The organism is Vibrio sp. S234-5 (assembly GCF_000960595.1).
GTDB lineage: Bacteria > Pseudomonadota > Gammaproteobacteria > Enterobacterales > Vibrionaceae > Vibrio.
Genome location: NZ_JZAM01000295.1, coordinates 57,672 through 115,342 on the forward strand (window position 1 = coordinate 57,672; position 57,671 = coordinate 115,342).

The 57,671-nt window shown below is 51.3% G+C and carries 54 protein-coding genes and 2 riboswitches (2 of these 56 cut by a window edge); of the genes, 29 read left to right on the top strand and 25 right to left on the bottom strand.

Annotation, left to right across the window (positions count from 1 at the left end; all coding sequences use genetic code 11):
- From UF06_RS18135 to UF06_RS18150, 4 genes are all read left to right on the top strand, one after another.
- Positions 1-205, top strand: the 3' portion of a protein-coding gene (locus tag UF06_RS18135) for a LuxR C-terminal-related transcriptional regulator (protein WP_045571696.1). The gene continues 443 nt to the left of window position 1, outside the view; the window shows 205 of its 648 coding nt (coding positions 444-648); the start codon falls outside the window, past its left edge; its stop codon occupies positions 203-205.
- A gap of 165 nt (positions 206-370) precedes the next feature.
- A complete protein-coding gene (gene galU / locus UF06_RS18140; RefSeq protein WP_045571697.1) occupies positions 371-1,243 on the top strand; it encodes a UTP--glucose-1-phosphate uridylyltransferase GalU in 873 nt (290 codons plus the stop codon).
- A gap of 142 nt (positions 1,244-1,385) precedes the next feature.
- On the top strand, positions 1,386-4,208 hold the full coding sequence (gene uvrA, locus UF06_RS18145) for an excinuclease ABC subunit UvrA (RefSeq protein ID WP_045571698.1): 2,823 nt from the start codon (positions 1,386-1,388) through the stop codon (positions 4,206-4,208).
- A 68-nt stretch (positions 4,209-4,276) separates the two neighbouring features.
- Positions 4,277-6,049 carry a PglL family O-oligosaccharyltransferase gene (locus UF06_RS18150; protein WP_045571699.1) on the top strand — a complete coding sequence of 591 codons (1,773 nt, stop codon included), beginning with the start codon at positions 4,277-4,279 and terminating at the stop codon, positions 6,047-6,049.
- Positions 6,050-6,107: 58 nt separating this feature from the next.
- On the opposite strand, the gene UF06_RS18155 is transcribed toward UF06_RS18150, so the two are convergent.
- Positions 6,108-7,229: an alanine--glyoxylate aminotransferase family protein gene (locus UF06_RS18155; protein WP_045571700.1), complete on the bottom strand. Its 1,122-nt coding sequence runs from the start codon at positions 7,227-7,229 to the stop codon at positions 6,108-6,110.
- Positions 7,230-7,440: 211 nt separating this feature from the next.
- A riboswitch (Lysine riboswitch) is annotated at positions 7,441-7,619 on the top strand.
- Between the two features lie 120 nt (positions 7,620-7,739).
- Between UF06_RS18155 and lysC the strand changes: the two genes are divergently transcribed.
- Entirely contained in the window at positions 7,740-9,095 is a 1,356-nt protein-coding gene (gene lysC, locus UF06_RS18160) for a lysine-sensitive aspartokinase 3 (RefSeq protein WP_045571701.1), read from the top strand.
- 63 nt (positions 9,096-9,158) lie between these two features.
- On the opposite strand, the gene metH is transcribed toward lysC, so the two are convergent.
- The gene (gene metH, locus UF06_RS18165; protein WP_045571702.1) at positions 9,159-12,839 is read right to left on the bottom strand and encodes a methionine synthase; all 3,681 of its coding nucleotides are present in this window, start codon (positions 12,837-12,839) and stop codon (positions 9,159-9,161) included.
- Positions 12,840-13,029: 190 nt separating this feature from the next.
- Between metH and UF06_RS18170 the strand changes: the two genes are divergently transcribed.
- Positions 13,030-14,367 carry a sodium:proton antiporter gene (locus UF06_RS18170; protein WP_045571703.1) on the top strand — a complete coding sequence of 446 codons (1,338 nt, stop codon included), beginning with the start codon at positions 13,030-13,032 and terminating at the stop codon, positions 14,365-14,367.
- Between the two features lie 181 nt (positions 14,368-14,548).
- Here UF06_RS18170 and UF06_RS18175 read toward each other — a convergent pair whose 3' ends face one another.
- From UF06_RS18175 to mlaF, 8 genes are all read right to left on the bottom strand, one after another.
- Positions 14,549-15,274, bottom strand: coding sequence for a 1-acylglycerol-3-phosphate O-acyltransferase (locus UF06_RS18175; RefSeq protein ID WP_039430642.1), 726 nt, complete (start codon positions 15,272-15,274; stop codon positions 14,549-14,551).
- Between the two features lie 135 nt (positions 15,275-15,409).
- Positions 15,410-16,675, bottom strand: coding sequence for a UDP-N-acetylglucosamine 1-carboxyvinyltransferase (gene murA / locus UF06_RS18180; RefSeq protein WP_039440387.1), 1,266 nt, complete (start codon positions 16,673-16,675; stop codon positions 15,410-15,412).
- 10 nt (positions 16,676-16,685) lie between these two features.
- Positions 16,686-16,940, bottom strand: coding sequence for a BolA family iron metabolism protein IbaG (gene ibaG, locus UF06_RS18185; protein WP_045571704.1), 255 nt, complete (start codon positions 16,938-16,940; stop codon positions 16,686-16,688).
- A 3-nt stretch (positions 16,941-16,943) separates the two neighbouring features.
- Positions 16,944-17,261: a lipid asymmetry maintenance protein MlaB gene (locus UF06_RS18190; protein ID WP_045571705.1), complete on the bottom strand. Its 318-nt coding sequence runs from the start codon at positions 17,259-17,261 to the stop codon at positions 16,944-16,946.
- A complete protein-coding gene (locus UF06_RS18195) occupies positions 17,261-17,896 on the bottom strand; it encodes a phospholipid-binding protein MlaC (protein WP_045571706.1) in 636 nt (211 codons plus the stop codon). The genes UF06_RS18190 and UF06_RS18195 overlap by 1 nt, the downstream gene beginning before the upstream one ends.
- A 2-nt stretch (positions 17,897-17,898) precedes the next feature.
- A complete protein-coding gene (gene mlaD / locus UF06_RS18200; protein WP_045571707.1) occupies positions 17,899-18,387 on the bottom strand; it encodes an outer membrane lipid asymmetry maintenance protein MlaD in 489 nt (162 codons plus the stop codon).
- A gap of 2 nt (positions 18,388-18,389) precedes the next feature.
- On the bottom strand, positions 18,390-19,178 hold the full coding sequence (mlaE, locus tag UF06_RS18205) for a lipid asymmetry maintenance ABC transporter permease subunit MlaE (protein WP_045571708.1): 789 nt from the start codon (positions 19,176-19,178) through the stop codon (positions 18,390-18,392).
- Positions 19,171-19,974, bottom strand: a complete 804-nt coding sequence (gene mlaF / locus UF06_RS18210; RefSeq protein ID WP_045571709.1) for a phospholipid ABC transporter ATP-binding protein MlaF — start codon at positions 19,972-19,974, stop codon at positions 19,171-19,173. Before mlaF ends, mlaE begins: the two co-directional genes overlap by 8 nt.
- Before the next feature lie 315 nt (positions 19,975-20,289).
- On the opposite strand from mlaF, the gene UF06_RS18215 reads away from it, so the two are divergent.
- The 12 genes from UF06_RS18215 to mgtE all read left to right on the top strand — a co-directional run bounded on the left by UF06_RS18215 (position 20,290) and on the right by mgtE (position 29,487).
- Positions 20,290-21,255 carry a calcium/sodium antiporter gene (locus tag UF06_RS18215; protein ID WP_045571710.1) on the top strand — a complete coding sequence of 322 codons (966 nt, stop codon included), beginning with the start codon at positions 20,290-20,292 and terminating at the stop codon, positions 21,253-21,255.
- A gap of 21 nt (positions 21,256-21,276) precedes the next feature.
- Positions 21,277-22,248 carry an arabinose-5-phosphate isomerase KdsD gene (kdsD, locus tag UF06_RS18220; RefSeq protein ID WP_045571711.1) on the top strand — a complete coding sequence of 324 codons (972 nt, stop codon included), beginning with the start codon at positions 21,277-21,279 and terminating at the stop codon, positions 22,246-22,248.
- Entirely contained in the window at positions 22,248-22,805 is a 558-nt protein-coding gene (kdsC, locus tag UF06_RS18225) for a 3-deoxy-manno-octulosonate-8-phosphatase KdsC (protein WP_045571712.1), read from the top strand. Before kdsD ends, kdsC begins: the two co-directional genes overlap by 1 nt.
- Positions 22,802-23,365 (top strand): LPS export ABC transporter periplasmic protein LptC, encoded by a 564-nt coding sequence (lptC, locus tag UF06_RS18230; RefSeq protein ID WP_045571713.1) that lies wholly within the window; start codon positions 22,802-22,804, stop codon positions 23,363-23,365. The genes kdsC and lptC overlap by 4 nt, the downstream gene beginning before the upstream one ends.
- Positions 23,346-23,840, top strand: a complete 495-nt coding sequence (gene lptA / locus UF06_RS18235) for a lipopolysaccharide transport periplasmic protein LptA (RefSeq protein WP_045571714.1) — start codon at positions 23,346-23,348, stop codon at positions 23,838-23,840. Before lptC ends, lptA begins: the two co-directional genes overlap by 20 nt.
- Before the next feature lies 1 nt (position 23,841).
- Positions 23,842-24,567, top strand: a complete 726-nt coding sequence (gene lptB, locus UF06_RS18240) for an LPS export ABC transporter ATP-binding protein (protein WP_039430672.1) — start codon at positions 23,842-23,844, stop codon at positions 24,565-24,567.
- Positions 24,568-24,616: 49 nt separating this feature from the next.
- Positions 24,617-26,080, top strand: coding sequence for an RNA polymerase factor sigma-54 (locus UF06_RS18245; protein WP_045571715.1), 1,464 nt, complete (start codon positions 24,617-24,619; stop codon positions 26,078-26,080).
- Positions 26,081-26,103: 23 nt separating this feature from the next.
- Complete coding sequence (gene hpf / locus UF06_RS18250; protein WP_039430676.1) at positions 26,104-26,391, top strand: ribosome hibernation promoting factor; 288 nt, start codon at positions 26,104-26,106, stop codon at positions 26,389-26,391.
- A 2-nt stretch (positions 26,392-26,393) separates the two neighbouring features.
- Positions 26,394-26,852 carry a PTS IIA-like nitrogen regulatory protein PtsN gene (gene ptsN, locus UF06_RS18255; RefSeq protein ID WP_039430679.1) on the top strand — a complete coding sequence of 153 codons (459 nt, stop codon included), beginning with the start codon at positions 26,394-26,396 and terminating at the stop codon, positions 26,850-26,852.
- A 3-nt stretch (positions 26,853-26,855) separates the two neighbouring features.
- Positions 26,856-27,719, top strand: coding sequence for an RNase adapter RapZ (rapZ, locus tag UF06_RS18260; protein WP_045571716.1), 864 nt, complete (start codon positions 26,856-26,858; stop codon positions 27,717-27,719).
- 2 nt (positions 27,720-27,721) lie between these two features.
- Positions 27,722-27,997, top strand: coding sequence for an HPr family phosphocarrier protein (locus UF06_RS18265; protein ID WP_045571717.1), 276 nt, complete (start codon positions 27,722-27,724; stop codon positions 27,995-27,997).
- Positions 27,998-28,131: 134 nt separating this feature from the next.
- The gene (mgtE, locus tag UF06_RS18270; RefSeq protein WP_045571718.1) at positions 28,132-29,487 is read left to right on the top strand and encodes a magnesium transporter; all 1,356 of its coding nucleotides are present in this window, start codon (positions 28,132-28,134) and stop codon (positions 29,485-29,487) included.
- Positions 29,488-29,579: 92 nt separating this feature from the next.
- Here mgtE and pmbA read toward each other — a convergent pair whose 3' ends face one another.
- Positions 29,580-30,923 (bottom strand): metalloprotease PmbA, encoded by a 1,344-nt coding sequence (gene pmbA, locus UF06_RS18275; RefSeq protein ID WP_045571719.1) that lies wholly within the window; start codon positions 30,921-30,923, stop codon positions 29,580-29,582.
- Between the two features lie 117 nt (positions 30,924-31,040).
- Here pmbA and yjgA point away from each other — a divergent pair, with 117 nt between their 5' ends.
- The gene (yjgA, locus tag UF06_RS18280) at positions 31,041-31,580 is read left to right on the top strand and encodes a ribosome biogenesis factor YjgA (RefSeq protein ID WP_045571720.1); all 540 of its coding nucleotides are present in this window, start codon (positions 31,041-31,043) and stop codon (positions 31,578-31,580) included.
- Between the two features lie 51 nt (positions 31,581-31,631).
- Here yjgA and thiQ read toward each other — a convergent pair whose 3' ends face one another.
- The 5 genes from thiQ to mpl form a co-directional block, all read right to left on the bottom strand.
- Complete coding sequence (gene thiQ / locus UF06_RS18285; protein WP_045571721.1) at positions 31,632-32,336, bottom strand: thiamine ABC transporter ATP-binding protein; 705 nt, start codon at positions 32,334-32,336, stop codon at positions 31,632-31,634.
- Positions 32,330-33,925 (bottom strand): thiamine/thiamine pyrophosphate ABC transporter permease ThiP, encoded by a 1,596-nt coding sequence (gene thiP, locus UF06_RS18290; RefSeq protein ID WP_045571722.1) that lies wholly within the window; start codon positions 33,923-33,925, stop codon positions 32,330-32,332. The genes thiQ and thiP overlap by 7 nt, the downstream gene beginning before the upstream one ends.
- Before the next feature lie 9 nt (positions 33,926-33,934).
- The gene (thiB, locus tag UF06_RS18295) at positions 33,935-34,894 is read right to left on the bottom strand and encodes a thiamine ABC transporter substrate binding subunit (protein WP_226972504.1); all 960 of its coding nucleotides are present in this window, start codon (positions 34,892-34,894) and stop codon (positions 33,935-33,937) included.
- Between the two features lie 111 nt (positions 34,895-35,005).
- Positions 35,006-35,126: riboswitch (TPP riboswitch) on the bottom strand.
- Between the two features lie 29 nt (positions 35,127-35,155).
- Positions 35,156-35,800: a flavin prenyltransferase UbiX gene (locus UF06_RS18300; RefSeq protein ID WP_045571759.1), complete on the bottom strand. Its 645-nt coding sequence runs from the start codon at positions 35,798-35,800 to the stop codon at positions 35,156-35,158.
- A 41-nt stretch (positions 35,801-35,841) separates the two neighbouring features.
- Positions 35,842-37,203, bottom strand: a complete 1,362-nt coding sequence (mpl, locus tag UF06_RS18305; protein ID WP_045571724.1) for a UDP-N-acetylmuramate:L-alanyl-gamma-D-glutamyl-meso-diaminopimelate ligase — start codon at positions 37,201-37,203, stop codon at positions 35,842-35,844.
- Positions 37,204-37,531: 328 nt separating this feature from the next.
- On the opposite strand from mpl, the gene fbp reads away from it, so the two are divergent.
- Positions 37,532-38,548, top strand: coding sequence for a class 1 fructose-bisphosphatase (gene fbp / locus UF06_RS18310; RefSeq protein ID WP_039430709.1), 1,017 nt, complete (start codon positions 37,532-37,534; stop codon positions 38,546-38,548).
- A 142-nt stretch (positions 38,549-38,690) separates the two neighbouring features.
- Complete coding sequence (ppa, locus tag UF06_RS18315; protein WP_039430711.1) at positions 38,691-39,218, top strand: inorganic diphosphatase; 528 nt, start codon at positions 38,691-38,693, stop codon at positions 39,216-39,218.
- A gap of 60 nt (positions 39,219-39,278) precedes the next feature.
- Here the strand turns inward: ppa and UF06_RS18320 are convergent, their stop codons facing one another.
- From UF06_RS18320 to UF06_RS18330, 3 genes are read right to left on the bottom strand one after another with little or no spacing between them, the layout of a single operon-like run.
- Complete coding sequence (locus UF06_RS18320) at positions 39,279-39,626, bottom strand: gamma-glutamylcyclotransferase (RefSeq protein WP_045571725.1); 348 nt, start codon at positions 39,624-39,626, stop codon at positions 39,279-39,281.
- A 60-nt stretch (positions 39,627-39,686) separates the two neighbouring features.
- The gene (locus tag UF06_RS18325; protein WP_045571726.1) at positions 39,687-43,439 is read right to left on the bottom strand and encodes a translocation/assembly module TamB domain-containing protein; all 3,753 of its coding nucleotides are present in this window, start codon (positions 43,437-43,439) and stop codon (positions 39,687-39,689) included.
- Positions 43,436-45,151 (bottom strand): autotransporter assembly complex family protein, encoded by a 1,716-nt coding sequence (locus UF06_RS18330; RefSeq protein WP_045571727.1) that lies wholly within the window; start codon positions 45,149-45,151, stop codon positions 43,436-43,438. The genes UF06_RS18325 and UF06_RS18330 overlap by 4 nt, the downstream gene beginning before the upstream one ends.
- Before the next feature lie 224 nt (positions 45,152-45,375).
- Here UF06_RS18330 and msrA point away from each other — a divergent pair, with 224 nt between their 5' ends.
- Complete coding sequence (msrA, locus tag UF06_RS18335) at positions 45,376-46,008, top strand: peptide-methionine (S)-S-oxide reductase MsrA (RefSeq protein WP_045571728.1); 633 nt, start codon at positions 45,376-45,378, stop codon at positions 46,006-46,008.
- A 47-nt stretch (positions 46,009-46,055) separates the two neighbouring features.
- Here the strand turns inward: msrA and UF06_RS18340 are convergent, their stop codons facing one another.
- Entirely contained in the window at positions 46,056-46,262 is a 207-nt protein-coding gene (locus UF06_RS18340; RefSeq protein WP_039440343.1) for a DUF1107 family protein, read from the bottom strand.
- A 261-nt stretch (positions 46,263-46,523) separates the two neighbouring features.
- Between UF06_RS18340 and UF06_RS18345 the strand changes: the two genes are divergently transcribed.
- The 7 genes from UF06_RS18345 to UF06_RS18375 all read left to right on the top strand — a co-directional run bounded on the left by UF06_RS18345 (position 46,524) and on the right by UF06_RS18375 (position 52,035).
- Positions 46,524-47,075 (top strand): YtfJ family protein, encoded by a 552-nt coding sequence (locus UF06_RS18345; protein ID WP_045571729.1) that lies wholly within the window; start codon positions 46,524-46,526, stop codon positions 47,073-47,075.
- A gap of 134 nt (positions 47,076-47,209) precedes the next feature.
- Entirely contained in the window at positions 47,210-47,575 is a 366-nt protein-coding gene (locus UF06_RS18350) for a DUF2607 family protein (protein ID WP_052702579.1), read from the top strand.
- A 41-nt stretch (positions 47,576-47,616) separates the two neighbouring features.
- On the top strand, positions 47,617-48,261 hold the full coding sequence (locus tag UF06_RS18355) for a DUF2796 domain-containing protein (RefSeq protein WP_045571730.1): 645 nt from the start codon (positions 47,617-47,619) through the stop codon (positions 48,259-48,261).
- 65 nt (positions 48,262-48,326) lie between these two features.
- Complete coding sequence (locus UF06_RS18360; protein WP_045571731.1) at positions 48,327-49,031, top strand: ABC transporter ATP-binding protein; 705 nt, start codon at positions 48,327-48,329, stop codon at positions 49,029-49,031.
- Entirely contained in the window at positions 49,028-50,287 is a 1,260-nt protein-coding gene (locus tag UF06_RS18365; RefSeq protein ID WP_045571732.1) for an ABC transporter permease, read from the top strand. Before UF06_RS18360 ends, UF06_RS18365 begins: the two co-directional genes overlap by 4 nt.
- Positions 50,288-50,293: 6 nt before the next feature.
- Entirely contained in the window at positions 50,294-50,791 is a 498-nt protein-coding gene (locus UF06_RS18370; protein ID WP_045571733.1) for a DUF3299 domain-containing protein, read from the top strand.
- Positions 50,792-51,132: 341 nt separating this feature from the next.
- On the top strand, positions 51,133-52,035 hold the full coding sequence (locus UF06_RS18375) for a TIGR03899 family protein (protein ID WP_045571734.1): 903 nt from the start codon (positions 51,133-51,135) through the stop codon (positions 52,033-52,035).
- A 16-nt stretch (positions 52,036-52,051) separates the two neighbouring features.
- Here UF06_RS18375 and cysC read toward each other — a convergent pair whose 3' ends face one another.
- The 5 genes in view from cysC to cobA are tightly spaced (at most 56 nt apart) and all read right to left on the bottom strand, a layout consistent with a single transcriptional unit that may run on beyond the window.
- Positions 52,052-52,675, bottom strand: coding sequence for an adenylyl-sulfate kinase (gene cysC / locus UF06_RS18380; RefSeq protein WP_045571735.1), 624 nt, complete (start codon positions 52,673-52,675; stop codon positions 52,052-52,054).
- An 11-nt stretch (positions 52,676-52,686) separates the two neighbouring features.
- Positions 52,687-54,411 (bottom strand): SLC13 family permease, encoded by a 1,725-nt coding sequence (locus UF06_RS18385; protein ID WP_045571736.1) that lies wholly within the window; start codon positions 54,409-54,411, stop codon positions 52,687-52,689.
- A gap of 40 nt (positions 54,412-54,451) precedes the next feature.
- Complete coding sequence (gene cysN, locus UF06_RS18390; protein WP_045571737.1) at positions 54,452-55,882, bottom strand: sulfate adenylyltransferase subunit CysN; 1,431 nt, start codon at positions 55,880-55,882, stop codon at positions 54,452-54,454.
- 18 nt (positions 55,883-55,900) lie between these two features.
- Positions 55,901-56,809 carry a sulfate adenylyltransferase subunit CysD gene (cysD, locus tag UF06_RS18395; RefSeq protein WP_045571738.1) on the bottom strand — a complete coding sequence of 303 codons (909 nt, stop codon included), beginning with the start codon at positions 56,807-56,809 and terminating at the stop codon, positions 55,901-55,903.
- Between the two features lie 56 nt (positions 56,810-56,865).
- Positions 56,866-57,671, bottom strand: partial view of a uroporphyrinogen-III C-methyltransferase gene (gene cobA, locus UF06_RS18400; protein ID WP_045571739.1) — the 3' portion only. The gene runs 67 nt beyond the window's last position; the window shows 806 of its 873 coding nt (coding positions 68-873); its start codon lies off the right edge, out of view — the gene reads right to left on this strand; it ends in the stop codon at positions 56,866-56,868.

Consider the following 57,671-nt stretch of genomic DNA (forward strand, 5'->3'; position numbering starts at 1 on the left):
CGCGCCCGCCAATGTGGATCTGACTATTCGCGAAATTCAAGTGCTACGTTGCTTACAAGCTGGAGCGAGCAATGCCCACATCGCCGAAGATCTGTTTATCAGCGAATACACGGTCAAATCGCATCTCTACCAGATTTTTAAAAAGCTTTCGGTAAAAAACCGTCTTCAGGCCACCGCCTGGGCCGATCAACATCTACTCTCGTAACAAAATGGGCAGAATTTGTGGTTTGTTTATAGGGTATCGCTCGCTCTCGGGTTAGAATCGCAGCATCTTATGCAGCCAACCGTGCAGCGAGCGCCCTTTCATGCGCCTGTCACACCCAGTTTGCTATCATATTGCGCTGCAACCACAGTTAAAGGACGCCGTTTGATGATTAAGAAATGCCTCTTTCCTGCCGCTGGTTATGGCACACGCTTTTTGCCAGCGACTAAATCCATGCCAAAAGAGATGATGCCAGTGGTGAATAAACCCCTGATTGAATATGGTGTTGATGAAGCCATTCAGGCGGGGATGACTGGGATGTGTATCGTCACTGGCCGCGGTAAGCACTCGATCATGGATCACTTCGATAAAAACTACGAGCTAGAGCATCAAATCAGCGGCACCAATAAAGAGGTTTTGCTTGATGACGTGCGCGCACTGATCGACGCGGCCAACTTCACTTATATCCGCCAGCGGGAAATGAAAGGCTTAGGCCATGCGATTCTTACCGGGCGTGAGCTTGTAGGTGACCAACCTTTTGCCGTCGTGCTGGCCGATGACTTGTGTGTCAACCAAGAACAAGGCGTGCTGGCACAAATGGTCGCGCTATTTAAGCAGTTCCGCTGCTCTATCGTCGCCGTGCAAGAAGTTCCGGAGAACGAAACCCACAAATATGGCGTGATCGCCGGCGAAATGATCAAAGATGACCTATTTCGTGTGGACAATATGATTGAAAAACCGGAACCTGGCACCGCGCCAAGCAACTTGGCGATCATTGGTCGCTATATTCTCACTCCCGACATTTTCGATTTGATCGAACAGACCGAACCCGGCAAAGGCGGCGAAATCCAGATCACCGACGCACTCTTAAAGCAAGCTAAATCGGGCTGCGTGCTGGCATACAAATTCAAAGGACACCGTTTTGATTGTGGCAGTGTTGAAGGCTACATTGAAGCCACCAACTACTGCTACCAGAACCTTTACCTGAAAGATGAGAAGAAATCGGAACTCGGCAAACAGTCGACCAAACGCCAGCGCTAAAGCACCATTTCTTCGCTTCTATCTCTTGTTACGGCGCGGTTGAACTGCGCCGTTTTAACTGTTTTTTTATCCAGTATTTTATTGCACATTTCTCACACTATGTAATACTTGCTCAACTTGGTATTTCACAGAGCATTTGAAGATGGACAAGATAGAAGTTCGCGGAGCACGTACTCATAACCTAAAAAATATCAATCTCACCATTCCCCGAGACAAATTGATCGTGATTACTGGCTTATCCGGTTCGGGTAAGTCGTCCCTCGCGTTTGATACCCTCTACGCCGAAGGGCAGCGACGTTACGTGGAATCGCTCTCGGCTTACGCGCGCCAGTTCTTATCTCTGATGGAAAAGCCGGATGTGGACCACATCGAAGGGCTTTCGCCAGCGATCTCCATCGAGCAGAAATCCACCTCGCATAACCCGCGCTCCACCGTCGGTACCATCACCGAAGTGTATGATTACCTGCGTCTGTTGTACGCGCGTGTTGGTGAACCTCGCTGCCCTGAGCATAAAGTGCCGCTTTCAGCGCAAACCGTGAGTCAAATGGTCGACAAGGTGCTGGAGATGCCCGAAGGCAGCAAAATGATGTTGCTGGCACCGATCGTCAAAGAGCGCAAAGGCGAGCACGTGAAAACGCTGGAAAACCTCGCCGCGCAAGGCTTTATTCGCGCTCGTATCGATGGCGAAACGTGCGACTTGTCCGATCCACCCACACTCGAACTACACAAGAAACACACCATTGAAGTGATCGTCGATCGCTTTAAAGTGCGCGCCGATCTGCAACAGCGTCTGGCAGAATCGTTTGAAACGGCACTAGAGCTCTCCGGCGGTATTGTGGTTGTGGCTCCTATGGAAGGTGAAGGCGAAGAGATCGTCTTTTCGGCCAACTTTGCCTGTCCACACTGTGGTTACAGCATGCAAGAGCTAGAGCCCCGCCTGTTCTCTTTTAACAACCCGGCTGGCGCTTGTGGCACTTGTGACGGTTTGGGAGTGCAGCAATATTTTGATCCGGACCGAGTGATCCAAGATGCCAATCTCAGTCTGGCACAAGGCGCGATTCGCGGCTGGGATCAAAAAAACTATTACTACTATCAGATGCTCACTTCGCTGGCCGAACATTATGGTTTTGATCTACATGTGCCGTTCAACACTTTGCCGAAAAAGATCCAAGAGATCATTCTCAAAGGCTCGGGCCGTGCTGAAGTGGAGTTCAAATACATCAATGATCGCGGTGATATTCGCGTTAAACGTCACCCGTTTGAAGGTATTCTCAATACTCTGGAGAGACGCTACCGCGATACCGAATCCAACTCGGTGCGCGAAGAGTTAGTCAAATACATTTCGACCAAACCGTGTGCCAGTTGTGGTGGTACTCGCTTGCGTTTAGAAGCGCGCAACGTGTTCATCAACGACACCACCTTGCCGCAGATTGTCGAACTCAGCATCGCCGATGCATTGGCGTTTTTTGCCAACCTCAAGCTGGAAGGGCAACGCGCGCAGATCGCGGAAAAAGTGATGAAGGAGATCAACGACCGCTTGCAGTTTTTGGTCAATGTCGGCCTCAATTATCTCAACTTGTCGCGTAGCGCTGAAACCCTCTCAGGCGGTGAGGCGCAGCGCATCCGCTTGGCAAGCCAAATTGGTGCAGGTTTGGTGGGGGTGATGTACGTGCTCGATGAGCCCTCCATCGGTCTGCATCAGCGCGACAACGAACGGTTGCTGAAAACGCTCAATCACCTGCGCGATTTAGGTAACACCGTCTTAGTGGTTGAGCATGATGAGGATGCGATCCGCATGGCCGACTACGTAATTGACATCGGTCCGGGAGCCGGGGTACACGGCGGGCAGATCGTCGCCGAGGGCAGCGTTGAGGAGATCATCGCCAATCCAGATTCACTGACGGGTCAATACCTGAGCGGCGTGAAAGAGATCGCCGTACCACGTGAACGCACCTCGTACGATGCGAACAAAACCGTCGAGTTGATCGGCGCGAGTGGCAACAACCTGAAAAACGTCAACCTCTCAGTGCCCGTGGGTTTGTTTAGTTGCATCACTGGCGTATCCGGTTCTGGCAAGTCGACACTGATCAACGATACCTTCTTTAAAATCGCCCACACTGCACTCAATGGCGCCACCACCGCTCAACCCGCGCCGTATAAAAGCATTAAAGGGCTGGAGCATTTTGATAAGGTGATTGATATCGACCAGAGCCCGATTGGTCGCACGCCGCGCTCGAACCCGGCCACTTATACGGGCATTTTTACCCCGATCCGCGAGCTGTTCTCGGGTACGCAAGAGTCTCGTTCACGGGGTTACAAGCCCGGGCGCTTTAGTTTCAACGTACGTGGCGGTCGCTGTGAAGCCTGTCAGGGCGATGGCGTGATCAAAGTCGAGATGCACTTTTTACCCGATGTGTACGTGCCGTGTGATGTGTGTAAAGGCAAACGGTATAACCGCGAAACACTGGAAGTGCGCTATAAAGGCAAATCGATTGACGAAGTGCTAGAAATGACGGTCGAAGACGCACGCGAGTTCTTTGAACCCGTTCCGGTGATTGCGCGTAAATTGCAAACCTTGATGGATGTCGGCCTCTCCTACATTCGCCTTGGTCAAGCGGCGACTACGCTCTCCGGCGGTGAAGCGCAGCGGGTGAAACTGGCGCGTGAACTGTCCAAACGCGACACCGGTAAGACCTTGTATATTTTGGATGAACCGACCACGGGTCTGCATTTTCACGATATCCAACAATTGCTTACGGTTTTGCATCGCCTGCGCGATCACGGCAATACGGTGGTGGTAATTGAGCACAACTTGGATGTGATTAAAACCGCTGACTGGATCATCGACCTTGGTCCTGAGGGCGGACAAGGCGGCGGCGAGATCATTGCCCAAGGCACGCCGGAAGATGTGGCCTTGGTCGAAGGTTCGCACACTGCGCGCTTCCTTAAGCCTATGTTGAACTAGAAAAAACAGGTAAAGTGATGAAACCAGCTGCGTGCTGGTTTCATTGTTTACAATTACAGAAAACGTTTATGGCAACCATACATGTAAGTGGAACTCAGCTCGACCAGCCACCCGCCCGTATTCCGTTGAACAGAAAATTTCTCGCAGCGATGGCGGCAGTGTTTCTGGTGGCGATGCACTTTTTTATGCCCAATCCCGGCGGTTCTGGGTTGGCGCTGTCGTTTAATCCAACCACTTGGATAGCCTTTTCGGTCGCCTTCGGTATCGGCTGCTACCATCTCGCCAGCAATCAGGCGCTGCGTTATTCCAAGTTGACTGTCGGCCTCCTGGTCAGTTGCGTGATCCTCTCTATCCCGCTGTTTTATTCCGCTACCAATTACGAACTCTCGCTCGGACGCATGCTGGGTTTGTGGGCGGGGATGGCGTTTTTTATCCTGCTGCAACAGTTCAGCTTTAGTAATAAACACAAGCAGAGACTGCTGTGGCTGGTGGTGCTGGCGGTGGTGATTGAAGCTTGTCTGGGTTACTACCAATATCTGTGGCTCAAAGCGGATAACTGGATGGGCTACGACACACTCTCTAATCGCCCTTACGGCATCTTCCAGCAACCGAATGTGATGGCCAGCTTTCTTGCAACAGGGTTGGTGATCTCGGGCTATTTGTTGGCAAGACAACCACACAAATACAACAAGCATTTGAGCGAAATCACCTTGCTCTACCTTGTGCCGCTCTTCACCGTACCACTGATTGTAGTGCTGGCGTCTCGCACTGGGTGGTTAGCGGCGTTATTAGGCGTGTTGCTGCTGCTCCCTTACCTCTACCGCTTTGGCACAAAAATTCGCTTTTGGGGTTGGCTCATCGCCGTCATTGCTGGGTTGGTGTTGGCCAGTGCGATGCTCAATAACGTCAATCCCGATGGTGACAGCCTCGCTGCACGCAAAGCCAATTTCGACTCAGCGCGCGAATACACCTTTCCGCAAACACTGGATATGCTGATAGAAAAACCGTTTACCGGTTACGGCTACGGCAACTTTGAATCCGCATACACCTTGTATACCGCAAGGCAGCACTTGCTTAATCAAAATTATCCCGCTGGCTTACCAGCCATGGATCACCCGCACAATGAGCTGCTTTATTGGGGCGTCGAGGGGGGAATCATCCCGCTGATTGGGATTTTGCTGGCGGCCTTGTTAGTGCTTAACCGCATTATGAACACCAAGAAAGGCACACGTTTGGCGGTGTTCGCGCTGTTTGTGCCCATTGTGCTGCACAGTCAACTGGAGTATCCCTTCTACCATTCAGCGGTACACTGGCTGACCTTCATCATTTTGCTGTACTGGATTGATCAGCGCGCGACGCGGATGAAGTCGGTCTCTTTTAGTGTTATCAGCAAAACCGTCTTACGAGTGATGAGCTTGGTGGTGCCGATCCTCACGGCGTTTTATATGTTGAGCGCCCTGCACACCAACTATGTCCTGACCCAATTTGAAACCACACGACCACTTGACCCAGATCGGCTCAAGCAAGTGACCAATCCTGTGGTGTGGAAAGATCGCTTCGATTGGGATGTGTACAGCACCTATCTCAACATTGGCTTAGCCACTCAAGATGCGGCGTTAATCCAACCATATATAGACTGGTCGTTGGAGATCATCCAGAGCAAGCCGCGCCCGGCATTTTACTCCAATCTGATCCTCGCTTACCAAGGTTTGGGGGATCTTAGTAAGGCCGAACAAGTGCGCGCCGAAGCGGAGTTTCTCTTTCCCAAGCACGACTTTACTCAAGTGCAGTATCAACCGCCCTCGAGTGCACGCTCGGCCACGGTTTCTGCCGGCCAATAAAGGCATCAAGCGAAGCGCATCCACGCTTCGCTTTTTTATTTACAACGCCCGAGCGTTGTTACAGCGCCAACGACTCTTCTAATGCGCGAAGGCAGAGTGCAACGTTTTCTTCTCGTGCCCCATAGCCCATCAAACCAATGCGCCATGCTTTGCCCGCCAACGCCCCTAAACCTGCGCCGATTTCTAAGTTATAGGTTTCGAGCAGATGCGAGCGTACTTTCGCTTCATCAATGCCTTCCGGTACATAGATGGCGTTGAGCTGCGGCAGACGGTGAGCCTCATCTACGACAAAGCGAAAGCCGAGTTTCTCCAGCCCGGTTTTCAGTTTGTCGTGCATCGCTCTGTGCCGTGCCCACGCATTCTCCAACCCTTCATTTTTCAGCATCAGTAGCGCTTCATGCAGTGAATAGAGGCTATTGACTGGCGCCGTGTGGTGATAGCTGCGCTTGCCTGCGCCGCTCCAATAGCCGAGTACTAAGCTTTGATCCAAAAACCAGCTTTGAATCGGCGTGGTGCGCGCTTGAATTTTTTCAATCGCGGCTTTTGAGAAGGTCAATGGCGACAATCCCGGTACGCAAGAGAGGCACTTCTGGCTGCCAGAATAGACCGCATCCAGCTGCCACTCATCCACTTTGAGCGGCACGCCACCGAGTGACGTCACGGTATCGGCAATGGTTAACAACCCATGCGCTTTGGCTAGTTTACCGAGCGCCTCGGCATCGCTCATCGCACCGGTTGAGGTTTCGGCGTGCACAAAGGCGAGGATCTTGCTGTCTGGATGCTCCGCAAGCGCTTGTTTTACCTTCTCAACTGAAACGGGGCGACCCCATTCATCGTCCACCAGCACCACTTCGCCACCAGCGCGAATCACGTTTTCCCGCATCCGCTCACCAAACACGCCATTACGACAAACAATCACTTTATCGCCGGGCTCAATCAGGTTGACGAAGCAAGCTTCCATACCCGCACTGCCAGGCGCCGATACCGCGATGGTGAACTCATTTTCCGTTTGGAAAGCGTATTTGAGTAGCTGTTTTAGCTCGTCCATCATGGCGATAAAAAGTGGGTCTAAGTGGCCGACCGTCGGGCGACTTAACGCCTGTAACACCTGCGGAGAGATGTCCGATGGCCCAGGCCCCATAAGAATTCGACGTGGTGGATGAAAACTTTGTATCGTCATAGCGGCTCCTTGCTAAGCGTGAAAGGGTTGTTATGGACTTAGATTAGTATTGAAAGCTGAGCTTTCCACACTAAAGCAATATTTCCGCCACGGCAATTAGCCGACTGTCTTACAGGTCTAACCAGTGTCACAGTTTTGTTAATAAAAACTTTCACTCCTGCCTGAAATAGCCGTTGACATTAAGTGGCGAAAAACGTTCAATGTTTGAGCTTTATGCAGAAGAGGAGCACTGCCCAGGCAGGTGTTTCGTGGAGCCGCAACTCCGATACGAAATACTCAGGGGGAGCAGTGCCGAGGTAGATCAAGGTTGCTGGAATTGATCTGTCGGTTGGCTTGGGTTGAGTCCCATCAACTGTCATCAGCACCGTCTGATGAAGAGCTTCTGAGGGACATTCTCTGATTATTCAAACTGACCTCTTTCAATTGCTCTATCCCCTTTCCTCACCAAACAAACATCGGATGTTGGGTTACCAACGATAGTTATTTTTTAGAAGTCGTGGGAGAAATGCCGTGAGCGCATTAAATGTAGCGAAATTTGGTGGAACCAGTGTGGCCAACTTTGAGGCGATGAGCCGCAGTGCCGCCGTGGTCGAAAACAATCCAGACACGCGTCTGGTAGTGAGCAGCGCCTGTTCTGGGGTGACCAACTTATTGGTTGAACTGGCCAACGGTGTACAAGCGCAAGAGCGACGCAACCAAATCCTCAGCCAACTGGCAGAGATCCACGATGCGATTCTCAATCAGTTGCAAGACGCCAGCGAAACCGCCGCCGAAGTGTACGCTCTGCTTGATACCGTGACCAGCTTAGCCGAAGCCGCTTCCATTCAAGCCAGCACCAAACTGACCGACCACTTGGTCGCCTGCGGTGAGCTGATGTCAACGCACATTCTCACTCAATTGATGAAAGAGCGCGGTTTGAATACGGTACGTTTTGATATCCGCGACGTACTGCGCACCGATAGCAACTTTGGCCGCGCAGAACCGGATGTAACGCAAATTGCCCTGCTCGCCCAAGAAAAACTGTTGCCGCTGTGCCGTGATTTTATCGTCGTGACACAAGGCTTTATTGGCTCTGACCTTGATGGCAACACTACCACGCTTGGCCGTGGGGGAAGCGACTACAGCGCCGCGCTGATTGCTGAAGGATTAAAAGCGACGGGTCTTGAGATCTGGACCGACGTCCCGGGCATCTACACCACCGATCCGCGCATCGCGCCCAAAGCGGCTCCGATCCCTGAAATCAGTTTTGCTGAAGCGTCAGAAATGGCGAACTTCGGCGCGAAGATCCTTCATCCTTCGACGCTGGTTCCGGCGCTGCGTCATGATATTCCGGTGTTTGTTGGCTCGTCCAAAGAGCCCGAGAAGGGCGGTACTTGGATTCGTCATGAAGCACAGAGCTCACCGCTGTTTCGTGCCTTAGCCCTGCGCTGCAACCAAACCATGGTGACGCTGCGTAGCGCCAAGATGTTCCACGCCTACGGTTTCCTCGCCAAAGTATTTGAGATTTTGGCAAAGCACAAAATTTCCGTCGATCTGATCACCACTTCAGAAATCAGTGTTTCGCTCACGCTGGATAAAACCGACACCTCGGGCGGTGCGCCTGAGTTGCCTCAAGCGGTTCGTAGCGAGCTCGAAGAGCTGTGCAACGTGGAAGTTGAACATAACCTATGTCTGGTCGCCTTAATCGGTAACCACATGGAAACCAAAGGTTACGCCAAAGAGGTCTTCAGCACACTGGGCGATTTCAACCTGCGCATGATCTGTTACGGAGCGAGCGATCACAACCTGTGTTTCCTCGTCGATGCGCACGACTCGAAGAAAGTGATTCAAAAGCTGCACCAAGATCTGTTTGAGCAGCACAACTAATGCTCACCAATGTAAAAAGGGTTGCCTCGTGGCAACCCTTTTTTTCGGTCGAAAGTGTGTGGTTTAACCGTTGATATTCGGCCCCAGCCATTTTTCCGCTTCGAGTAGATCCCAGCCTTTGCGCTGCGCGTAGTCTTCTACCTGATCTTGCTGGATCTGTGCGATCGCAAAGTAGCGTGATTCTGGATGAGAGAAATACCAGCCCGACACGGATGCCCCCGGCCACATTGCATAGCTGCTGGTCAGTGACATACCGATCGTTTGCTCGACATTGAGCAGTTCCCATAATGCGCCTTTTTCCGTGTGCTCCGGACACGCAGGATAACCGGGTGCTGGACGAATACCTTGGTATTTCTCGCGGATCAATTCTTCATTGGATAACTTTTCATCCGGCGCATAGCCCCAAATTTCTTGCCGTACTTTCTCATGCAGATATTCGGCAAAGGCTTCTGCCAGTCGATCCGCCACCGCCTGAATCATGATCGCGTTGTAATCATCGCCCTGAGCTTTGAACTCATCAGCCAACTCACGCTCATTGATGCCGCCAGTGACCGCAAATGCACCAATCCAATCCTTTTTGCCTGAAGCTTTCGGCGCAACGTAATCCGACAAACAGTAGTTGGCGCCTTTCGGCTTCTCGGTTTGCTGTCTTAAATTGTGCAGCACTTTGACCACTTGGCTACGCGATTCGTCGCTATACACCTCAATATCGTCACCAATGCTGGCGGCTGGGAAGAGCGCACACATGCCACTGGCTTTCATCAGCCCTTCTTGCTCAATTTTATCCAGCCAATCATTGGCATCTTTGAACAAGCGCTGCGCCTCTTCACCGACCTCTTCGTGGTCGAAAATGGTCGGGTATTTGCCCACCAGCGACCACGTCATAAAGAATGGGGTCCAGTCGATATACTGACGCAAAACCGCCACGTCAAAATCGGCAAACACATGCACACCCGGCTTAGCCGGTGCTGGCGGCGTGTAGCTCTGCCAGTCGATCGCCGCTTTGTTGGCGCGTGCTTCTGCCAAGGTGACTGGTTTACTTCTCGGTTTCTTACGATTGTGCTGATCGCGCACCAACTCATAATCGGCCTGCAAGCGTTCGACAAACGCCGGACGCAGTTCGTCAGACAGCAGCGAAGTACACACCCCAACCGCACGCGAAGCATTATTGACGTACACCACGGGATGAGAATAGTTCTGCTCAATTTTGACTGCGGTGTGCGCTTTGGAGGTGGTCGCACCGCCGATCAGCAGTGGCAAATCAAAGCCCTGCCGCTCCATCTCTTTGGCCACATGCACCATTTCATCCAAAGACGGGGTGATAAGGCCTGAGAGGCCAATGATGTCGACCTGCTTTTCTTTAGCCACTTTGAGGATCTGCTCACACGGCACCATGACGCCTAAGTCTATGATTTCGTAGTTGTTACATTGCAAAACGACGCCAACAATGTTCTTGCCGATATCGTGCACATCGCCTTTCACCGTGGCGAGCAAAATCTTGCCGTTGGTTGAACCGGACTGCTTAGATGCATTAATAAACGGCTCTAAGTGGGCCACCGCCTGCTTCATCACCCGCGCCGATTTCACCACCTGAGGGAGGAACATCTTGCCTTCACCAAACAGGTCACCGACCACGTTCATGCCATCCATCAACGGCCCTTCAATCACTTCCAGTGGCTTAGACGCGTTCAGCCTCGCTTCTTCGGTGTCTTCGACGATAAACTCAGTAATGCCCTTCACCAGCGCGTGTTCAAGCCGTTTAGCCACAGGCCAAGTACGCCATTCCAGCGCTGAGGCATCTTCCACTTTGCCCACGGCATTTTCACGATACGCTTCGGCGATTTCCAACAAGCGTTCAGTGCCATCTTCACGGCGATTCAGCACCACATCTTCGACCGCTTCGCGCAGCTTCTCAGGCACGTTATCGTAAATTTCGAGCTGCCCGGCGTTGACGATCCCCATGTCCATGCCGTTTTTGAAACAGTGGTAGAGGAACACCGCATGAATCGCTTCGCGCACATAGTTATTGCCGCGGAAAGAGAAAGAAACGTTCGACACCCCGCCAGAAATCATCGCATGCGGCAGATCGCGTTTGATGTCCGCCACCGCATTAATAAAGTCAACCGCATAGTTATTATGCTCATCAATGCCGGTCGCGATGGCAAAAATATTCGGGTCGAAGATCACATCTTCTGGTGGAAAGCCGACTTCGTCGACCAGAATTCGATAAGCCTTGGTACAGATCTCCAGTTTGCGCTCGCGCGTGTCAGCTTGGCCCACCTCGTCAAACGCCATGACAATCACTGCCGCGCCATAACGGCGGATCAGTTTGGCCTGCTCAACAAACTTGGCCTTACCCTCTTTGAGGGAAATCGAGTTGACGATGCCTTTGCCTTGAATGCATTTCAGGCCCGCTTCAATCACTTCCCACTTCGACGAATCCACCATCACCGGCACTTTGGAAATTTCTGGCTCGGACGCACACAAGTTGAGAAAACGCACCATACACGCCTCGGCATCCAACATGCCTTCATCCATGTTGATGTCAATAATCTGCGCACCGTTTTCTACCTGCTCGCGGGCCACATCCAAGGCTTCATCGTAAAGCTCTTCTTTAATCAAACGCTTAAAGCGCGCAGAGCCGGTTACGTTGGTGCGTTCACCGACGTTAACAAACAAGGTATCTTTCGCTATCGTCAGAGGCTCTAGCCCGGAGAGACGACACGCCACCGGAATGTCTGGCAAGACACGCGGCGCGACCCCTTCAACCGCCAGCGCCATATGGCGAATGTGTTCTGGCGTGGTACCACAGCAGCCACCAACGAGGTTGATAAAACCGCTTTGAGCCCACTCTTTGACGTGCACCGCCATCTCCTGCGGCGAGAGATCGTATTCACCAAACGCGTTTGGCAAACCCGCATTCGGGTGGGTAGAGACGTACGTTTCTGAGATACGTGATAGCTCTTCAACATACGGACGCAGTTCGTCAGGGCCTAAAGCGCAGTTCAAACCAAACGAGATAGGTCTCACATGGCGCAACGCGTTGTAGAAGGCTTCGGTCGTTTGCCCAGAGAGTGTGCGCCCGGAAGCATCGGTAATGGTGCCGGAGATCATCACAGGTAAGCTGATGCCAAGTTCCTCGAACACGGAATCGACGGCAAACGCGCACGCTTTCGCATTCAAGGTATCAAAAATGGTTTCAATCAGAATGAGATCGGATCCGCCACGGATCAGCGCACGAGTCGATTCCGAATACGCTTGCACCAAAGCATCAAAAGTGACATTGCGGTAGCCCGGATCGTTCACATCGGGAGAAATAGAACAAGTACGGTTGGTTGGACCGAGCACCCCAGCCACATAGCGTGGTTTTTGCGGATTTTTAGCGGTCCACTCGTCCGCCACTTCACGAGCCAGTTTAGCTGCAGCGAAGTTAATTTCTTCGCTTAAGCTTTCCATTTCGTAGTCCGCCATGGCAATGGTGGTGGCGTTAAAAGTGTTGGTTTCGAGAATATCGGCACCCGCTTCCAAGTAAGCGCAGTGAATTTCTTTGATCAACTGAGGCTGGGTTAACACCAGCAAGTCATTGTTGCCTTTGAGATCACAGTGCCAATTTGCGAAACGCTCACCACGATAGTCTTGCTCTTGCAACTTGTAACCTTGGATCATGGTTCCCATACCACCATCAATCAATAAGATACGTTGCTTTAGTTGCGCTTCAATCTGCTCTCTAATATTACTTCCCACGATAACGCCTCATTCCTTTCATTATTAGGACATCCTATCACACAATCTTCAGGAGTCTAGACGTCTAAAAATTCTAATTACGCCTATTTGATGCGCCTAGCCGATTGATAAAAGAATTAGCAAAAAATGTTTGCTATTTGTGCAGTGAAGAAAGAAAATTTCGTTCATAATTTGTTACAAAGAGAAGCTCATGTCGGTCTACTACACTCTCTGCTTTTTGTCTGCGGCAGCAATGCTGATTGCGTTCGTTAACAGCAAAATCGGCAAAATGCAGACCACCATCGCCATCACGGCGGGTTCTATGGTGCTGTCACTCCTTATCCTCATCGCGGGTCAAAATAATTGGTTTCATCTCACCGAGATCGCCACTCAAACGGTATCGAGTATCGACTTTGAAGATTTTCTTCTCAAAGGGATCCTCGGTTTCCTTCTGTTTGCCGGCGGGCTGGGCATTAAGCTTCCCAACCTCAAAGATCAGAAATGGGAAATTACCGTACTGGCTTTAGGCGCAACTCTGTTTTCTACCTTCTTCATTGGTTTTGTTCTGTATGGTAGTTGCCAGTTGATCGGCATCCAGTTTGACCTGATTTACTGCTTACTCTTTGGCGCTCTGATTTCCCCAACCGACCCTATCGCGGTGCTGGCCATCGTGAAAAAATTGCATGCGCCAAAACGCATTTCAACCCAAATTGAAGGCGAATCGCTGTTTAACGACGGCTTTGGTCTGGTGATTTTCGTGACGCTGTTCACCATCGCTTTCGGTAGCGAAGCCCCCACTGTCGGCAGCGTGACCATGCTGTTTATCCAAGAAGCGATTGGGGGCATTGTCTATGGCTTCGCTTTGGGTCTGCTGTTTCACTACCTGATCTGCGCGACCGATGACCACTCGATGGAGCTCTTGCTCACCATCGGTGTGCCCACCGCAGGCTATGCGTTTGCTGAAGTGATCCACGTTTCTGGTCCACTGGCGATGGTGGTTTCAGGCATCATGATGGGCAACTGGACGCGATTCATCGGCTTTTCTAAGGAGAGTGAAGATCACTTGGATCACTTCTGGGAGCTGGTGGACGAATTCTTAAACGGGGTACTATTCCTGCTGATCGGCATGTCAATGTTGCTGTTTAAGTTCCATCAGGAAGACTGGATCATGATGGCGATTGCGGTACCTTTGGTATTGGTCGCACGTTATTTGAGCGTCTTTATCTCATACATTGGTTTTAAGCGTTTTCGCAGCTACAACCCTTGGTCAATTCGTATTTTAACCTGGGGCGGCTTACGCGGCGGCCTAGCGCTGGCCATGGCGCTGTCGATTCCTAGCGGCATTTGGGTAATTGAAGATAAGCTGATTGACGTCAAAGAGTTTATTCTGGTTATGACCTACGCGGTCGTGGTGTTCTCCATTCTCATCCAAGGCTCAACCATTACCCCTATGATTGAGAAAGCCAAAAAAGCTGAAGCCGACTACGAAAGTAAACAAGCGGAAAAAGACCTCGCTACAGGTGAAAACGCTCAATCTCAGCACCCGTAACCGACAAGGTTAAACCCGGTTTAAAAGGAGGCAAATTTGCCTCCTTTTCTATACCAAGCAAAATCAACGCTCAGCCAGTCAACGAGAAGATCACCACGCAGATTGTTCTTCTACGCGCTTAGTCATGTTGTCTATTGTTAAACTCAACCGCTAGGTACAAAACTGGCCCTGATAATTATCTCTACTTGGCGTTGCGCTGCTTCACTTCCGCATCTAGGCTCTCGAGTTTCTCTTTCATTTGCTCGTGACACAGTTGCGCCAGTTCGCGCAGGTTCTCTTTAGCGTATCCTTCGGTGCTGATCGGAGGCAACATTTCGACAATCACATGACCATTGTTACAACGGTTCAGTTTAAGGTGATCGGTTGAGCTACAGACGATAGGAATGATAGGCACACCAGCACCAATCGCGGCGTGAAATGCCCCCGTTTTGAACGGCAGCAGGCCACGGCCACGCGAACGGGTACCTTCAGGGAACATCCACACAGAGACGTCAGAGGCTTTCATGCTGGCCACCACTTGGTCTATGGTGCCTTTCGCTTTAGTGCGGTTCGCGCGGTCAATCAAGATATTGCCAGTTAACCAGTACAATTGACCGAAAAACGGAATCCAAACGAGGCTTTTCTTGCCGACGGTCACCACCTTCGGGGTCACAGCGGTTGAAACGGTAAACAAGTCCCAGTTGTTCTGGTGGTTAGCAATATAAATGTGCTGACCACGCTGGTAAGCGTCCTCTGGGATGCGCAGTTCCAGTTTGATGCCATACACCGACGCCATTTTGGCAAACAGGCGGCCAAAGGTAAAAACATGCTTCGGATTACGCGGGCTAAGTAAGCAGTAGCCGCAGCCGAAGACAAACATCACAATCGCAAATAGCGCTGTTGCCAAGATACGTAAAAGGGCAATCATTCTGTTCTCCAGATGCCGATGAGATAAATAACCTAAATGTGTTTTGAGCAATAATTTGCCCAATTGATTCGCTGCGGGAAGCGGCTCATAAAAAAGCCGAAACCTGAGTTTCGGCTCTAGTTGAATCAAGTCAGTTTAGCTTGACTCACGAAAACGCTCAATATTTGCACCTAATGCATTGAGTTTATTTTCAATTTTGTCGTAGCCACGGTCGATATGGTAAATGCGATCAACAATCGTCTCCCCTTTGGCGATGCAGCCCGCAATCACCAAACTGGCCGAAGCGCGCAAATCGGTCGCCATCACTTGTGCGCCACTCAAACGAGTCACATCGCCACAGATAACGGTATTACCTTCGATATCGGCCTTCGCCCCCATACGCATTAGCTCAGGAACGTGCATAAAACGGTTTTCAAAGATGGTTTCGGTGATAACGCCGCCACCTTTCGCCATCATATTGAGCAAAGTGAACTGAGCTTGCATATCAGTTGGGAAACCGGGATGTGGGGCGGTACGAACATTGACGGCTTTGAGCTCACGCCCAGTCATATCGACCGAAATCCAATCGTCGCCCGTTTCCACCAGCGCACCCGCTTCTTCTAATTTGGCCAATACCGCTTCCAAAAGATGGGCATTGGTATTACGACACACTACTTTCCCGCCAGATACCGCCGCTGCGACCAAAAAAGTACCGGTTTCAATCCGATCCGCGACCACCGCATGACGGCCGCCACCAAGGCGTTCAACCCCTTCAATGGTGATGGTATCAGTGCCCGCGCCAGAAATTTTCGCGCCGAGCGTGTTAAGGAATTTGGCGGTATCAACAATTTCCGGCTCGCGCGCGGCGTTATCCAGCACAGTGGTACCTTGCGCTAAGGTGGCCGCACACATGATGGTGATGGTTGCACCGACACTCACTTTATCCATCACGATGTGAGCGCCTTGCAAGCGGCCATCGACGGTTGCTTTCACGTAACCATCTTCCAGTGTGATGGTCGCACCCAACTGCTCCAGGCCAGTGATATGCAAATCCACCGGACGGGCACCAATCGCACAACCACCAGGCAAAGAGACTTGACCATGACCAAAACGCGCGACCAACGGACCGAGAGCCCAAATCGAAGCACGCATGGTTTTGACCAAATCATACGGCGCGCAGTATTCCGTAATTGAGCTAGGGTCAACATGCACGGAACCATTGCGCTCGACTTTCGCGCCAAGGCGTTTGAGCAGTTCCATGGTGGTATCAATATCACGCAGGTGAGGAACATTGGCCACTTCAACCGGCTCCTCAGCCAAAATCGAAGCAAACAAAATAGGCAGTGCGGCGTTTTTAGCCCCAGAGATGGTCACTTCACCACTAAGCGGCTTAGTTGACCCAATAACACGAAACTTTTCCATTACTAAACCTTTACAGAGACATCAGTTTCTTATCACGGGCCCATTCAGTTGGCGTGTAAGTTTTAATCGAGACAGCGTGAATATCATTCCGCTGGATGTACTCCATAAGAGGTGCGTAAATCATTTGTTGTTTCTTAACGCGGCTCATTTCAGCGAAACGAGCGTCCACAGCAACCACTTCATAGTGGCTACCTTCACCTTTTACATGCACCTCTTCAAGGTTCAGTGCTTCTTCTAGTAACTGCTGTACTTTTGCGCTATCCACAATTTACCCCTGATAACTTTGAATATGTCCGGCAACCACAGTTTCGACGTTACTTAGTTGAAACAGTGTGCGCAACTGCGCTGGCACGAAACTGAGCATTATATGACAGTTTTGTCGTTTTGCATGCTCTATTAAGTGAATTAGCATCACCATTCCGGCAGAATCCACCCGTTTGATCTCAGCCAAAGAGCATTCCACCTGCGTCGCGCCGGGCTTCCAATGCTGGGCAAATTGCCACAATGACGGCACTTCGTCACGATCTAAATCTCCGCGAAGAGCGATTTTATCTGCAGCGATTTGCTGCCATTGTGCCTGCGCCATTAATTTTTTACCTCGAAGCGGATTGGCTGCGCCGCCAACTGTTCCAGTTCTTTTGCAACGGCCAACACGCCCTCTTGGCGAATCTTGCCATTCCACTCGGACTGTTTGCTAGAAAGTAAACTGATCCCTTCTGCCACCATGTCAAACGCTTGCCACTCACCATCTTTTTCTTTACGCAGCTTGAACTCCAGTTTGATGTTCGGCCTTGGAGAGTCAATGATATCGACCTTAATGCTAGTAATGCGTTTCGAGTCGTCCAGTGGCGGCTCTGGGCCAAACTCGACTTTCTGATCGGTATATTGCGTGAGTACTTGGGCGTAAGAAGTCACCAAATAGGCACGAAACGCGGTAATAAACTCACCTACGTCTTCTCGCTTCGCCCCTTTCAAATTGGGGCCTAATAATTTTAGCGCCGCGTATTTGTCGTTGATGTAAGGCATCAATTCCTCTTCGACCACCACTTTGAGGTGCTCAGGATTTTTCTGGATCAGCGCTTGATCGGCGGCCAAACGCTGAAAGGTTGTCTGAGAAACTTGCTTCATCATCTTATAAGGATCGGTTTTATCGATCTCTTGTGCTGAGACATTGACGCTCAGCAGCAGTAACGTGACTGCCACGAATAAACGTTGCAACATAGTTATTCCTTCTTCGACTCTTCTTTGTTCCCTACACTGTAGAGCACTTGTCCTATCAAATCTTCTAACACTAAGGCAGACTTGGTATCTTCAATGAAATCACCGTCTTTGAGCATTTGCTCGTCGTCAAAGACAAACCCCGGAACCAGACCGATATACTGCTCACCAATCAGTCCCGACGTTAGAATCTGCACACTGGACGTCTCTGGAAACTGGTTGTATCGGCTGCTGATCGAGAGTGTGACAATCGGTACTAAGGTCTGCGGGTTAAGCTCGATAGAAGAGACTCGGCCAATCACCACGCCACCCACTTTCACCGGTGAACGTACTTTAAGGCTGCCAATGTTATCGAACTCCGCTTTGAGCGCGTAACTATCGCCTGAACCTAAGCCTTTTACGTCAGCAACCTGAAAAATCATCACTAATATTGCGCAAATTCCTGCTAAGACGAAACTGCCAACCCATAATTCTGTTTTGCGTGTTTGTTGCATGATTAGTTCCCAAACATCAGTGCGGTCAGTACGAAGTCAAGCCCCAGTACTGCCAGAGAAGAGTGTACCACCGTGCGCGTTGTCGCACGGCTAATGCCTTCCGAAGTTGGAACGGCATCGTATCCATTAAATAACGCTATCCAGGTGACGGTGATAGCAAAGAAAACGCACTTGATCATGCTATTGCCGATATCTTGCCCAAGCTCAACCGAAGCCTGCATTGCCGACCAGAAACTGCCATGATCAATGCCTTTCCAATCGACACCAACCAATTGCCCCCCCCAGATCCCGACGGCCATAAAAATCATCGCCAGCAACGGCATGGAGATTAGCCCAGCCCACAAACGAGGCGCAATCACCCGCTTAAGCGGATCAACCGCCATCATCTCCATGCTGGATAGCTGCTCGGTGGCTTTCATCAAACCAATTTCAGCCGTGAGTGCCGAACCTGCTCGTCCGGCAAACAGCAATGCCGTGACCACGGGGCCAAGCTCACGCAGTAGCGAGAGTGCCACCATCTGCCCTAAGCTGCCTTCGGCACCGTAATCGACCAGAATCACATACCCTTGCAGGCTCAGCACCATGCCGATAAACAGGCCTGAAACCACGATGATCGCCAGCGATTGTACGCCGACGCTGTGGACTTGCTTCACTAACAATGGCAGATTTTTCAGAGGTTGCGGGCGTGTGAATACTGCGCCGAACAACATCAGGCTCGCCCGTCCAAATGACTCGCAAATCGCCATCAAACGGCGTCCGACCCCGGAGACAAAGTTGATCAATTCAGACATGGTCAAATAAATCCTTCTCAATGCTCTGGGCGGGAAAGCGAAATGGCACCGGGCCATCGGCGTCACCCTGCAAAAATTGCTGGACACGCGGATCGCGGTTGTCTCGCAACTCCTCCGGCGTGCCTTTCGCAATCACTTTGCCATCGGCCAGCAGATAGACCCAGTCAGCAATGCTCATCACTTCAGGGACGTCGTGGGAAACGACGATGGAAGTCACGCCAAGCGCCTGATTGAGATTGCGAATAAGCTCAACCAATACCCCCATGGTGATCGGATCTTGGCCGACAAAAGGCTCATCAAACATGATCAAATCCGGATCGAGCGCAATCGCACGCGCTAACGCCGCGCGGCGAGCCATGCCTCCGGAGAGTTCGCTTGGCATCAAGGTCGAAGCCCCTCTCAAACCGACCGCTTCGAGCTTTAACAGCACTAAGGTACGAATCAGTTCTTCAGACAATTGGGTGTGTTCTCGCAGCGGAAAAGCGACGTTGTCAAACACGTTGAGATCGGTAAACAGCGCCCCAGACTGGAACAGCATGCTCATTTTCTTGCGCGCTTGATAGAGCTTACTGCGCGATAACGCTGGGATATTGTCACCATCAAACCAGATTTCGCCCGCTTCGGGCAAAATTTGTCCGCCGATCAAACGCAGTAAGGTGGTTTTACCAATTCCGGACGGCCCCATGATCGCGGTGACTTTGCCTTTCGGAACCTCAAGGTCAACGTGATCAAAGATCAGCCGCTGGCCTCGGGAGAAAGTCAGCCCTTTAATGGTAACTAAATCGTTGTTCGACATAGTCTCTCTTGTCAGTGTTGGTTAGATGGGTCTTCAATTTGAGTTGCCATCATAAGCAGATTAGTTAGTAATTAAAAGCACTGTTCGATTAAATAACTCGCACAGAATCGTCACATCTTGCACACAAATTGGCGTTGCAATCCTCTGCAGGATAGCAAATGTAAAGCATACACGAGTGCACGGCGTGCTGTATAAAGCGCTAACGAAATCCTAATCCAGTCGTAATTTGTTACTTGTTTGTCTTCCCTTTTTTCACTCAAAAAGTCAAAATTAGCGGTTAAACCTTCAACTCAATATAACTTTCTGGGAATCATCATGCTCGAAGCCATCGCGCTACTTATCGTCGGTCTTGTTCTACTGGTCTGGAGTGCAGACAAACTTGTGTTTGGTTCTGCCGCTTTAGCTCGCAACATGGGCATTTCACCGCTGGTGATCGGCATGACCATTTTGGCCATGGGCTCGTCAGCACCAGAAATGATGGTTTCGGCCACTGCGGCGTTAGAGGGCAAAACCGACACCGCTGTGGGGAACGTATTGGGTTCAAACATTGCCAACATCGCCTTAATTCTCGGCATCACTGCTTTGATTAAGCCGTTGTCGATCAGCTCTGCTATTGTGCGTCGTGAGCTACCTTTGATGATCGCCGTGACTGTGCTGTCTGGCATCTTGCTCTGGGACAGTCACTTAGGGTTTTACGAAGGCATTCTACTGTTTGCTCTCTTCGGTGTATTTTTATTTGCCATGCTGCAGATCAGCAAAAAAGAGCAACAGCGCGGTGATGCATTCTTAGACGAGCAAGAGTCGGAAATCCCACAAGGGGTGAGCAACGGCAAAGCTGGCCTGTGGATCGTCGTCGGCCTGATATTGCTACCTCTGGCCGCCGATATGCTGGTCGATAATGCTGTGGTGATTGCCAAACATTTTGGTATGAGTGATCTGGTCATCGGCCTGACCATTATCGCGGTCGGCACCAGCCTGCCAGAACTCGCCGCGTCTCTCGCTGGGGTGCTCAAAGGCGAAGATGACATGGCAGTGGGCAACATTATCGGTTCTAACGTGTTTAATATTCTTGCGGTGATGGGATTACCGGGCATTCTCAACCCATCCGTCTTAAGCGAATATGCGATGGGACGCGATTTCTGGGTGATGCTAGCTATTTCGTTGTTACTCGTGGTCATGGCACTGGGTAAATCTCGCAGTATCAGTCGCATCGAAGGCGGCATCCTGATGATCTGTTTTGTCACTTATCAAAGCTATCTATTGATGAACATGACCGCTTAATCGATCCGCTGAGGAGTAAACATGGCACTTTCGTTTGATTATCGTACCGTCGCACAGCAAGTTTTAACCACGGAAATCCGGGGGCTAGAACAACTCGCGCAATACTTTGATCAGCAGTTTGAACAAGCCTGCGAGCTAATGCTGCACAATCAAGGCAAAGTGGTGGTGATGGGCATGGGCAAATCAGGTCACATCGGCAAAAAGATTGCGGCGTCGCTTGCCAGCACGGGCACCTCCGCATTTTTTGTTCATCCAGGCGAAGCCGCGCATGGCGACCTGGGTATGATCGAACGTGGTGATATCGTGCTTGCGATCTCCAACTCAGGTGAATCTTCGGAAATTCTCGCGCTTTTTTCGGTGCTCAAACGGCTGAGTATCCGCATTATCAGCATGACCGGAAATCCAAGTTCAACCATGGCCAAGCTGGCGGATTTCCACCTGCAGATCACCGTGCCAGAAGAAGCCTGTCCACTCGGACTCGCCCCCACCACCAGCACCACCGCGACCTTAGTGATGGGCGATGCGATTGCGGTTGCTCTTTTGCAAGCCAGAGGCTTTACCGCCGAAGATTTCGCCCTGTCACACCCTGGCGGTGCACTGGGGAGAAAACTGCTCCTCAAGTTGTCCGATATTATGCACACAGGTCACGCCTTGCCTAAAGTTAACCCAGAGGCTTTGGTGCGTGATGCGCTGTTGGAAATTTCGCAAAAAGGCCTTGGCATGACAGCGATTGTCGATGAAAGTGACCACTTACTCGGTATTTTTACCGACGGCGATCTACGCCGCATTCTCGATAAACGTATCGACATTCACAGTGCGAAAATTGGCGACGTCATGACGGAGCGTCCAACCGTCGCGGATCCCAATCTGCTGGCAGTCGAAGGGCTTAATTTGATGCAGAAGAAAAAAATTAACGGTTTGATGCTGTGCCAACAAGGTAAATTGGTCGGCGCGCTGAACATGCACGACCTACTTAAAGCCGGAGTGATGTAATGACCCACTCAGTTGAAACGTTATACGGCCCTGTCGAGTCGGCGGTTTTTGCTATCGCCAAAGAGATCAAACTGCTGATCTGCGATGTGGATGGCGTCTTTTCCGATGGCCTTATCTACATGGGTAACGACGGTGAAGAGTTGAAGACATTCCATACTCGTGATGGCTATGGGGTGAAATCGTTGATGAACGCCGGCATTGAAATCGCCATCATCACGGGCCGCCGCTCACAGATCGTTGAAAATCGGATGAAAGCCTTAGGCATTTCCCTGATTTATCAAGGGCAAGATGACAAAGTGAAGGCCTATGCAGATATTTGTGACAAATTGTCCATCAGCCCACAGCAGACAGGTTATATTGGTGACGATCTGATAGACTGGCCAGTAATGGAAAAAGTCGCACTCCAAGTATGTGTTGCCGATGGTCACCCACTGCTCGCTCAACGAGCCAACTATGTGACCCGAATCAAAGGCGGTCATGGTGCCGTCCGCGAAGTGTGTGATCTGATTTTGCAGGCACGCGATGAGCTGGATGCTCACAAGGGTTTGAGTATATGAGTGTCGCCCGCATCCTATATGTACTGCTCTTTTTTGTTGCGTCTTGGTCGGCTTATTACTTATATAGTCAACGCGAAGCACAGACGATTCAGGTGGCACCTAACCTTGAATTGCCAATATTCAGTGGAACGGCGCTGAAGAACACCAGTTACAATGAATATGGCCTACGCAGTCACCAGATCGCGTCGTCGCATCTGGATCACTACGCCAAAAGCGGTGATACCATTTTTGAGAATCCGACACTGGCTATCTACCGTGACGGCGAAGCGTTAGAGTGGAAAGTCAGCGCCAAACGCGCGGTACTCAACGAGAAACAGGTTCTGACCCTTTACGATAATGTCCTGATGCAAAATCTGTTGCCGGATGCGGGTTTTGATACCCTGGCCACCGCCAAGCTGGAGATTGATCTGGCCAATCGTGATTTTCGCGCCGATCAGCAAGTCCTGCTGGTTGGCCCACAATTTGAAACAAGCGGAGCGGCAATGCAAGGCAACCTGCAAACCAATACCGCCACTCTGTATAATAAAGTTCAAGGTAGATATGAGACCCTTACACCTTAGCCTCTTTGCATTCGTTTTAGCTGCCCCAAGCGCCTTTGCGCTCAAATCGGATACTCAGCAACCTGTCTACATCGATTCTAATTCTCAACAATTAGATATGCGCAGCAATCAGGTCATTTTTGAAGGGAATGTCTCGCTCAAACAAGGCAGCATTAGCATTAACGCCGAGCGGATTGTCGTCACCCGCGACAAAGAAAAAAACGCCATCCATAAAATTGAGGCATTTGGTAAACCCGCGACGTTTTCACAACTGACAGACGATGGTCGCACGCTAAGTGGCAAAGCCAACCAATTGGATTACGAAGTCACTTCCGATCAGTTGGTGATGCTTGGCCAAGCGGAGCTGTCTCAAGATGGTAATGTAATCAAAGGCTCGTCGATCAAATACCAAATCGCGCAGCAGAAATTGATTGCCGACAGCTCAAACAATGAGCGCGTCACTACCGTATTACAACCAAGTCAGGCGAATAACTAACATGGCCGTTCTGAGAGCAAAAAATCTCGCTAAGAGCTACAAAAAGAGAAAAGTCGTCACTGACGTCAGCTTGCAAGTCGAATCAGGGCAGATCGTTGGCTTGCTTGGGCCCAACGGTGCAGGCAAAACCACCTCTTTTTATATGATTGTGGGCCTAGTGCCGCGCGATGCTGGCACCATCAGTATTGACGATCAAGACATCAGTATCCTACCGATGCACAGCCGTTCTAAATTAGGCATTGGTTATCTTCCTCAGGAAGCCTCGATTTTTCGCAAGCTTTCTGTGGAAGACAACATCATGGCCGTGTTGCAAACGCGCAACGAGCTCACTCGCGAAGAACGCCAAGACAAACTCGAAGATCTGCTGGAAGAATTTCACATTCAGCATATTCGACAAAGTGCGGGCATGGCGCTATCTGGCGGTGAGAGACGCCGAGTCGAAATCGCCCGAGCTCTGGCAGCCAATCCTCAGTTCATCCTGCTGGACGAACCGTTTGCAGGGGTTGACCCCATCTCTGTCATCGACATCAAAAAGATTATTGAGCATCTGCGCGATCGCGGCCTTGGCGTGCTCATCACCGACCACAATGTACGCGAAACACTGGACGTATGTGAGAAAGCGTATATCGTCAGTCAAGGGCACCTGATCGCCGAAGGAACCCCGGAACAAGTTCTCAACAATGAGCAAGTAAAACAAGTTTATCTCGGCGAGCAATTCCGACTATGATTAAATTAACAACGGCAGATTCTGGGAATAACAAGGTAAGAACTACTGAATGAAACCCTCATTACAACTCAAGCTAGGTCAACAGTTAGCCATGACGCCGCAGCTTCAGCAGGCTATTCGCTTGCTGCAACTGTCGACATTGGATCTTCAACAGGAAATACAGGAAGCACTGGAATCCAACCCTCTACTTGAAGTCGAGGAGAGCCATGACGAGCCACAAGCTAACCATGAAGACAAGCCCAGCAATGAAGGGAGTGATTCTGATGATTTCAGCGCCGAAGTCGACTTGCCGGACAGCTCAGACATCATCGAGAAATCCGAAATTAGCAACGAGCTGGAAATCGATACCACTTGGGATGATGTTTACAGCGCGAATACAGGTAATACCGGTATCGCCTTAGACGACGACATGCCCGTGTATCAAGGGGAAACCACCGAAACCCTGCACGACTACCTATCGTGGCAGCTCGACCTTACGCCGTTCAGTGAAACCGATCGCATGATTGCCTTTGCCATCATCGACGCCGTGGACGACACAGGTTACTTAACCATCAGCCCAGAAGAGATTTTAGAAAGCCTAAACAGCAGCGACATTGAGCTGGATGAAGTGGAAGCGGTGAGAAAACGCATTCAGCAATTTGACCCGCTTGGTGTCGCCTCGCAAAACCTGCAAGAGTGTTTATTGTTACAACTCGCCACGTTTCCAGCCGAAACGCCATGGTTAACCGAGGCCAAGTTAGTTCTGCTGGAGCACATTGAGGCGTTAGGCAACCGTGATTACAAGCTGATCGTTAAAGAAGCTAAACTCAAAGAAGAAGATCTGCGCGAAGCGCTAAAACTGATCCAGCAGCTAGACCCAAGACCTGGCAGCAAGATCAACCCGAGCGAAGCCGAATACGTCATTCCGGATGTGTCTGTGTTTAAAGAGAGCGGTAAGTGGAGCGTGGCGATCAATCCCGACAGCATTCCAAAGCTCAAAGTGAATCAACAATATGCCCATTTGGGACGTGGAAACAGCGCCGATAGCCAGTACATTCGCAGCAATTTGCAAGAAGCAAAATGGCTAATAAAAAGCCTAGAGAGTAGAAACGAGACACTGCTCAAAGTTGCACGATGCATAGTTGAACATCAGCACGATTTCTTCGAGTATGGGGAAGAAGCAATGAAACCCATGGTGCTGAATGATGTGGCTATGGCGGTTGAGATGCATGAGTCAACTATCTCCCGCGTGACCACGCAAAAGTTCATGCATACCCCCAGAGGGATTTTTGAATTGAAGTATTTCTTCTCCAGTCATGTGAGTACCGACAACGGAGGAGAGTGTTCATCGACAGCAATCCGCGCACTCATCAAAAAACTGGTGGCGGCAGAAAACATTGCCAAACCGTTGAGTGATAGCAAAATTGCTGCGCTACTGGCTGACCAAGGGATTCAAGTCGCTCGGCGAACGATTGCCAAGTACCGGGAGTCCTTAGGCATTGCCCCTTCAAGTCAGCGCAAACGCCTGCTTTAGGCCACAACTGAAAAGGAAAGTCTATGCAAATCAATATCCAAGGCCATCACGTTGATCTTACCGATTCAATGCAAGACTATGTTCACTCCAAGTTTGATAAGCTTGAGCGATTTTTCGACCACATCAACAGTATCCAAGTGGTCCTGAAAGTTGAAAAAATTCACCAAATCGCTGAAGCTACGCTCCACGTTAATCACGGTGAAATTCATGCCTCATCCGACGATGAAAACATGTACGCTGCCATAGACTCCCTGGTCGATAAACTCGTCCGCCAGTTAAACAAACACAAAGAAAAACTTAACAGTCATTAACCATGCAACTTAGCACAATACTTTCACTGAACTGCACCAAGAGTGCAGTTCAGTGCTCTAGCAAGAAAAGAGCCCTCGAAATCATCAGCAACCTCGTTGCGGAACACACTGGCCAAGATTCCACTGCCTTGTTTGAGTGTATGCTCAGTCGAGAAAAAATGGGCAGCACGGGTATCGGTAACGGTATTGCCATTCCCCACGCACGCATGACGTCCGCTGACCACGCGGTCGCCGTTTTACTGCAATGTGAGCAGCCGATAGAGTTTGACGCCATCGACAACCGTCCGGTCGACCTTTTATTCGCTCTTTTGGTGCCAGAAGAACAGTGCAAAGAACATCTGAAAACCCTTTCCTCAATGGCAGAACGCCTGAGCGACAAACAGGTGTTGAAAATGTTGCGCAATGCCAAAAGCGACCAAGAGTTGTACGATATCATGGTCAGCGAGCAACAGGACGCCTAAGCGATGCGACTCATCATCGTCAGTGGACACTCCGGAGCAGGCAAAAGCGTTGCTTTGCGGGTTCTGGAAGATCTCGGTTACTACTGTGTCGATAACCTGCCAGTCAATCTGCTCGACGCGTTTGTTCAGTCCATCGCCGAAAGCAAGCAAAATGTCGCGGTCAGTATCGATATTCGCAACATTCCCAAGCGCATGAAGGAGCTTTCCGCGACACTAAAAAAGCTTAAAGAGAGCCTCGATGTTTCGGTGGTTTTTCTCGATGCCGACAAAGAAACGTTGCTCAAGCGCTATAGTGAAACTCGCCGCATCCATCCACTTTCTAAGGGTGAACATACTCATACGCTCGATCAAGCGATTGATCAAGAGAAGAAGATACTGAAACCATTGCGAGAGATTGCCGATATCCTGCTCGACAGCAGCAATCAATCTCTGCATGAACTGAGCGAAACCATTCGCACTCGAGTCGAAGGTCATGAACGTAAAGAACTGATCATGGTGTTTGAATCCTTCGGCTTTAAATATGGCCTGCCAACCGACGCGGATTATGTGTTTGATGTGCGCTTCCTACCAAACCCGCATTGGGAACCATCACTGCGGCCCATGACTGGTCTGGATGGCCCGATCAAAGCGTTTTTAGAGCGCCACGAAGAAGTGTTAGAACTCAAGCATCAAATTGAAAGCTTTATCGAACATTGGCTACCGATGCTGGAAAAGAACAATCGCAGCTACCTCACTGTGGCGATTGGCTGTACTGGCGGAAAACATCGCTCCGTGTACTTAACTCAACAAATTGGTGAATATTTTGCCGAGCTTGGGCACAAAGTACGAATTCGTCACACTGGATTAGAAAAGCGCAACAAGGAATAGCCGTGGAACAGAGTCGCAAGGTATTGATACAGAATCGTTTGGGTCTACATGCACGCGCGGCTGTGAAGCTGGTCGAGCTGGCGCAAAGCTTTGAAGCCGAAGTCACCATCGACAATGAAGAGGACAAAACCGCCGCGGCTGACAGCGTTATGGGCCTGCTAATGTTGGAATCGGCGCAAGGGCAATATGTCACCATTCACGCCAAAGGCCCACAAGCACAAATCGCCTTAGACGCGATTTGCCACCTGATCGAAGACAAATTTGATGAAGGCGAGTAATTCGTCAATGTGATGCAAGCGTTACTCTGACTACTGCAAGATTTGTTGATGAAACTCGCATCTTCTGGTTACTTGCGTATAGAATTAAGTTATTATTCAAAGCATTGTAAATATCCAGGAATCAGGGGGTCACAATGGCAGAGCAAATAGAATTCGACCAAGCTCACCAAGCCCTCCAAGAAGTCACCGAAGCGCTGGAAAACGGCCGCTTCGTCCATGTCCGCCGTCAACTTCAGGACATGGAACCCGAAGATATCGCCCACCTTTTAGAAGCTTCCCCGCGTAAAAGTCGTGAAGTGCTCTGGCAGCTCACCGACCCTGAAGATTACGGTGAAATTCTCGATGAGCTCAGCGAAGACGTCAAAGACAACCTTGTCTCCAAAATGGCCCCTGAAGCGCTCGCTGAAGCCACCGAAGGCATGGATACCGATGACGTCGCTTACGTTCTGCGTAGCTTGCCAGATAACGTTTCTCGTGAAGTTTTGGCACAGATGGATGCAGCCGACCGCTTGCGGGTTGAAACTGCACTTTCCTATCCGGAAGACACCGCGGGCGGATTGATGAACACCGACGTTATCACCATTCGTGGTGACGTCGACGTTGACGTAGTCCTGCGCTACCTGCGTATGAAAGGGGAACTGCCAGAAAACACCGATGCTCTGTATGTGATCGATGAAGAGAGCAAGCTGATAGGCGAGCTCTCCATCACCGCGCTGATTACTACTCAGCCAGACGTGAAAGTCAGCGAAGTGATGGAAGATGTCGATGATGCCATTGCGGTTGATACCAGCGATTCCGATGTCGCAAGCCTGTTTGAGCGACGCAACTGGATCTCTGCACCGGTGATTGATGAGAACTACCATCTGGTGGGGCGTATTACCATCGATGACGTGGTCGATGTGATTCGTGAAGACGCCGAGCACTCGATGATGAGTATGGCGGGCCTGAATGATGAAGAAGACACCTTTGCGCCTGTGGTCAAATCGGCGCGTAAACGCAGCGTTTGGCTCGGCGCGAACGTGCTCGCCGCCCTCGCTGCCGCTTCGGTTTCCAACATGTTTGAAGCCACACTGGATCAAATGGCGGCCATCGCGGTCCTGATGACCATAGTGCCTTCGATGGGCGGTGTGGCCGGTAACCAAACCGTTGCACTGGTGATTCGTGGCTTGGCGCTGGGTCACATTGGTGACTCCAACCGCCGAGAACTCTTGATGAAAGAGGCTGCGATTGGTTTTCTCAATGGCGTGATGTGGGCGCTGATTATCGGCGGCATCGTGGTCGCGTGGAAAGGCAATTGGGTGCTCGGTGGGATCATTTCTGCCGCGATGATGACCAACCTGATTGTTGCTGGCATCGCTGGAGTGTCTATCCCGATTCTGCTGAAAAAGATGAATATCGACCCGGCACTGGCTGGCGGCATGGCACTAACCACCGTTACCGATGTGATCGGATTGTCGGTTTTTCTTGGGCTGGCCACCATTTTGATCTGACTTTTACCAGCCCAATCCAAACACATTAAAAAGGTTGCCCATCGGCAACCTTGTTTGTTTTTAGCGCTTTTTTATTGCGAGACAACCGATGGCTATTCACCCGCAATTTTCATCGACTCTAACAAAATCGAGCCTGTTTGAATCTGCGAGCGCGTTTCCACATCACTGCCGACCGCGACAATGCGAGTGAACATCTCTTTGAGATTGCCAGCAATGGTAATCTCTGAAACTGGGTATTGGATTTCACCATTTTCTACCCAGAAACCAGCCGCGCCGCGGGAGTAGTCACCCGTCACCACGTTGACACCTTGTCCCATCACTTCAGTAACCAGTAACCCCGTGCCGAGCTCCTTGAGCATCTGACTAAAAGTCTGCCCGGTTGATGTCACAAACCAGTTGTGGATACCGCCGGCGTGACCCGTTGGTGCCATGTTCATTTTGCGCGCCGCGTAACTGGTCAACAGGTAAGTGGCCAACACGCCGTCGGTAATGATCTCTCTATCTTGAGTGACCACGCCTTCGCTATCAAATGGGCTTGAAGCCAGACCGCGTAGAATATGCGGGCGCTCGCTGATATTGAACCACTCAGGTAGCACCTGATGACCCAATTTATCGAGCAAGAAAGAAGATTTACGATAGAGATTGCCACCGCTGATCGCCATCACTAAGTGGCCCATCAAACCCGTGGCTACATCCGGAGCAAACATCACCGGGAACTTACCCGTTTTCAGCTTACGCGCATCCAAGCGTTGAATGGTTTTCTCCGCCGCTTCTTGACCGACTTGCTCTGGCGTCCACATGTCATCACGATGACGCGCCACGGTATAGCTGTAATCGCGTTCCATCTCGCCATTTTTGCCCTCACCAATCACACAGCAACTGATGCTGTGACGGCTTGAGGCATAGCTCGCTAGCAAGCCGTGGCTATTGCCATACACGCGCACACCATAGTGGCTGTCATAGCTTGCGCCATCGCTCTGCTTAATTTTGTCGCTATAACTCAGCGCTTCACGCTCGGCCGCAATGGCAATCTTCGCTGCGTAATCTGGGTCAGGCGTGTCTGGGTGGAAGAGGTCAAGATCTGGGATATCCTTGACCATCAACTCGGCCGGAGCCGGGCCGGAACAGGGATCTTCCGAGGTGTACAGCGCAATATCCAACGCCGCCAATACGGTTTGCTGAATCGCTTTTTCACTCAGATCCGAGGTCGAGGCGCTGCCTTTACGCTGGCCACGGTAGACGGTAATGCCAAGCGCGCCATCACTGTTGAACTCGACATTTTCGACTTCACACATACGAGTAGAGACACTGAGCCCGGTCGTCTTAGTGATCGCGACTTCCGCAGCGTCGGACTGTTGCGCCGCGAGCTCCAGCGCTCTGGCAACGGCGGCTTCAAGCTCAATTCTCTGTTGAGCAACTTGCTGTTTTACATCCATATCTCAATAATCTTTGATGAGCGATAGGCTAAGAATAACAAGAATTTCGCTTTCTCCCCACGATTCTTGTTAAAATGGGGCTAATCTTATTGAGAGAAAGTGACATAGGCAGAAAAGATGGCTCGTAAAAACCAAAAAGCGCCATGGGAACCAGAAGAAGAAATCATCATAGTCAGCAAATCTGAGATGAAACGCGATATGGATGAGTTGCAAAAACTGGGGGAAGAGTTGGTTGAACTCAAACCTTCCGTATTGGCGAAATTTCCGATCAGTGAAGATTTGCTCGAGGCAATCAAAGATGCGCAACGTTTTAAAAACGAAGCGCGTCGTCGCCAACTGCAGTACATTGGCAAGGTAATGCGTCAAGAAGATCCAGAACCGATTCAAGCGGCGTTGGATAAACTTCGTAACAAGCATTCACAAAACACGGCCGTGCTGCACAAGTTAGAAACGCTGCGTGATCGCGTGATTGCCGAAGGTGACAACGCGATCGATGACGTGGTGGAACTCTATCCATCCGCGGATCGTCAGCGCTTGCGTCAGCTCGCTCGTACCGCCGCCAAAGAGAAGCAAAACAACAAACCGCCCAAAGCGTTTCGCGAAATTTTCCAAATCCTGAAACAGCTTAACGACGAAGCGATCGCTTCATCGTTGTAAAAAACAAAGGTTGGCCCTGTGCCAACCTTTTTCTTATCTACGTTTCAACCGTTAACTGCCCGCCTGAACAAACTCAGCTAAGGCGCGATTCGCATGTGCGGTGGTCAACTGCGCCATGGGGCCGAACTGCTCAACGTGACCATTAGCAATGTAGGCAAAATGGCTGGCAATCGCGCGAGCATCACTCACATGGTGCGTCACCATCAAGACGGTGATATTGCGTTCCTTGGCGAGATGTTTCACCAGTGCCAACATCTCTTCACGTAAAACCGGATCGAGCGCCGAAAAAGGCTCATCCAACAGCCAGATCGGATTGGGCTGCACAAAGCACCTTGCCAGCGCCACGCGTTGACGTTGCCCTCCCGACAATTGTTGCGGCAAACGCGACAAATAAGGCGCAATGCCCACTTGTTCTGCGGCCTGCCGCACCTGCTTGCGCTCGGCAGAGCTCAATTTGAGCCCGGGCTGTAAGCCCAAAGCAATATTTTGCTCCACCGTGAGATGAGAAAAGAGATTGTGCTCTTGAAACAACATGGAAAACGGACGCTGATAAGGCGGCTTGTGGAGTAAAGAGAGTCCGCTGACCGCCATCTCTCCCGATTGCGGTTCAATAAACCCGGCCAGCAGCGCCAACAGCGTCGATTTGCCCGCCCCACTTGGGCCCATCAGCGCGACGATCTCCCCTTGCGCGACCTGTAGATCAAAGTGAAACAGCGCATCGTGATAGTAATACTTCACCTGATTGAGAGTTAACATGATTCCTCACTAACGCGGGTGGTAAATAGACGTTCGGTCAGGGCAAAACAGCCAACACTGAGCAGCAGTAAAGTGAGCGAGACCACTGCGGCCGATTCCATCTGGTAACTGCCCAGCAGTTGGAAAAGGTATAAAGGCAGCGTGCGAAACTCTTGACTACCAAACAGCGCAATCGCGCTAAGATCGCCAATCGCAAACATAAAACAGAGCGCAAACGCTGAAGCGAGCGGTTTCGACAGCGCGCGCAGCTCAATCACCCGCAAGCGGTTTAGGCCACGTATACCTAAACTGGCACACAAATATTGGTACTGCTGCTCAATGTGCAACATTGGCTGAGCCAAGGTTTTGATCGCGTACGGCAGCGCCATCAAGCTATTGACCAAAACCACCACCACTAACGCTAAGCTAAAAACGTCGGTCACGCTGCGCAGCAGCAAGAAAACGCCCGTACTAATGACCAGCCCCGGGGTGACTAAGACGATGGTGCCCACCATCTCCAAACCATCCGCGCGATGACGACGTTCTCCAATACGCCAGATGCGACTGGACGAGAGAATCGCCATGCCTGCCGCCACTGCGAGTGTGGCAGAAAGCAGTGCGACTTGCAGCGATGCGCCAAGTGCCGACCAAAAGCGAGCATCAGCCAGCACGTCAACCACTTTGCCATTCGCCCCAGAAAGCAGTACCATCAGCAGCGGCGGTAACACCAAAAGCGCGGCGGCCAAAATCCAAGCGTAGTCCCAAACACGCAGCAGGCCGCTGTCGCGCACTAAAAAAGGTGACTCGCTGCGACTGCCCGCAGAAACCGATAAAGGACGCGCCAATTTTTGTAGCGCCAGCGCCAAAACGCTGCACAGCAACATTTGCCAGATAGCCAGAATGGCTCCGCTTTGCAGATCGAAATCGAATTTGATCGCCTGATAGATAGCCAGCTCAATGGTGGTGGATTTCGGCCCACCGCCCAGCGCCATCACAGTAGCGAAACTGGTAAAACAGAGCATAAACACCAAGCCACCGACATGCGGCAGTTGTTGACGCAGCCTTGGCCATTCAACAAAGCGAAATTTATCCCAAGGTGACATACCGAGGTGAGCCGCCAGTTTATGCTGCTCTGCCGGGATCGATTCCAGCGCTTGTAGCAGCAAACGGGCCGCATACGGCAGATTGAAAAACACGTGGGCAAGCAAAATGCCACTCAAACCGTAGATGGAAAACGAGTTCAAGTAGCCCGCTTGTTGCAACAGATTCACCAGCCAACCACTGTTGCCATAAATCGCCAAAAGGCCAAACACCCCGACCAACACCGGTAAAACCAGCGTTGAGGCAAACAGCTTCAACAGCAGAGCGCGGCCAGGAAAACGTCGTTTGGCCAACGCATGCGCCACCGGGATCGCCAAACTGACGCTCAGCAGCATCGACAAAAAAGCCTGCCAAAAACTGAACTGGGTGACATGACGATAGTAAGGATCGCGCCAGATGACGCTCACATCCAGCGAGGGCGCCGTAGAAAGGAGCGCTGCCAGCGCAGCAATAACAAAGGTCGCGATCATCACCGCGACCCCAATGCCCGCTTTAGGTACAGAATTCAACGGGCAGCCTTAAAACGTCAGCGCGCTTTGCCACTCGCGGATCCAAGGCTTGCGCATTTCGGCCACCTTTTCAGGTGTGAAGCTGAGTGATTTCACCGGCACAGTTAAGGTGTCAAAGCCCTCAGGCAGTGTTACGTCGGTGACCGGATACATCCAGTTGCCCGTTGGCATCGCCGCTTGGAAGTCGTCACTTAAAATAAAACGCATAAACTCATCGGCCAGTTGCTGTTTTTGGCTGCTTTTCACTTTCGCGGCCACTTCCACTTGCATGTAATGCCCTTCAGAAAAGCCCGCCGCCGCGTATTTCGCGTCATTTTCCGCAATCAGGTGATAGGCCGGAGAGGTGGTGTATGAGAGCACCATATCCGACTCACCCTTGAGGAACATCGAGTAAGCTTCCGACCAGCCCTTAGTGACCGTCACGGTCTTTTTCGCCAGTTGCTGCCATGCTTCGCTGGCGCTATCGCCGTAAACGGATTTGATCCACAGCAGCAAACCTTGTCCTGGAGTTGAGGTGCGCGGATCTTGGTAGATCACTTTGAGATCGCTGCGCTGCTCCACCAACTCTTTTAAACTTTTCGGCGGATTGGCCAGCGTTTCTTTGTTGTAGATAAAAGCAAAGTAGCCGTAATCGTAAGGGACAAACGTCGTGTCAGACCACCCCTTTGGCAGCGTAACTACACGGGTATCGACCTGATGTTCTGCCAGCAAACCCGTTGCTTTGGCTTCAGCCATCAAGTTGTTGTCCAACCCGAGCACCACATCCGCTTTGCTGTTCTTGCCTTCAAGACGCAGACGGTTAAGGATCGACACGCCATCATCCAGCGCAACAAAGTTGACGTCACAGCCACATTTCGCTTCGAACGCTTTTTCGATCGTCGGGCCCGGGCCCCAATCGGCGGCAAAAGAGTCGTAAGTGTAAACAGTGAGGGTGTTATCGGCAGCCAAAGCGGGGGCAGAAGTGACCATCGCTAGGGCAATCAGGTTAAGAGTGGTTTTCACGGCTCGCTCTCCATTTGCGTTGCATGACATGAGTGGAGCGGCACAGGTTTGAGGTCGGTTTTAATCTTCCATTACGAATTAAATTCCTGACTCAATTCCTACGCCAGCATTATCTGGTTCAGGTATACGGGTCCCAGGCGATGGCCTGATCTCAGCTTCTGCGACAAAAATACGCAGATGAGCTCCCCGATGAGTGAGGCGGATTGTAATGCGAAACGTTCGCTTTGGCTATACGTGCTCGTCACGCGGACGGTTATCGTACCCCCAGCGCGGCACTAAACCTTGCTCGACGCCAAGATGGTCAAGAATACGCGCGACCATAAAGTCGACAAGGTCCTCAATACGTTGCGGTTGATGGTAGAACCCCGGTGCCGCGGGCATGATGGTCACGCCAAGCTGCGATAACTTGTGCATGTTTTCCAGATGCAAAGTGGAAAACGGTGTTTCACGCACCACGAGGATCAATTGACCACGCTCTTTCAGCACCACATCGGCGGCGCGCTCAATTAAATTATCCGACATGCCGTGCGCTATCGCCGCAACACTGCCCGCAGAGCAAGGGCACACCACCATCTGCTTTGGCGCTGCGGAGCCGGAAGCAACGGGCGAGAACCAATCGTCCTTACCGCACACCACCAGCTTCTCGGCCGAGCAGCCAAGGTAGTTCACCAGCGCGCTTTGCGCGGCTTGTGGATTGGCGGGCAACTTCAGCCCCTGCTCGGTGGCTAGCACCACACGCGCGGCGGAGGAAATCAGCAGGTAAACCTGATAATCTGCCGCGAGCAGGCATTCAAGCAAGCGTAAACCATACGGCGCACCAGAGGCCCCCGTAAACGCCAGTGTGATTGTTTTTTGTTTTTCAGTCATTGTCATTTCAGTTGGCACGATTTCAGTTAGCACGATTATGGGCCGAGTCAGTCAGACGCCTTGTCCAGTGCCGCCAGCAACTTGCCATGAATGCCGTCAAAACCGCCGTTACTCATCACCAAGATTTGCACCTCAGATTTCGCACGACTGGCAATTTGCGCAACAAATTCATCCATATTGTCACTGGTAAACGCAGGCTGGTGACATTGTGCCGCCACGGCCTCGACCGACCAATCCAAGCCCGGCGGTTGGAATAAAAACACTTCATCGGCATAGGCTAACGAAGCAGCAAGCGTCTCTTTATGCACGCCACGTTTCATCGTTGCAGAGCGCGGCTCCAAAACCGCAAAGATCGGTTTGTCGCCCACCTTATTACGTAAACCACCGAGAGTCAGTTCAATCGCGGTGGGATGATGAGCGAAATCATCATAAACGGCCACCCCATTGACTTCGCCTTTGAGCTCTAAACGGCGCTTGGTATTGATAAATTGGCCGAGTGCCTGACAGGCAAGATCGGGCGTCACTCCGACATGGCGCGCCGCCGCAATCGCCATCAGCGCATTGTCGACGTTGTGATCGCCCACCAAATCCCACTTCACTTCGCCCACGCATTCACCTTGGAAGAAGACCGCAAAGTGAGAGCCATCTTTGACTCGCTTTTCCGCTTGCCACTGACCATCAGCGCCAGAAAACTCCTGCTCGCTCCAGCAGCCACGTTGCAAAACGTCCGCCAAAGCCGCATCTTGCTGGGGAGCAAGAATGCGTCCGTTGCCCGGAACCGTGCGCACCAGATGGTGGAATTGCCGCTTAATCGCTTCCAGATCATCAAAAATATCCGCATGATCGAACTCAAGATTATTCATGATCAAGGTGCGTGGATGGTAATGGACGAACTTAGAACGCTTGTCGAAAAAAGCACTGTCATATTCATCAGCTTCCACAACAAAAAACATGCTGTCTCCCAAACGCGCCGAGACACCGAAGTTGCCGAGTACACCTCCGACCAAAAATCCCGGCTGATAGCCGCATGCGTCTAAAATCCACGCCAGCATGCTTGCAGTGGTGGTCTTGCCATGCGTGCCTGACACCGCCAACACCCAACGATCGTGCAGCAAGAACTCCTGCAACCACTGCGGCCCAGAGGTATAACGCAAATTGTGGTTAAGCACGTACTCAACACACGGATTGCCACGGCTCATGGCATTGCCAATCACCACCAGATCAGGAGCAGGATTTAACTGAGAAGGTTCAAAACCCTCTATAATTTCAATACCTTGAGATTCCAAAAGCGTACTCATTGGTGGGTAAACGTTGGCGTCTGATCCCGTCACCTTATGGCCTAACTGCCGGGCCAAAATCGCGGCGCCGCCCATAAAAGTGCCACAGATCCCTAAGATATGAATATGCATGTTGCTCGTCCTGCTCTATGAAATTTTTGCCCCTCCCATTATCGCGATAACGCTCGGAAAAGCGAGGGCGATCGTCTGGCTTCTGCTCGGCGGCGCAAAATTCCGCCACTCCGTTGCGCTTTTTTTGTGCAACATCGCCACGACTTCCCGCCTAAGTTGATGTAATTTCTTCGCTAATAGTCGACAAGCAAATTGAGATCTCGGTCGGTTAGTTCATTACCATTAATAAGATCTAAACCTTACACTTACCGCGAGCGCAAACGATAACATCCATAAGAGATGCTCGCTCACTACCCCCGATTAATTCAGAGAAGTTTAAGGAAATAACATGTCTGGAATGCGCACCCTTGGCGAGTTCATTGTTGAGAAACAAGCGGACTTCCCCCACGCTAGCGGTGATCTGTCATCTCTTTTGTCGTCCATTCGTCTGGCGGCGAAAATCGTCAACCGTGAAATCAACAAAGCGGGTCTGGTTGATATCACTGGTTCTGTCGGTACGGAAAACGTGCAGGGCGAAGCTCAACAAAAGCTCGACGTTTACGCCAATGAGAAATTCAAATCTGCGTTAGAAGCTCGCGACCAAGTGTGTGGTGTCGCCAGCGAAGAAGAAGATGAAGCGGTCGCGTTTAACAAAGAGTTAAACAAGAATGCCAAATACGTTGTGTTGATGGATCCGCTGGACGGCTCATCAAACATCGACGTGAACGTCTCCGTCGGCACCATCTTCTCGATTTATCGTCGCGTGTCACCAATTGGTACACCACCGACACAAGAAGATTTCCTCCAACCCGGCCATAAGCAAGTGGCAGCGGGCTATGTGATTTACGGCTCATCCACCATGTTGGTGTACACCACAGGCAATGGCGTTAACGGCTTTACTTACGACCCATCGCTTGGCACGTTCTGTCTATCGCATGAAAACATGATGATCCCGCAAGATGGCAAGATTTACTCCATCAACGAAGGCAACTACATTCGTTTCCCAATGGGCGTCAAAAAATACATCAAGTACTGCCAAGAGAATGTGCCTGAAGATGGTCGCCCATATACGTCACGTTATATTGGCTCGCTGGTGGCGGATTTTCACCGCAATCTGCTTAAAGGCGGCATCTATCTCTACCCAAGCACGCAGAGCCACCCGAATGGTAAGCTACGTCTGCTGTATGAATGCAATCCCATGGCCTTTCTGATTGAGCAAGCTGGCGGCATTGCTTCTGACGGGGTTAACCGTATTCTCGATCTCAAGCCGACTGAACTGCATCAGCGTGTGCCGTTTTTCGTCGGTTCAACCAATATGGTGAAGAAAGTCGAGGAGTTTCTCGAACTGCATCGTGACGAAGCCTAAAACCTTCTCGCAAAGCGCCTGCAATCGCAGGCGCTTTTTTGTTAGATGCGATGAAAAACGCCTTGCTCACTGGTTTACATCCTGAGTGATTTGCGGCTAAATTGGGGCCATTCAGCCCAAAAATAACAGAAAAGGAAAAGTCATGAGCTTAAACAACGTACCTGCGGGTAAGTCGCTACCGGATGATCTGTATGTCGTCATTGAGATCCCAGCCAACGCCGACCCAATCAAATACGAAGTCGATAAAGAATCTGGCGCGGTTTTTGTTGACCGTTTTATGTCCGCACCGATGTTCTACCCATGTAACTACGGCTACGTAAACCACACGCTCTCTTTAGACGGCGACCCAGTTGACGTGCTCGTCCCAACCCCTTACCCGCTGATGCCGGGTTCTGTGATTCGTTGCCGCCCAGTTGGCGTGCTGAAAATGACCGACGAATCGGGTGAAGATGCGAAAGTGGTCGCGGTACCGCACTCTAAGTTGTCCAAAGAGTATGACCACATCCAAGATGTTGGCGATCTGCCTGAGCTGCTCAAAGCGCAAATCACCCATTTCTTCGAGCGCTACAAAGAGCTGGAAACGGGTAAATGGGTGAAAGTGGATGGCTGGGAAGATGTCGAATCAGCTCGCAAAGAGATCCTAGAGTCTTACCAACGCGCGCAAAAGTAATCAAGCGCACTCTTCGCAGAGCAAAAGAGCCAGACACAAGTCTGGCTCTTCTTTTTTCGCTTAAACCCGCTGGCACCAGTCGCCGGATGCGATCTCATTGACCAGCTTACTGCTGTCTTGATAGAGATAAATCCATGCGGTGCCAAACGGCGTTTCAATGGTTTCTCGACGATACTCCACGGGCACGTCTTCCAGCCTATCGAGCGCTTGCAAGGTGTGATCGTCAATCAGATACACTTCACCACTGATGGCCGTGTTGCCATCACTCACCGCCGGATACTCCCCCAGGTCATACAACTTGTAATCCAGCCCGCTTTGACAACTGCCCAAACACTGACTTTGCGCTAGATAGTGATGGTTTGCTTCCCCTTTGCGAAGGGTTCCATAAACAAAAACCAAATGCTGCATACGCTCTCCCTGCCTCTGTGGTGCATGCTCTTGGGATGAGAAATAGCACGCAGGAGCGTTTTAATCAAATTCAAATTGGTAGATCAAATCCACCGCACTTTCGACCCCTGACACCCCTTCGAGGTAGAGATCTTTCATCAAACGGTAGCGCACAGTAAACTCACCCAACGGCTTGAAAATGCCCACGCCATACTTCACTTGTAAACCGGGCATGATGTAGCCGCTGACCGTCACTTGCGACTCATCACCCGCACCAGTGGTATCCAGTTGCAGATCCTGCACGCCAAACGCGGCGCCAATCTCGCCCACCACTTTGCCGCTTTTGGCTAGGCTCAGCCCGATCAAAGCCGTGGTCATCGCATTCCCCCCACCTGATTCGGCGTCGATGTTTTGTCCGCGCAACAGATAAGAGAGCGCGTTGGCCTGAGGAAGTGCAGGCTCAGAGAAAATGGTAATGATCGGTTCGCTGGCCGGCCCGGTGACTTTTACTCCCGCAATCACGTTATCTTGGGTATTGTTCGGGTTACGGATCGCTTTGATCGCCACATACGGCTGATCCACCGGACCATTCATCAGCACCTTGCCTTCTTGGATCTGCAGATCCTGACCGAAAGAGCGATAGGTTCCGTTAACAATGTTCACTTCTCCCAAAATAAACGGCCCTTTGTCTTTTTGCGTCACATTCAAGCGCCCTTGCAAACCGCCCTCTAAGCCGAAAGCCGCCAGCTTAAAGTCATCACCAATGCGAATATTGATGTCAGTTTCGATATTCATTGGCATCGGCGTGCTACTTTCCACTGGTTGCAACTCGTCATTGAGCAGCACCTGATCCTTGGAGATACTCACGGCACTTGGCGGCAGCTCTTCCACCACAATCCGTCCCCACGGCAGAGCAAGATCTCCGGAGATTTTCGCCAGCCCAGGATTGACCTCGATGGTCATGTCCGGCACCAGTTTAATGTTGACCATTGGTGGCATGGTCACTTGCAGCTCATCGGCAAAAACGCGCATCTGGCTATGCCAATTGGCCAAGTCCTGCCAATTGGCCGTACCGTCCACTTTTAGCTCACCATCTGGGGTGACAATGCCAGCATTAAGCGCGGCATCATAGCCATTGAACTGCACCTGAACCCGCCCTTGCTGCACGTCTACGGGGCTGATATCGCCATGCACTCGAATCTCTTCCACCAGCACTTGACCAAACACTTGTGGATGATACGCCGAACCGCGGATAGCCAGCTGCGAAGAGATCAGCGCTTGCACAGAACTGTATTCGCCAATTAATGGGGCGAGAAAATCGAGGTTGAACTGCCCAAGCGCTAAGGTCCCATCCAACTGCGGCTCTTTGGCCTGCACATTGTCTACCTTTAGTTGACCGCTCACATCGCCGTTGTCGCGAATGTTGAGCTGCCAATCGGCGCGAAGTGCATCGTCTTGCAACTCGGCGTTAAGCATCAGGCTGTCCCAACCTAAGGTCAGGGTTTCGTCTAGGCTCTGTTCGAGCTCTCCTGCCGGCATCGTCAGCGCCACTTTGACATGCGGCGCGCGTTTCGCCGCCCAATTAGCCCAAAGCGTCGCGTCTAATTGGCCGCGTAGTTTGCTCTCTTTGGGCAGGAACATGCCGATTTGCGCAAAGTCGAACTGGCTTATCGCGATTTCCGCCTCACCTTGCTCGCCAACGCGGATGTCATGGCTCAGACACACACTCGATTGCTGTTGCTGCCAGCAGTGCGCGGCCACATCAAACTGCTGCTTATCCAGATTAGCGGCGAGCTTGGCGGCATTGGCCAGAGTCCAAGTTCCCTGCTCGCTGGTGGCTTGCATCCGTTGCAGCGCACCAGACCAGACTCTCTCTTTGTCGCGACTCAATTGGCCATCAATAGCGAGGCTGGTGGAGAAAAGTGTCGAGAGCACATCGATCGTCAACTGATGTTGCTGCTCACTGCCAGTGAGGCTGAGATCAACCGAATCCAGCTGGTTTTCTTCATAGCGCAGCGCGCGCGCCTGCAAACGTAAATCCGCTTGTGCCGTCGGCAGCGGCGTCAGCGTTCCACGCAGCGAAAGCTGCTCAATACTCGCCTCTTGCTGCCATTTCAGCGCCTGGGCCAGCAGTGCCAAACGCACATCGGGCTGCTGCAGTTCGCCACGCAGCGCAATGTCACCTTGCACGCGCCCAGCAAGATCCGGCAGGGTTTTGCTCAAATCGGGGAAATTAACCTGCACGTCCATCAACCAATGTTTATCCAGCTTGCCTTTGGCGGTGAGCCCGTTTGGACCATGCGACAGGGTTAATCCGGCCGTGTCGACGTTGAGATCGCCATTGCCTTGGCGATCGGCGATACGCAGATCCCCTTCGATATTGAGCGGGTAATCACGCAGCACACCATCAATATCTAAAAGCGGCAGCGCCACTTGCCAGCCGCCCTGTTCGGTCAAAGAGCCAGAGGTCGAGAGCTTACCACTGATGTGGCCTTGTGCTTGCGGCCACTGTTGCCCGGGTTGAATGTCTTGCAGTGCTAAATCGGCCTGCCAGCTCACCATATCACGCCAGTCTGCCCTCACCTGACCGCTCACTTGCCCGCCTAAGGTGGCTAAGATCAGCTTATCTAGCTTAATGTGCTGCAGAGAGCCTTCACCCGAGAGATCGACATCCAGTGGCGGAATCGCTTCTCCTTCAAAGTGGGTTTGCAGTGCCAGTTGATAACCATCCAAGGAGCCGTTCGCGCGCAAACTCGCCACCTTCACTTGGTATTCACTTTGGCCACTCAAGGGCCATTGGCTTTTGAGCTGTTGCAAATCGACCTTGAAGGGCAACTGCGCTTTCAGCGGTTGTAACTCGGCTTCGATCTGCGCTTGCACTGGCCCAGAGAGATCACTTTGCACGGCGAGATCCGCCACGCTTTGGCTGGCTGAGAGATTGATCACCTGCCCTTTCAGTTCGCTCTCTTTTAGCTCTGCTTTGAGCGTGAGTTCTAGCGGATAGTCGCCGCGAAGTTCCGTTTGCGCAGAGAGCAAAGCGCTCACTTGCGGCATCTCCAGTTCTAGCGTGCTAACTTGCACTTGGTGCTGGGCCGCTTTGAGTTCAAGAGCAAGATGCACAATCTCAACCGGTGTTGCTTGATGCAAAGTAAAGCGATTGAGATCAAAACGTTGCAGCTCAATCGTGAGTGGGAACCATACCTCGGGCAGAACGATATCTTGTTTAGGTTCCATCGAAGGTGGGTTGACTGAAGATGGCGCACTTTCAGCGAGCGTGACATTGACATCATTGAATCGCGTTGGCGTGATGGTCAGATGATCGCCGCGCATGAAAAGACCAGAGCGAAACGCTCGCCAATCGATCTGGTTGCCAAGGATGTCCAGTTTGATGTCACTGAGCTCAAGACTGCGCACCGCAATGGGGAGCGGAGTACGAATCGAGGTCAGCGGCGTGCTCTCTGGTTCTGCTTCTTCTTGTGAGGGCGCAAGCTCGGGCAAACTTAACGCCAAACCGTGCAATTTCAGTTCATCAACGCAGAGTTGCCCTTGCCAAAAACAGACCATATCGATCGCCAAACCCAGCTCGTCGACCGACGTCTCAAGGTGAAGAGCATCGTCTTGAAAACGCACCTCACGCAAAGTGAACTTGGGCAAAAGTGCCCCTTCGGCCTTGCCCACACTGAGTTGCGGCATGGCTTTTTCTGCCAATGAAACCAAGCTGTTTAGGCCAAGATTGGTAAAAAGTGCAAGCCCAACCAGTAGTGACACCAACAAAAGCAACACAACGAGCGCGGCAGAGCACCATTTGCTCCAACGAAACATTCGTTTGATCATAGCTCAGGCCCCAAGGTGAAATGGATACGAAACTCCTCTCCGGGCGTGGCATCCAACCCCCAAGCAAAGTCCAAGCGAATAGGCCCGACTGGCGAGCCCCAACGAATGCCCACGCCAGCGCCACGTTTCCACTCTGGCGCGTCATTGAACGCGTCGCCATAGTCGAAAAAGGCCGCTGCCCACCAATTACCATAAAGACGATATTGGTACTCCAGCGTACTGGTGGCAATGTACTTTGCCCCGGTCAGTGCGTTGCTGTCGTCTCGGGGGGAAATGGACTCGTAAGCGTAGCCGCGCAAATTATTGTCACCGCCCGCGAAAAAACGCAGTGATGGCGATAGACGATCAAACTCCTCGGTGAGGTTCGCGCCCCCTTCCAAACGAGCAATGCCACGGTGATTTTCACCCAAGCTGCGGATCCACGATGTACGGCCTTGCAAACGTACGACGCGCGTTTCGGAGACAAAAGAGTCATCCCCGAACTCCAAAGTAATGCTCTGTTTATCCCCCCACATCGGCATACCGCCGCCACGAGTCCGGCTGCGAGAAAAAGAGATGCCCGGCAAAACAAACTGTGCCACATCATCTTGCAAACCTTGTTCATAGTTCTCAATCAAATAGCGTATAAACACGGTGCGGTGCCAACGGTTGTCCAACAACCAGTGGCGTTCAACCGCGAGGTTGGACTGCAAACTTTTGGTATCGCGGCTGTCGACATTTTTCATCGCGTATTGAACTCGGTAGTAGTCATGCAACACATCTTCCAGCGGGATCTGGTAGCCCGCCGTGATGGTCTGCTCCGGTTTAGAAAGCGATAAACTGCTGTCGAAACTGTGACCTTGCTCATTGAGCCACGGTTTTTTCCATTTGAGCGTACCGCGCAGTTCAACGTCGGTGGCGTAGCCAATCCCCGTCTCCAGCTGATTTTTTTTCTGTGGCGTCAAAGAGACTTTCATCGGCAGATCGCGGCTATCATCCAGCGCACTGATATCGGGCTCAACCAGTACCGAGGAGAACCAGTCGGTGTTTGAGAGGTTTTGGTTAAACTCCCCCACTTTGGCCACCAGATAAGGCTCGCCGCTTTTATACGGTTGTAAGGAGCGCACTTTGGTCTCTTCAATCTGGCTGCCATCTATTTGCGTTTCACCAAATTGGTAGCGGATGCCGCTGTCGTAGTGTAAACGCACGAAGGCTTGATTGAGATCGGGCGACACTTCCAAACGCGCTGCGGTAAAAACGCCTTTGAAATAGCCTCGTTGCAGGGCGAGATTGCGAATCGAGGATTTGAGCGCGTCGTAATCACCATGATTGAGCGCCGTTCCCTCCTTAAGTGGTGAGTTTTCTAAAAGCGTGGCAAAACGGTCATCACTGGCCGCTTCACCGGTAAAACGCACCTCCACCTCGGCCAGCTTCATCACTTCGCCGGGCGAGATGATCGCTGTCAACTCATTTTTGTCTGGGGATATTTGATATTCCACTGAAGCGTGGTAGTAACCTAACGCCTTGAGTGCTTCATTAATAATGTTATCAAGCCGCGATTGAAAACGCAGGGAAATGGCGTAATCTTCGGCAGGAATTGAGGACAAGTGAGCTTCAATATTCTCTTTTAAGGCACCGCTGACGCCTTCCATAATCAAATCCACCTCGCTGGACGCAAGGGTTTGACTGGCGAAGATCATGCCGATAAAGGCTGGAATAACTTTTCTTATCATGCTTTAGTACGTACAAAACGAGGGCTTGATATCGTTCAGGCGACGGAGAGCCACAAGCGCTTTCCAAGAGTTCGCAGACCGATGCACGCTGGAGACAATGGCAGTAAAATAGCTCACCATTTCGTCCGGTCTGTCATGAGAGTGCAAGATAGCATTCGCCCCCAAAAGGAACAACCGATATCCGGATTTACTCCACTGCTTTCAGATGAATAAAGGGAAATCACATGCTTAACAAACAAATCATGGTCAGCCAAGAGAGTGCGCTGCCCGGTCGCGCAACACCGCTTCGCGTTGAAACACAGCATTTCATCAACCACAGCGATATCACCGCACCTGTGGTCGGTACTCAGCAAGAGATCTTGCTGGGTATGGGCTGCTTCTGGGGCGCTGAACGCCTGTTTTGGCAATCGGATGGTGTGGTGTCGACTTCGGTCGGTTACAGCGGTGGCTTTACGCCAAACCCAACCTATGAAGAGGTGTGTAGTGGGCAAACGGGCCACACCGAGGTGGTGCGCGTAGTGTTCGAGTCGCAGCAGATTTCGTTGTCACAGTTGTTGGAGAAATTTTGGGAACGGCATGATCCCACTCAGGGAATGCGACAAGGCAATGATCTTGGCACCCAATACCGCTCGGTGATTTACACCTACGGCGATGAGCAACTGGCCATCGCCACTGCATCAAAAGAAGCGTATCAACGCGCGCTCAGCGACAGCCAGCGCAGCACAATCACCACCGAAATCGCTCCGGCAGGAGAGTACTACTTCGCTGAAACGTATCATCAGCAATATTTAGCGAAAAACCCGGACGGTTACTGCGGTCTCGGCGGTACTGGGGTCTGCTTCCCACCACAAGCCTGATTTTATACGCTGCCGTAGCCACGCTGCGGTAGCGTTTTTGCCTTAACTTACGCCACCAAAGAGAGCGCAGCGATTTCCGCGTTCACTTCGCGAAACACCGCCAATTTTTGCGGATTACTCAGATCGGGCAACTGCACCTTGCCTTGGTCAAAATGAAACTCGCCGATCCCTTGAATGAAAAAGTCCCCTTTAAATTGGGTCTTAACGAATCGAGCCACTTGGCGTGGTCGATAAACAGCAAACTCGCGCAACATACATCATCCTCAAATTCCGTTTGAGAAACGGGGGAATCCCCTTTATCTGCCTCTTTCGGGCATCTGCCTTCGCCGTGTTTTTCATCACTTTAGCGTTGGCTAATGGACGCCATCATACAGCAAGCCCATAGTGAGATAAACCAATGCCCAGCAAAGTGTTAAAAAAATGTTATCTGAGGCCAGTAATTTTTCCCTGTGGCGTATTATACTGTGGCCGCTCACGATAAAATGGACATACTGTCTTGATAAGGAAAAACACTCATGAAACCAAAGACTCTCCTCACTCTTGCGCTGTTTAGCGCCTCATTCGGCGCGGCAGCGCACAACCTTTCACTCGGCAGCCCAGTGCCTGCGGTCAATGTTGATGCGTATGGCGAAATCGTTCTGCAAGGCAAAGGCACCGCGTTTCAGCCTTGGGCATCTCAGCAGATGCTTGGCAAAGTCCGCGTGATCCAAGCCATCGCTGGCCGCAGCAGCTCAAAAGAGATGAACGCCCCTCTAATGCAAGCGATCACCGCAGCTCAGTTTCCAGCAGAGCAGTACCAAACCACCACCATCATCAATCAAGACGATGCGATTTGGGGAACAGGCTCGTTTGTCAAATCCTCAGCCCAAGACAGCAAAGTGGAGTTCCCTTGGTCTTCTATGGTGCTGGATGAAAATGGTGTGGTCGCCAAAAATTGGGCGCTAAAAGAAGAAAGCTCCGCCATCATAGTGCAAGACAAGCAAGGCAAAGTGTTGTTTGTCAAAGAAGGTGCGCTTTCTGACAGCGAGGTTGCTCAAGTGATCGCATTAGTCAAAGCGAATATCTAACGCACGATTGGCTCAGCGAGAGCGGCGTCGCAGCCTGTACACAAAACCCATACTCACACGGTATGGGTTTTTGTCATTGAATGAGCAAATTTTAATAAAATCGTTTTATAAAAAGTCTATTTATAGAAAAATGAGTGAACTTTTTTGCGCTACAGCTGTTATATTGTAACACCTTGTCACTGGTCGCCGTAAACATGCCGGGTTGGATACGTCTTCGTCATTTCAGATTCCACTACACTGCCTACTTGGCGGTGGTGTTGACGCTATTTCTCAGCTTCGCCAGTCTTGCGCATCAATTGGACTTCAACCCCGAACACCACCTGCAACACCATTGCGAGCAGTTTGCCAACGCCAGCCACGGCCTTGGCGCAAGCCTGCCTCACCACACAGCAGCAACCGCTCCGACACTTTGCCCTGTTTTCATCTGGCAAAGCGAGACCCGCGCTGAAAGCTTTTCGGCTTACCTCGCGCGTTCACCGCCTTATTTGACCTATTGTTAAGCCAAATATCGACACAATTAAGACAAATAAGGAATTTATCCATGTTACGCAAAACTTCATTGGCCGTTTTGGTTGGCCTTTCTTTCTCCTCTCTCGCAACGGCTGAAGAAGGATTTCGCCAACACGATGCCCATGTTCATGGCCAAGTGGAATTTAACGTTGCTCAAGATGGTCACGATCTGTTGATTGAGATCACCGCGCCCGGCGCCGATGTGGTCGGCTTTGAGCACGCACCTGAAAACGCAGAACAAGAGCAACGCTTGCAAAAGAGCATCGCCTTACTGCAACAAGCTGAGCAGATCGTTACCCTCAATGCCAAGGCCAAATGCCAGATTGAGAAGGTCGACGTTGCCCATACGTTAGCGGGTGACGAGCATCATCATGATCACCACGATGCCGATGAACATGAACATGAACATGAACATGAACACCATGAGAGTGACAAACACGATCATGACAAACATGAGCATGAAAAACATCATGATGACCACGACCACGACAGTCATGGCGCGTTTACCGTTCAATATCAATACCATTGTGACAATCTGGCCGAACTGAGTACGCTAGATACCCAGTGGTTCAGCCATTTTACCGCGACCCAATCCATCACCGCGAATGTGCTTACCGATAAAAAGCAGAGTGCCACGCAACTATCGGCTGAAAATGCACGAATCTCTTTGAAATAAGAACCGAGCAGGTAAGTGTTTACTTACCTGCTTTTTCTGAAAAGCACAGAGCATGGTGAAAATCTATGGTAAATACTCCGTCTGAAGTGGTTTGGCTCAATCAGGCCACGTTTACATGGAAAGATGCGCAGCAGCCGATCTTACACATTCCGGAGCTGCGTATTTTGCGTGGTGAACACGTTTTTATAAAAGGACCCAGCGGTTGTGGCAAATCGACGTTGCTCAGTTTAATGACCGGCATTAACGCGCTGCAATCTGGGCAACTGCGTATTCTCGGTACCGATCTCGGCAGCTTGTCGCCCAGTGCGCGAGACAAGTTTCGCGCCGACCACATCGGCTATATTTTCCAGCAGTTCAACCTGTTGCCCTACCTCAATGTGGTGGAAAACGTACTGCTGCCTTGTCAGTTTTCCAAGCTGCGCGCGGGACAAATTGGCGGTCAGGCACACGAGCAGGCAATACAGCTGTTAACGCGTCTACATCTGCCGCCCGCGCTGCACAACAAACCCGTCAGCGAACTGAGTATCGGCCAGCAACAGCGCGTAGCGGCGGCGCGCGCGCTGATCGGCGCGCCAGAGTTAGTCATTGCAGATGAGCCCACTTCCGCGCTCGATTACGACAACCGCAGCGCCTTTATCGAACTGCTGATGGAGCAAGCCAACTCGGTCAACGCCACCCTGATTTTCGTCAGCCACGATCCGAGTTTGGAAGCGCTGTTTAACCGCACTATCGACTTACGTGAATTGAACCAAGCAGGAGTTATCGCATGAGTGCCATCTTCAATCTCGCTTGGAAAAGTTTACGTAACCGTAAAGCCACCGCCGCACTGACGGTCATGACGGTCGCCATTTCAGTGCTGCTGCTGATGGGCGTGGAGCGAATTCGCACCCAAGCCAAAGAGAGCTTTGCCAATACCATTTCCGGCACCGATCTGATAGTCGGAGGCCGCTCTGGCCAAGTGAACTTGCTGCTTTACTCAGTATTTCGTATTGGCAATGCCACCAACAATATCGACTGGAAGAGCTACCAAGAGTTTGCCAATCATCGCTCGGTTGAATGGGCGATTCCCATCTCACTCGGAGATTCGCACCAAGGTTTTCGAGTACTGGGCACCAACCACAGCTACTTTGAACACTACAAGTACGGAAGTAAGCAACCACTTACCTTCTCGCAAGGTAAAGCGTTCAACGGCTTATTTGAAACCGTGCTTGGCTACGATGTGGCGAAAAAACTCGGCTACCGGCTAGGCAGTGAGATAGTCATCGCGCACGGGATCAGCGATGTCGGCTTCAGTCGCCATGACAACTTGCCCTTCAAAGTGGTCGGCATTTTGGCACCGACAGGCACGCCAGTAGACAAAACCGTGCACGTCTCTCTTGAGGCGATTGAAGCGATTCACGTCGGCTGGGAATCTGGCGCGCGCATGGGCCCAACTCCCGATGCAACGCAACTGACACACAGAGACTTCCAGCCCAAGCAGATCACCGCGATGCTGATTGGCCTCAAATCGCGTATTCAAACATTCGCCCTACAAAGGCAGATCAACACCTACCCGCAAGAGCCGCTTAGCGCCATAATGCCGGGTGTCGCTTTGCATGAACTGTGGGGGATGATGTCGGTTGCCGAGCAAGCGCTGCTGGCGGTGTCGGTGTTTGTGGTCGTCGCGGGTCTTTTGGGCATGCTCAGTAGCCTACTCACCAGCTTACAAGAACGGCGGCGTGAAATGGCGATCCTCAGAGCGATGGGCGCGCGCCCACGGCATGTGTTTACCCTGCTTATAAGTGAAGCGAGCCTGCTCACTTTTGTCGGGATTGTAACCGGAGTAGCCGGGGTGTACGCGCTGATCGCAGTGGCTCACCCGCTGATTCAGCAACAATACGGAATCAATATTGCAATGACGGCCATCTCGGCACATGAGTGGCTGCTCCTTGCTTGTGTCCAGGGGGCAGGAATCCTCATCGGCTTTATTCCTGCTTTCCGGGCTTACAAACAATCTCTCAGTGATGGAATGACCATAAGGATTTAATCGTTCATGAAAAGCAAAGTTATCTTGCTATTAAGCTTAATTTTCACGCCTTGGTTTCCCGCCTTGGCAGCCAGCCAGGATGTGATGACGCTGGATTGGCTCGATCTGGTGCCCGAGCAAGAAAGAAAACTCTTCGATAGCGTCGGCATGCCCGCCGCCGATCATTCCGGTAACGCGGTAAACCAAACCAAATTGGGTGGCGTTCGCCCAGAGCTCAATGGCAGCAAAGTGAAGATCCCCGGTTTTGTGATTCCGCTCGAGGGCGATGCCAATAAAGTGACCGAGTTTTTGTTGGTCCCCTACTTTGGCGCGTGTATCCATGTACCGCCACCGCCGCCAAACCAGATCATTTACGTTAAGTTCCCCAAAGGTGCGCCAGTCCAAGAGCTGTGGGATGTGATTTACGTGGTGGGAACACTGAAAACGGAGACCGTGAGTCACGAGTTGGCAGAAACGGCCTACGTCATCCAAGGGGATGCGATTGAAGCTTACGATGACATGTAACTAATTTTAAACATCGACGTAACCTGTCAATCTCACTGGCTCAGGCAATATATTTGGCTAAATAGATCAAAGTTGCCAAATAAGCAACCAATAGCAGCGCGATTGACAGGTGCTTTTTGCGTTTATTCTCTCCGAAATACTTCATAAGCCCCTCACAAAAGACAATAACAATTTTAACAACTTATTATCATTTGTGACAGCGCATTTTTATCGAGATCACGATTTTCGCCGCTCTAACCGCAAATTGATCGCCAAGAGTGTGATTGCCCATTATTGCACTGGTTTGGCGATAAAGGGTACATTGAGCCTAGCATTCACCCTGCAATGGAAAGGAAGGTACGATGGCGGATAGCCAAACGCCGGTCGTGATTGACCAAGAAGCCGATCCCAAGGCGCACAGCAGCCAAGAGAAGAAAAGTGGTTACATTCGTGACAGCGCCAGCCGCATCACGACGATCGCGCAAACCTATGGCTTAGACGCGCTGTTGCAAAAAGATCCGCCGCAGAAAACCACCATCGAACGAGCTTTGCTACGTGAAGAGAAGCGCCAAGAGCAGCGCCAACGTAACCTCGAACAGATCTTGAAACTGGCCCATCTCTCTTGCAAAGATGAAACCGCAGGCGATCCGGATCAAGATTGGCTGTACCGTTTTTTCGATATGGCGCAAGAGATCCACAACTCAGCGATGCAGAAACTGTGGGCGCAAGTGCTGAAACGCGAGGTGACCAACCCCGGTTCTACCTCAATGAAAGCGCTAAAAGTACTGCATGACATGACGCCGAAAGAAGCACACATCCTGCAACGTGCCTCGTCACTGGCTTGCAGTTTTGGCGCAGATAACAGCCGTAAACTATTGATTGGCTATCGCTTTCAAGGCGGCATTTTCAGTTTTGGCAAACGCGACACCACCACTAACATCAACATGGGCAGCTTCCAGTTGTCGTTTTCTAGCTTGTTGGTGCTGATTGAGTTGGGCCTGCTGCATGGCACTGAGTTGGAATCGGGCGAAATCGAAATCGAAACGCCACTGATTTTAAGTTATCAAGGGCGGAACTTGCAGTTGAATGTGCTGAGTAAAGGCGTGCGCCTGCTCTATTACCGTTTTACGCCAACCGGCAATGAGCTGTGTAAACTGCTCGGCAATAAACCCAACAGCCAGTATTACGATCAGATGCTGGCGATGCTTAATCAAAAATTTACCGTACAGAGTGATGTGCAAAGCGGCATTCACCATACGGTATGATGCCGCTCACTGGTGGTTAGGATGAGCGAATGATCCCGCGAGCCACCAGCGTTTCAATGCATTGATCCACCAGCGCCTCAATGGGCTTTTCTCCAGCAGGCAGATCGATCTCTGCATTGAGTGGCGCTTCATAATCAGAATCAATGCCAGTAAAGTTGGCAATCTCCCCAGCGCGAGCTTTCTTATATAAGCCTTTCGGATCACGCTGCTCACACACTTGTAATGCGGTGTTGACGAACACTTCAATAAACTCGCCGTCGGGTAACAGATCCCGCACTAACTGGCGCTCGGCGCGATGCGGTGAGATGAATGCCGTAAGGACAATCAGACCGGCATCGGCCATCAACTTGGCTAACTCACCAATGCGGCGAATGTTTTCGCGGCGATCCTGCTGAGAAAAGCCAAGATCGCTACACAAGCCGTGTCGCACATTATCACCATCCAGTAAGTAGGTGTGATAGCCCTGCTCTGCCAAGCGTGTTTCCAGCGCCCCCGCAATGGTCGATTTGCCCGCACCCGACAAGCCAGTAAACCAAAGCACGGCTGGCTTTTGCTGTTTGAGCCCGGCACGATACGATTTATCAATCATATGCTGATGCCAGACAATATTTTCATCGTTGTTCGCGCTCACGCTGCTCATAACAAATCCTTTTAAAATGGGAAAAAGATCGGAATAAAAGTAAGGACCAAGGTGGAGTACACCAATGACACTGGCACGCCAATTTTCAGATAATCCGACAAGCGATAGTTGCCCACACTGTAAACCAATAAGTTGGTTTGATACCCGTAAGGGGAGATAAAACTGGCGCTCGCGCCAAACAGCACCGCCATAATAAACGGCATTGGATCCACGCCATACCCTAGCGCCATACTGTAGCCGATCGGAAACGCCAGTGCTGCCGCCGCGTTATTGGTCACCAACTCAGTGAGGATCAGCGTCATCATGTAGGTGGCTACGAGTGCGCCAAACACGCCCCAACCATTAAATGCTTCGATAAACATACCGCCCATGCGCGCCGAAAAACCCGATGAGATCATCAATTGCGCGATCGACAAGGCAGAGCCGACTATCACCACAATATCCAGTGGGAAGCGGCGTCTGAGCTCACTGAGCTGTACAATACCGCACAGCAGCAATGCCAATAAATAGATGGCGAGCCCTTTAATGATAGGCACAAGATTAAGCAGTGCCGCCGCAATCACCACGACAAAACCCAGTAACACGAACGTCGATTTGTGACTGTCGAGGCGAGCGCTGGAATCGAGATCGTTGACCAACACAAACTCTTTGCGATGCGCTTGGCGCTCAGCTTCAAAGCGCTTGCCCGGTACCAAAACCAAAGTGTCGCCCGCGGCCAAGCTAATGTTGCCCAGACCGCCTTCCAGCCGTTCATGCCCACGACGAATCGCCACCACCACCGCATCAAAACGATCACGAAAATGGCTCGATTTCAAAGTCTTATTACAAAAGCTGGCCGAAGAGCTCACCACCACTTCAACGAAGTTCTGTCCGTTAAGATGCTGCTGACCAAACAGTGTCAGCCCGGGGATCTCTTGCAATGTCGAAACGCTGTCCACGTCACCACAAAACAGCAGTCGATCTTTGGCTTGCAAGACAAAATCCGGACCAACCGAAGAAACTGTTTCGCCATTGCGGATCACTTCGGCTAGAAACAGCTTACGCAAGGCGCGTAGATTGTTCTCGGTTACGCTACGTCCAACTAACGGTGAACCGGGTTCAACGCGCGCTTCTAAAAAGTACGGCAGATCATCTTGCCCCTGCTCGTCGTAGTCTGGCAGCAGATAACTCAGCGGGATCAAGATCAGCACCCCACCCAGCATTACTGCCAAACCAATCAAGGTCGGCGCAAAGAAAGACATGCTCGGCAAACCCGCGTCTTCAACGAAACTGTTGATGATCAGGTTGGTCGAGGTACCAATCAAGGTGAGCGTGCCACCAAAAATGGCGGCATAAGAGAGTGGGATCAACAACTTCGACGGCGCGTGCTGCTGGTTACGTTTGACTGCGCCAATCAACGACACCACCACTGCGGTGTTATTGGTAAACGAGGAGAGCAGCGCGGTCGACAAGCCCAATTTAGCAATCACAGTCGCTAAACGCCCTTCGGAAATATTGCGGCTCACCCAACTGATTAAACGCGTTTTTTCCAGTGCCGTGGATGCCAAGATCAACAGCACTAAAGTCAGCAGTGAGGAGTTAGTAAAATTCGCCGCCATGGTGGTTAAGTCGCTCATTCCCGCCATAAAAGCCACAAATGCGGCAGCAGCGAAAATATAGCTCGGCTTAATTTTCGTGACGAGCAAACATGTGATGATGCCTAGCAACATCGCCAAAACCATTCCTTGCTCCCACATACCTCATCCTCACTGGGGAGCACGCTCCCATCACTCGCTACTACTTTTTAATCAACGCACTGAGATCTTTAGCATCCCAATGTGGGAAGTGCTTACGGATCAAAGCGTTCAGTTCAACTTCAAATGCGCTGAAATCACCACTTGCCTGAGCGACCGCGGCAAGGCTCTCGCTCACCATGCCCGCCCCCACGGTGACATTGGTCAAACGGTCGATGATGATAAAGCCACCGGTATCAGCACACTCTTGGTAGTGATCCAACGCCACCGCTTCGTTGAGCGTCCACTCACACAGACCAATACCGTTGAGCGGCAGCTCTGCGGCTCCGTGCGACGAAAGATGGTTGATATCGTACTGATGGCGAATGCTTTCCACACGGCCGATGGTCTTTTTACCCGCAATCTTGATGTCGTAATCGCGCCCAGGTTGTAACGGCTGCTCCGTCATCCACACCACATCGGCAAGAAGATGGTTGGTCGATTGCACTTGTGCCTCTTCCAGCACCAGCAGATCGCCACGGCTGATATCAATTTCGTCAGCCAGCGTCAGCGTCACCGCTAGGCCCGCTTGCGCCTGCTGCAAATCACCATCGAAGGTCACAATGCGCGCCACGCTAGAGGTTTTCCCCGATGGCAACGCTTTAATGCGATCACCCACGTTCACCGTACCAGATGAAATAGTGCCAGCAAAACCACGGAAGTTGAGGTTTGGACGGCTGACATACTGCACCGGGAAGCGGAATTCGCCCGCCTCTTTAGCTTTTTCTACGTCGACACTTTCCAGAATTTCCAGCAGTGACGGGCCCTGATACCAACTCATGTGTTGGCTTGGATCCACCACGTTATCCCCTTCCAATGCCGAAATAGGAATGATCTGAATGTTGGTTTCACCACGCAGATTTTGCGAAAAGGCCAAATACTGCGCTTTGATCTCTTCAAAACGTTGCTCAGAGAAATCGACCAGATCCATTTTATTGACTGCAACAACAAAATGTTTCAAACCAAGCAGGTTGGAGATAAACGAGTGGCGACGAGTTTGATCCAACACGCCCTTACGCGCATCGATTAGGATCACCGCCAGATCACAGGTTGACGCACCCGTTGCCATGTTGCGCGTATACTGCTCATGTCCCGGCGTATCAGCGATGATGAATTTACGCTTTTGCGTCGAGAAGTAACGATAGGCCACATCAATGGTGATTCCTTGCTCACGCTCGGCTTGCAGACCATCCACCAGCAGCGCCAGATCCGGACGCGAGCCTGTGGTGCCAACACGTTGGCTGTCTGAGTGGACCGCCGCCAGTTGATCTTCGTAGATCTGCTTCGAATCATGCAGCAAACGACCAATCAAGGTGCTCTTGCCGTCGTCTACCGAACCGCAGGTCAGGAATCTCAGTAATGATTTGTTTTGATGCTGCTCTAGGTAACCTTCAATACCCAACTCAGCCAATTGCGCTTCAACTGCACTGTTCATAATATATCCTCGATCCCTTTAGAAATAACCTTGGCGCTTTTTCAGTTCCATCGATCCAGACTGATCGTGATCGATCGCCCGACCTTGACGCTCACTCGAAGTGGCCACCAGCATCTCTTCGATAATTCCGGTCAACGTATTGGCCTCTGATTCAATCGCCCCTGTCAATGGGTAGCAACCTAAGGTGCGAAAACGCACGCTCTTGTGTTCAATCTGCTCACCGTCACGCAATTTCATGCGGTCGTCGTCCACCATGATGAGCATGCCGTCGCGCTCAACCACAGGACGCACATCGGCCAAGTAAAGCGGCACGATTTCAATGTTTTCTAGATAGATGTATTGCCAAATATCGAGTTCGGTCCAGTTTGAAAGTGGGAAGACACGAATGCTCTCGCCTTTGTTGATCTGGCCGTTATAGGTTTTCCACAGCTCCGGGCGCTGATTCTTCGGATCCCAAGTGTGGTTCTTATCGCGAAACGAGTAGACACGCTCTTTGGCACGCGATTTTTCTTCATCACGGCGCGCACCACCAAAGGCCGCATCAAAACCGTATTTGTTGAGCGCTTGCTTCAACCCTTGGGTTTTCATGATGTCGGTATGCTTAGAAGAGCCATGCACAAATGGGCTACAGGCCATCGCCAAACCTTCTGGGTTCTTATGTACCAAAAGCTCAAAGCCATATTTCTCCGCGGTGCGATCACGAAACTCGATCATCTCGCGAAATTTCCAATCGGTATCAACGTGCAGTAGTGGAAAGGGAATTTTTCCTGGATAAAACGCTTTGCGCGCCAAATGCAGCATCACCGACGAGTCTTTGCCTATCGAGTACATCATCACTGGGTTATCAAACTCGGCAGCCACTTCACGGATGATGTGAATGCTCTCAGCTTCGAGCTGCTTTAAATGAGTCAAGCGTTGTTGATTCATATCTCTTTCCTTTTAAGGCTCGACGGCCTGAATGGGTCCATTACGCTGGCTTCGGGTTAAACAGACTGAGCCAATGTGCTCAGATTTGCCTGTTCGTCACGAAGAAACCAATCTAACTTGTCGGATAGCTGAACAACTTCCCCTACGACAATCAGTGCAGGGGCTTCAGCCTGCGTGGCTAAAGTGGCTAAATCAGCCAGTTGCCCTTTAAATACTTTTTGCGTCTGCTGTGTGCCGCGTTCAATGATGGCGATCGGCGTACTTGAGGCGCGGCCATGCGCGATGAGCTGCTCTTGGATATAACTCGACTTCATCAGCCCCATGTAGATCACCAGAGTCTGCTGACCTCGCGCGAGTGTCGACCAATCCATCTGATCGCTTTCTGCCTTAAGGTGACCGGTAATAAACAGCGCCGACTGGGCGTAATCACGATGAGTCAGAGGAATGCCCGCATACGCGGTTGCGCCCGCTGCCGCCGTGATGCCCGGCACCACTTGAAAGCGAATCCCGGCATCGGCCAACACTTCCAACTCTTCACCACCACGGCCAAAAATAAACGGATCACCGCCTTTAATCCGCACCACCTTGTAGCCTTGCTGGGCAAAATCAACCAACAGCTGGTTGGTTTTTTCCTGTGGCACACTGTGATGCCCGGCGCGTTTACCCACGCAGACCAAGATAGCATCACTCGGCACCAAAGCCATGATTTCATCGGAGACCAAGTAGTCGTACAGCACCACATCGGCTTGTTGTAAATAGGTTAAGGCTTTGAGCGTGAGCAGTTCAGGATCGCCCGGCCCAGCCCCCACCAGAGCCACTTCCCCGGCCTTGAGTTGACTGCGCGCAAAGCGGCTCGGCACTG

Coding starts and splice junctions, on each gene's coding strand:
- mlaE (WP_045571708.1), bottom strand. CDS start 19,178: ATGTCTGAATTGATCAACTTTGTCTCCGGGGTCGGACGCCGTTTGATG.
- UF06_RS18385 (WP_045571736.1), bottom strand. CDS start 54,411: ATGTGGGAGCAAGGAATGGTTTTGGCGATGTTGCTAGGCATCATCACA.
- lptC (WP_045571713.1), top strand. CDS start 22,802: ATGAGTGTCGCCCGCATCCTATATGTACTGCTCTTTTTTGTTGCGTCT.
- UF06_RS18370 (WP_045571733.1), top strand. CDS start 50,294: ATGAAAAGCAAAGTTATCTTGCTATTAAGCTTAATTTTCACGCCTTGG.
- UF06_RS18190 (WP_045571705.1), bottom strand. CDS start 17,261: ATGGCGCAGGCACAATGGCAGCAAATCGCTGCAGATAAAATCGCTCTT.
- galU (WP_045571697.1), top strand. CDS start 371: ATGATTAAGAAATGCCTCTTTCCTGCCGCTGGTTATGGCACACGCTTT.
- UF06_RS18340 (WP_039440343.1), bottom strand. CDS start 46,262: ATGTTGCGCGAGTTTGCTGTTTATCGACCACGCCAAGTGGCTCGATTC.
- UF06_RS18215 (WP_045571710.1), top strand. CDS start 20,290: ATGCTCGAAGCCATCGCGCTACTTATCGTCGGTCTTGTTCTACTGGTC.
- mlaD (WP_045571707.1), bottom strand. CDS start 18,387: ATGCAACAAACACGCAAAACAGAATTATGGGTTGGCAGTTTCGTCTTA.
- mgtE (WP_045571718.1), top strand. CDS start 28,132: ATGGCAGAGCAAATAGAATTCGACCAAGCTCACCAAGCCCTCCAAGAA.
- UF06_RS18170 (WP_045571703.1), top strand. CDS start 13,030: ATGTCGGTCTACTACACTCTCTGCTTTTTGTCTGCGGCAGCAATGCTG.
- rapZ (WP_045571716.1), top strand. CDS start 26,856: ATGCGACTCATCATCGTCAGTGGACACTCCGGAGCAGGCAAAAGCGTT.
- hpf (WP_039430676.1), top strand. CDS start 26,104: ATGCAAATCAATATCCAAGGCCATCACGTTGATCTTACCGATTCAATG.
- kdsD (WP_045571711.1), top strand. CDS start 21,277: ATGGCACTTTCGTTTGATTATCGTACCGTCGCACAGCAAGTTTTAACC.
- lptA (WP_045571714.1), top strand. CDS start 23,346: ATGAGACCCTTACACCTTAGCCTCTTTGCATTCGTTTTAGCTGCCCCA.
- mpl (WP_045571724.1), bottom strand. CDS start 37,203: ATGCATATTCATATCTTAGGGATCTGTGGCACTTTTATGGGCGGCGCC.
- ptsN (WP_039430679.1), top strand. CDS start 26,394: ATGCAACTTAGCACAATACTTTCACTGAACTGCACCAAGAGTGCAGTT.
- UF06_RS18365 (WP_045571732.1), top strand. CDS start 49,028: ATGAGTGCCATCTTCAATCTCGCTTGGAAAAGTTTACGTAACCGTAAA.
- murA (WP_039440387.1), bottom strand. CDS start 16,675: ATGGAAAAGTTTCGTGTTATTGGGTCAACTAAGCCGCTTAGTGGTGAA.
- UF06_RS18330 (WP_045571727.1), bottom strand. CDS start 45,151: ATGATAAGAAAAGTTATTCCAGCCTTTATCGGCATGATCTTCGCCAGT.
- mlaF (WP_045571709.1), bottom strand. CDS start 19,974: ATGTCGAACAACGATTTAGTTACCATTAAAGGGCTGACTTTCTCCCGA.
- UF06_RS18375 (WP_045571734.1), top strand. CDS start 51,133: ATGGCGGATAGCCAAACGCCGGTCGTGATTGACCAAGAAGCCGATCCC.
- UF06_RS18245 (WP_045571715.1), top strand. CDS start 24,617: ATGAAACCCTCATTACAACTCAAGCTAGGTCAACAGTTAGCCATGACG.
- ppa (WP_039430711.1), top strand. CDS start 38,691: ATGAGCTTAAACAACGTACCTGCGGGTAAGTCGCTACCGGATGATCTG.
- UF06_RS18195 (WP_045571706.1), bottom strand. CDS start 17,896: ATGTTGCAACGTTTATTCGTGGCAGTCACGTTACTGCTGCTGAGCGTC.
- thiQ (WP_045571721.1), bottom strand. CDS start 32,336: ATGTTAACTCTCAATCAGGTGAAGTATTACTATCACGATGCGCTGTTT.
- UF06_RS18155 (WP_045571700.1), bottom strand. CDS start 7,229: ATGACGATACAAAGTTTTCATCCACCACGTCGAATTCTTATGGGGCCT.
- UF06_RS18150 (WP_045571699.1), top strand. CDS start 4,277: ATGGCAACCATACATGTAAGTGGAACTCAGCTCGACCAGCCACCCGCC.
- UF06_RS18355 (WP_045571730.1), top strand. CDS start 47,617: ATGTTACGCAAAACTTCATTGGCCGTTTTGGTTGGCCTTTCTTTCTCC.
- yjgA (WP_045571720.1), top strand. CDS start 31,041: ATGGCTCGTAAAAACCAAAAAGCGCCATGGGAACCAGAAGAAGAAATC.
- fbp (WP_039430709.1), top strand. CDS start 37,532: ATGTCTGGAATGCGCACCCTTGGCGAGTTCATTGTTGAGAAACAAGCG.
- kdsC (WP_045571712.1), top strand. CDS start 22,248: ATGACCCACTCAGTTGAAACGTTATACGGCCCTGTCGAGTCGGCGGTT.
- UF06_RS18175 (WP_039430642.1), bottom strand. CDS start 15,274: ATGATTGCCCTTTTACGTATCTTGGCAACAGCGCTATTTGCGATTGTG.
- lptB (WP_039430672.1), top strand. CDS start 23,842: ATGGCCGTTCTGAGAGCAAAAAATCTCGCTAAGAGCTACAAAAAGAGA.
- cysD (WP_045571738.1), bottom strand. CDS start 56,809: ATGAATCAACAACGCTTGACTCATTTAAAGCAGCTCGAAGCTGAGAGC.
- cysC (WP_045571735.1), bottom strand. CDS start 52,675: ATGAGCAGCGTGAGCGCGAACAACGATGAAAATATTGTCTGGCATCAG.
- thiB (WP_226972504.1), bottom strand. CDS start 34,894: ATGGTCACTTCTGCCCCCGCTTTGGCTGCCGATAACACCCTCACTGTT.
- msrA (WP_045571728.1), top strand. CDS start 45,376: ATGCTTAACAAACAAATCATGGTCAGCCAAGAGAGTGCGCTGCCCGGT.
- UF06_RS18360 (WP_045571731.1), top strand. CDS start 48,327: ATGGTAAATACTCCGTCTGAAGTGGTTTGGCTCAATCAGGCCACGTTT.
- UF06_RS18300 (WP_045571759.1), bottom strand. CDS start 35,800: ATGACAATGACTGAAAAACAAAAAACAATCACACTGGCGTTTACGGGG.
- pmbA (WP_045571719.1), bottom strand. CDS start 30,923: ATGGATGTAAAACAGCAAGTTGCTCAACAGAGAATTGAGCTTGAAGCC.
- UF06_RS18320 (WP_045571725.1), bottom strand. CDS start 39,626: ATGCAGCATTTGGTTTTTGTTTATGGAACCCTTCGCAAAGGGGAAGCA.
- UF06_RS18345 (WP_045571729.1), top strand. CDS start 46,524: ATGAAACCAAAGACTCTCCTCACTCTTGCGCTGTTTAGCGCCTCATTC.
- cysN (WP_045571737.1), bottom strand. CDS start 55,882: ATGAACAGTGCAGTTGAAGCGCAATTGGCTGAGTTGGGTATTGAAGGT.
- UF06_RS18325 (WP_045571726.1), bottom strand. CDS start 43,439: ATGATCAAACGAATGTTTCGTTGGAGCAAATGGTGCTCTGCCGCGCTC.
- uvrA (WP_045571698.1), top strand. CDS start 1,386: ATGGACAAGATAGAAGTTCGCGGAGCACGTACTCATAACCTAAAAAAT.